Origin of the sequence: Nosocomiicoccus ampullae (genome assembly GCF_001696685.1) — a bacterium.
Taxonomy (GTDB): domain Bacteria; phylum Bacillota; class Bacilli; order Staphylococcales; family Salinicoccaceae; genus Nosocomiicoccus; species Nosocomiicoccus ampullae_A.
On sequence record NZ_MBFG01000002.1, the window covers coordinates 120,180 to 165,871 of the forward strand.

At 35.7% G+C, this 45,692-nt stretch carries 49 protein-coding genes, 1 rRNA gene, 1 pseudogene, 1 riboswitch and 1 other annotated feature (1 of these 53 only partly in view); of the genes and pseudogenes, 13 read left to right on the top strand and 38 right to left on the bottom strand.

The window, feature by feature from the left end; translation table 11 throughout:
* Nucleotides 1–679, bottom strand: a sequence feature (mutual gap in cmsearch alignment for this rRNA model is longer than 100) (it extends 2,670 nt beyond the left edge of the window).
* 194 nt (nt 680–873) lie between these two features.
* A 16S ribosomal RNA gene (locus tag BBS29_RS02375) occupies nt 874–2,434 on the bottom strand.
* A gap of 412 nt (nt 2,435–2,846) precedes the next feature.
* On the opposite strand from BBS29_RS02375, the gene BBS29_RS02380 reads away from it, so the two are divergent.
* Entirely contained in the window at nt 2,847–3,230 is a 384-nt protein-coding gene (locus tag BBS29_RS02380; RefSeq protein ID WP_040928234.1) for a DUF2614 family zinc ribbon-containing protein, read from the top strand.
* 12 nt (nt 3,231–3,242) lie between these two features.
* Here the strand turns inward: BBS29_RS02380 and perR are convergent, their stop codons facing one another.
* The 3 genes from perR to bcp all read right to left on the bottom strand — a co-directional run bounded on the left by perR (nt 3,243) and on the right by bcp (nt 5,151).
* Complete coding sequence (gene perR, locus BBS29_RS02385) at nt 3,243–3,689, bottom strand: peroxide-responsive transcriptional repressor PerR (protein ID WP_040928235.1); 447 nt, start codon at nt 3,687–3,689, stop codon at nt 3,243–3,245.
* A gap of 72 nt (nt 3,690–3,761) precedes the next feature.
* Nucleotides 3,762–4,703: an NAD(P)-dependent oxidoreductase gene (locus BBS29_RS02390; protein WP_068128685.1), complete on the bottom strand. Its 942-nt coding sequence runs from the start codon at nt 4,701–4,703 to the stop codon at nt 3,762–3,764.
* Between the two features lies 1 nt (nt 4,704).
* Nucleotides 4,705–5,151: a thioredoxin-dependent thiol peroxidase gene (gene bcp, locus BBS29_RS02395; protein ID WP_068128687.1), complete on the bottom strand. Its 447-nt coding sequence runs from the start codon at nt 5,149–5,151 to the stop codon at nt 4,705–4,707.
* 140 nt (nt 5,152–5,291) lie between these two features.
* Between bcp and BBS29_RS02400 the strand changes: the two genes are divergently transcribed.
* Nucleotides 5,292–6,584 (top strand): glutamate-1-semialdehyde 2,1-aminomutase, encoded by a 1,293-nt coding sequence (locus BBS29_RS02400; protein WP_068128689.1) that lies wholly within the window; start codon nt 5,292–5,294, stop codon nt 6,582–6,584.
* 11 nt (nt 6,585–6,595) lie between these two features.
* Nucleotides 6,596–7,702 (top strand): FUSC family protein, encoded by a 1,107-nt coding sequence (locus BBS29_RS02405; RefSeq protein WP_068128692.1) that lies wholly within the window; start codon nt 6,596–6,598, stop codon nt 7,700–7,702.
* Nucleotides 7,703–7,734: 32 nt separating this feature from the next.
* Here the strand turns inward: BBS29_RS02405 and BBS29_RS02410 are convergent, their stop codons facing one another.
* From BBS29_RS02410 to mutY, 4 genes are read right to left on the bottom strand one after another with little or no spacing between them, the layout of a single operon-like run.
* On the bottom strand, nt 7,735–8,343 hold the full coding sequence (locus BBS29_RS02410; protein ID WP_068128695.1) for a DNA-3-methyladenine glycosylase: 609 nt from the start codon (nt 8,341–8,343) through the stop codon (nt 7,735–7,737).
* Nucleotides 8,340–10,082, bottom strand: a complete 1,743-nt coding sequence (locus tag BBS29_RS02415; RefSeq protein ID WP_068128696.1) for an ABC transporter ATP-binding protein — start codon at nt 10,080–10,082, stop codon at nt 8,340–8,342. Before BBS29_RS02415 ends, BBS29_RS02410 begins: the two co-directional genes overlap by 4 nt.
* Nucleotides 10,083–10,112: 30 nt before the next feature.
* Complete coding sequence (ntdP, locus tag BBS29_RS02420) at nt 10,113–10,655, bottom strand: nucleoside tri-diphosphate phosphatase (protein ID WP_040928242.1); 543 nt, start codon at nt 10,653–10,655, stop codon at nt 10,113–10,115.
* 54 nt (nt 10,656–10,709) lie between these two features.
* Nucleotides 10,710–11,729, bottom strand: a complete 1,020-nt coding sequence (mutY, locus tag BBS29_RS02425; protein ID WP_068128699.1) for an A/G-specific adenine glycosylase — start codon at nt 11,727–11,729, stop codon at nt 10,710–10,712.
* A 40-nt stretch (nt 11,730–11,769) separates the two neighbouring features.
* Here mutY and BBS29_RS02430 point away from each other — a divergent pair, with 40 nt between their 5' ends.
* Nucleotides 11,770–12,741, top strand: a complete 972-nt coding sequence (locus BBS29_RS02430; protein ID WP_068128701.1) for a metal-dependent hydrolase — start codon at nt 11,770–11,772, stop codon at nt 12,739–12,741.
* 33 nt (nt 12,742–12,774) lie between these two features.
* Here BBS29_RS02430 and BBS29_RS02435 read toward each other — a convergent pair whose 3' ends face one another.
* From BBS29_RS02435 to BBS29_RS02465, 8 genes are all read right to left on the bottom strand, one after another.
* Nucleotides 12,775–13,512 (bottom strand): hypothetical protein, encoded by a 738-nt coding sequence (locus BBS29_RS02435; RefSeq protein WP_068128702.1) that lies wholly within the window; start codon nt 13,510–13,512, stop codon nt 12,775–12,777.
* Nucleotides 13,513–13,520: 8 nt separating this feature from the next.
* Nucleotides 13,521–15,014, bottom strand: coding sequence for a hypothetical protein (locus BBS29_RS02440; protein WP_068128704.1), 1,494 nt, complete (start codon nt 15,012–15,014; stop codon nt 13,521–13,523).
* A complete protein-coding gene (locus BBS29_RS02445) occupies nt 15,014–15,328 on the bottom strand; it encodes a YfhH family protein (RefSeq protein WP_068128706.1) in 315 nt (104 codons plus the stop codon). The genes BBS29_RS02440 and BBS29_RS02445 overlap by 1 nt, the downstream gene beginning before the upstream one ends.
* Nucleotides 15,318–16,091 carry a RecX family transcriptional regulator gene (locus tag BBS29_RS02450; RefSeq protein WP_068128708.1) on the bottom strand — a complete coding sequence of 258 codons (774 nt, stop codon included), beginning with the start codon at nt 16,089–16,091 and terminating at the stop codon, nt 15,318–15,320. Before BBS29_RS02450 ends, BBS29_RS02445 begins: the two co-directional genes overlap by 11 nt.
* Nucleotides 16,092–16,100: 9 nt before the next feature.
* The gene (locus tag BBS29_RS02455) at nt 16,101–16,604 is read right to left on the bottom strand and encodes an acyl-CoA thioesterase (protein ID WP_068128709.1); all 504 of its coding nucleotides are present in this window, start codon (nt 16,602–16,604) and stop codon (nt 16,101–16,103) included.
* Between the two features lie 64 nt (nt 16,605–16,668).
* Nucleotides 16,669–16,845: a hypothetical protein gene (locus BBS29_RS08330; protein WP_168162127.1), complete on the bottom strand. Its 177-nt coding sequence runs from the start codon at nt 16,843–16,845 to the stop codon at nt 16,669–16,671.
* A gap of 76 nt (nt 16,846–16,921) precedes the next feature.
* Complete coding sequence (locus BBS29_RS02460; RefSeq protein WP_068128711.1) at nt 16,922–18,148, bottom strand: aminopeptidase; 1,227 nt, start codon at nt 18,146–18,148, stop codon at nt 16,922–16,924.
* 13 nt (nt 18,149–18,161) lie between these two features.
* Nucleotides 18,162–18,359 carry a DUF1128 family protein gene (locus BBS29_RS02465; RefSeq protein WP_040928250.1) on the bottom strand — a complete coding sequence of 66 codons (198 nt, stop codon included), beginning with the start codon at nt 18,357–18,359 and terminating at the stop codon, nt 18,162–18,164.
* A gap of 147 nt (nt 18,360–18,506) precedes the next feature.
* Between BBS29_RS02465 and BBS29_RS02470 the strand changes: the two genes are divergently transcribed.
* From BBS29_RS02470 to BBS29_RS02480, 3 genes are read left to right on the top strand one after another with little or no spacing between them, the layout of a single operon-like run.
* A complete protein-coding gene (locus BBS29_RS02470; RefSeq protein WP_068128714.1) occupies nt 18,507–18,827 on the top strand; it encodes a hypothetical protein in 321 nt (106 codons plus the stop codon).
* 48 nt (nt 18,828–18,875) lie between these two features.
* Nucleotides 18,876–20,081 (top strand): YihY/virulence factor BrkB family protein, encoded by a 1,206-nt coding sequence (locus tag BBS29_RS02475; protein WP_257009074.1) that lies wholly within the window; start codon nt 18,876–18,878, stop codon nt 20,079–20,081.
* Nucleotides 20,078–20,635 carry a beta-class carbonic anhydrase gene (locus BBS29_RS02480; RefSeq protein WP_068128715.1) on the top strand — a complete coding sequence of 186 codons (558 nt, stop codon included), beginning with the start codon at nt 20,078–20,080 and terminating at the stop codon, nt 20,633–20,635. The genes BBS29_RS02475 and BBS29_RS02480 overlap by 4 nt, the downstream gene beginning before the upstream one ends.
* A 41-nt stretch (nt 20,636–20,676) precedes the next feature.
* Here the strand turns inward: BBS29_RS02480 and map are convergent, their stop codons facing one another.
* Nucleotides 20,677–21,429, bottom strand: a complete 753-nt coding sequence (gene map / locus BBS29_RS02485; RefSeq protein WP_068128719.1) for a type I methionyl aminopeptidase — start codon at nt 21,427–21,429, stop codon at nt 20,677–20,679.
* A 49-nt stretch (nt 21,430–21,478) separates the two neighbouring features.
* Nucleotides 21,479–22,552 (bottom strand): DNA polymerase IV, encoded by a 1,074-nt coding sequence (gene dinB, locus BBS29_RS02490; RefSeq protein ID WP_068128782.1) that lies wholly within the window; start codon nt 22,550–22,552, stop codon nt 21,479–21,481.
* 91 nt (nt 22,553–22,643) lie between these two features.
* On the opposite strand from dinB, the gene BBS29_RS02495 reads away from it, so the two are divergent.
* Nucleotides 22,644–23,642 carry an NAD(P)/FAD-dependent oxidoreductase gene (locus BBS29_RS02495; RefSeq protein ID WP_068128721.1) on the top strand — a complete coding sequence of 333 codons (999 nt, stop codon included), beginning with the start codon at nt 22,644–22,646 and terminating at the stop codon, nt 23,640–23,642.
* A gap of 23 nt (nt 23,643–23,665) precedes the next feature.
* On the opposite strand, the gene BBS29_RS02500 is transcribed toward BBS29_RS02495, so the two are convergent.
* From BBS29_RS02500 to BBS29_RS02520, 6 genes are all read right to left on the bottom strand, one after another.
* Nucleotides 23,666–23,899 carry a hypothetical protein gene (locus BBS29_RS02500; RefSeq protein ID WP_068128722.1) on the bottom strand — a complete coding sequence of 78 codons (234 nt, stop codon included), beginning with the start codon at nt 23,897–23,899 and terminating at the stop codon, nt 23,666–23,668.
* 4 nt (nt 23,900–23,903) lie between these two features.
* Nucleotides 23,904–24,416, bottom strand: coding sequence for a hypothetical protein (locus BBS29_RS02505; RefSeq protein ID WP_068128724.1), 513 nt, complete (start codon nt 24,414–24,416; stop codon nt 23,904–23,906).
* Nucleotides 24,417–24,452: 36 nt separating this feature from the next.
* Nucleotides 24,453–24,752 carry a DUF4298 domain-containing protein gene (locus BBS29_RS02510; RefSeq protein ID WP_068128726.1) on the bottom strand — a complete coding sequence of 100 codons (300 nt, stop codon included), beginning with the start codon at nt 24,750–24,752 and terminating at the stop codon, nt 24,453–24,455.
* Between the two features lie 1,116 nt (nt 24,753–25,868).
* Nucleotides 25,869–26,765: a nuclease-related domain-containing protein gene (locus BBS29_RS02515; protein WP_068128728.1), complete on the bottom strand. Its 897-nt coding sequence runs from the start codon at nt 26,763–26,765 to the stop codon at nt 25,869–25,871.
* 206 nt (nt 26,766–26,971) lie between these two features.
* On the bottom strand, nt 26,972–27,142 hold the full coding sequence (locus BBS29_RS08335) for a hypothetical protein (RefSeq protein WP_168162128.1): 171 nt from the start codon (nt 27,140–27,142) through the stop codon (nt 26,972–26,974).
* A gap of 4 nt (nt 27,143–27,146) precedes the next feature.
* Nucleotides 27,147–27,338, bottom strand: a complete 192-nt coding sequence (locus BBS29_RS02520; protein WP_068128730.1) for a hypothetical protein — start codon at nt 27,336–27,338, stop codon at nt 27,147–27,149.
* A gap of 206 nt (nt 27,339–27,544) precedes the next feature.
* Here BBS29_RS02520 and BBS29_RS02525 point away from each other — a divergent pair, with 206 nt between their 5' ends.
* Together BBS29_RS02525 and BBS29_RS02530 are read left to right on the top strand one after the other, a co-directional pair.
* Nucleotides 27,545–28,381 (top strand): hypothetical protein, encoded by an 837-nt coding sequence (locus BBS29_RS02525; protein WP_068128732.1) that lies wholly within the window; start codon nt 27,545–27,547, stop codon nt 28,379–28,381.
* Nucleotide 28,382: 1 nt separating this feature from the next.
* Nucleotides 28,383–29,336 carry a hypothetical protein gene (locus tag BBS29_RS02530; RefSeq protein ID WP_068128734.1) on the top strand — a complete coding sequence of 318 codons (954 nt, stop codon included), beginning with the start codon at nt 28,383–28,385 and terminating at the stop codon, nt 29,334–29,336.
* On the opposite strand, the gene BBS29_RS02535 is transcribed toward BBS29_RS02530, so the two are convergent.
* The 11 genes and pseudogenes from BBS29_RS02535 to BBS29_RS02585 form a co-directional block, all read right to left on the bottom strand.
* Nucleotides 29,320–30,510, bottom strand: coding sequence for a chromate transporter (locus BBS29_RS02535; RefSeq protein ID WP_068128736.1), 1,191 nt, complete (start codon nt 30,508–30,510; stop codon nt 29,320–29,322). The two genes, BBS29_RS02530 and BBS29_RS02535, sit on opposite strands and share 17 nt — an antisense overlap.
* Nucleotides 30,511–30,664: 154 nt before the next feature.
* Entirely contained in the window at nt 30,665–30,955 is a 291-nt protein-coding gene (locus tag BBS29_RS02540) for a hypothetical protein (RefSeq protein WP_083314940.1), read from the bottom strand.
* On the bottom strand, nt 30,955–31,254 hold the full coding sequence (locus BBS29_RS02545) for a DUF2089 family protein (RefSeq protein ID WP_068128741.1): 300 nt from the start codon (nt 31,252–31,254) through the stop codon (nt 30,955–30,957). The genes BBS29_RS02540 and BBS29_RS02545 overlap by 1 nt, the downstream gene beginning before the upstream one ends.
* A gap of 230 nt (nt 31,255–31,484) precedes the next feature.
* The gene (locus BBS29_RS02550) at nt 31,485–32,906 is read right to left on the bottom strand and encodes an AlbA family DNA-binding domain-containing protein (RefSeq protein ID WP_068128743.1); all 1,422 of its coding nucleotides are present in this window, start codon (nt 32,904–32,906) and stop codon (nt 31,485–31,487) included.
* A 46-nt stretch (nt 32,907–32,952) separates the two neighbouring features.
* Complete coding sequence (locus tag BBS29_RS08640) at nt 32,953–33,894, bottom strand: methylated-DNA--[protein]-cysteine S-methyltransferase (RefSeq protein ID WP_084778787.1); 942 nt, start codon at nt 33,892–33,894, stop codon at nt 32,953–32,955.
* Between the two features lie 38 nt (nt 33,895–33,932).
* The gene (locus tag BBS29_RS02560; RefSeq protein WP_068128745.1) at nt 33,933–34,349 is read right to left on the bottom strand and encodes a PH domain-containing protein; all 417 of its coding nucleotides are present in this window, start codon (nt 34,347–34,349) and stop codon (nt 33,933–33,935) included.
* Between the two features lie 143 nt (nt 34,350–34,492).
* Nucleotides 34,493–35,305 (bottom strand): annotated as a pseudogene (locus tag BBS29_RS02565) (aminoglycoside phosphotransferase family protein); the annotation flags it as partial.
* A gap of 140 nt (nt 35,306–35,445) precedes the next feature.
* Nucleotides 35,446–36,210: an HNH endonuclease gene (locus BBS29_RS02570; protein WP_068128748.1), complete on the bottom strand. Its 765-nt coding sequence runs from the start codon at nt 36,208–36,210 to the stop codon at nt 35,446–35,448.
* Between the two features lie 323 nt (nt 36,211–36,533).
* Nucleotides 36,534–38,033: an RNA-binding domain-containing protein gene (locus tag BBS29_RS02575; RefSeq protein ID WP_068128751.1), complete on the bottom strand. Its 1,500-nt coding sequence runs from the start codon at nt 38,031–38,033 to the stop codon at nt 36,534–36,536.
* A gap of 671 nt (nt 38,034–38,704) precedes the next feature.
* On the bottom strand, nt 38,705–39,265 hold the full coding sequence (locus tag BBS29_RS02580) for a TetR/AcrR family transcriptional regulator (protein ID WP_068128753.1): 561 nt from the start codon (nt 39,263–39,265) through the stop codon (nt 38,705–38,707).
* Nucleotides 39,266–39,284: 19 nt separating this feature from the next.
* Nucleotides 39,285–39,986, bottom strand: coding sequence for a dihydropteridine reductase (locus tag BBS29_RS02585; protein WP_068128755.1), 702 nt, complete (start codon nt 39,984–39,986; stop codon nt 39,285–39,287).
* A gap of 275 nt (nt 39,987–40,261) precedes the next feature.
* Nucleotides 40,262–40,360, top strand: a riboswitch (guanidine-I (ykkC/yxkD leader).
* 46 nt (nt 40,361–40,406) lie between these two features.
* Here BBS29_RS02585 and BBS29_RS02590 point away from each other — a divergent pair.
* Together BBS29_RS02590 and BBS29_RS02595 are read left to right on the top strand one after the other, a co-directional pair.
* Nucleotides 40,407–40,757, top strand: a complete 351-nt coding sequence (locus BBS29_RS02590) for a DMT family transporter (protein WP_068128757.1) — start codon at nt 40,407–40,409, stop codon at nt 40,755–40,757.
* Nucleotides 40,757–41,071: a DMT family transporter gene (locus BBS29_RS02595; protein ID WP_068128759.1), complete on the top strand. Its 315-nt coding sequence runs from the start codon at nt 40,757–40,759 to the stop codon at nt 41,069–41,071. The genes BBS29_RS02590 and BBS29_RS02595 overlap by 1 nt, the downstream gene beginning before the upstream one ends.
* Nucleotides 41,072–41,290: 219 nt before the next feature.
* Here the strand turns inward: BBS29_RS02595 and BBS29_RS02600 are convergent, their stop codons facing one another.
* Together BBS29_RS02600 and BBS29_RS02605 are read right to left on the bottom strand one after the other, a co-directional pair.
* Nucleotides 41,291–41,710, bottom strand: coding sequence for a universal stress protein (locus BBS29_RS02600; protein ID WP_068128761.1), 420 nt, complete (start codon nt 41,708–41,710; stop codon nt 41,291–41,293).
* A gap of 27 nt (nt 41,711–41,737) precedes the next feature.
* Nucleotides 41,738–43,183 (bottom strand): SulP family inorganic anion transporter, encoded by a 1,446-nt coding sequence (locus BBS29_RS02605; protein ID WP_068128763.1) that lies wholly within the window; start codon nt 43,181–43,183, stop codon nt 41,738–41,740.
* A 178-nt stretch (nt 43,184–43,361) separates the two neighbouring features.
* Here BBS29_RS02605 and BBS29_RS02610 point away from each other — a divergent pair, with 178 nt between their 5' ends.
* On the top strand, nt 43,362–43,904 hold the full coding sequence (locus BBS29_RS02610) for a recombinase family protein (protein WP_068128765.1): 543 nt from the start codon (nt 43,362–43,364) through the stop codon (nt 43,902–43,904).
* Nucleotides 43,905–43,998: 94 nt separating this feature from the next.
* Here the strand turns inward: BBS29_RS02610 and BBS29_RS02615 are convergent, their stop codons facing one another.
* A complete protein-coding gene (locus BBS29_RS02615) occupies nt 43,999–45,369 on the bottom strand; it encodes a terminase large subunit (protein WP_083286805.1) in 1,371 nt (456 codons plus the stop codon).
* Nucleotides 45,370–45,692 lie beyond the last annotated feature (323 nt).

Here is a 45,692-nt window from a genome sequence, read left to right on the forward strand (position 1 = left end):
TCGCCCATTTCAGACTCGCTTTCGCTTCGGCTCCACATTCGCTGCTTAACCTTGCATGTATGCGTAACTCGCCGGTTCATTATACAAAAGGCACGCCATCACCCTTATAGGGCTCTGACTACTTGTAGGCACACGGTTTCAGGTTCTATTTCACTCCCCTCCCGGGGTGCTTTTCACCTTTCCCTCACGGTACTGGTTCACTATCGGTCACCAAGGAGTATTTAGCCTTAGGAGATGGTCCTCCCAGATTCCGACGGAATTCCTCGTGTTCCGCCGTACTCAGGATACTTCTAGCGTCCGCTCGCTTGTCGTGTACGGGACTGTTACCCTCTATGGTCATTCTTTCCATAATCTTCCACTAAACTTGCTTCTCGCATCTCGAAGTCCTACAACCCCAGTTTAAACTGGTTTGGGCTCTTCCCACTTCGCTCGCCGCTACTACGGGAATCGTGTTTACTTTCTCTTCCTCTGGGTACTAAGATGTTTCAGTTCCCCAGGTCTACCTCTACCATCACTACTTAATTCGTAATGGAGTGACATTAAAAATGCCGGGTTCCCCCATTCGGAAATCTTCGGATCACAGCTTACTTACAGCTCCCCAAAGCATATCGGTGTTTGTTCCGTCCTTCTTCGGCTCTTGGTGCCAAGGCATCCACCGTGCGCCCTTCACTACTTAATCGTAATGAATTTGTGAGAGAGTATCTCTACTCTATCGCGCGTGTATTTTTGAACTTTTTCGTTCTCGGTTTCTACGCTTGAAATCATATATTAATATATAATCTGTTGCTTCTATTTGGTTTTCAATGTACATCCTTAGAGTGATTACACTCAAAACTGAATACAATATGTCAACTTTCCGTTCCATTTCCTTAGAAAGGAGGTGATCCAGCCGCACCTTCCGATACGGCTACCTTGTTACGACTTCACCCCAATCATCAGTCCCACCTTCGACGGCTCCCTCCATATGGTTAGGCCACCGGCTTCAGGTGTTACCAACTTTCGTGGTGTGACGGGCGGTGTGTACAAGACCCGGGAACGTATTCACCGTGGCATTCTGATCCACGATTACTAGCGATTCCAGCTTCATGGAGTCGAGTTGCAGACTCCAATCCGAACTGAGAACAGTTTTATGGGATTCGCTTGACCTCACGGTTTCGCTGCCCTTTGTTCCTGCCCATTGTAGCACGTGTGTAGCCCAAATCATAAGGGGCATGATGATTTGACGTCATCCCCACCTTCCTCCGGTTTGTCACCGGCAGTCACTCTAAAGTGCCCAACTCAATGATGGCAACTAAAGTTAAGGGTTGCGCTCGTTGCGGGACTTAACCCAACATCTCACGACACGAGCTGACGACAACCATGCACCACCTGTCTCTCTGTCCCAAAGGGAAAATCATGTCTCCATGACGGTCAGAGGATGTCAAGATTTGGTAAGGTTCTTCGCGTTGCTTCGAATTAAACCACATGCTCCACCGCTTGTGCGGGTCCCCGTCAATTCCTTTGAGTTTCAGCCTTGCGGCCGTACTCCCCAGGCGGAGTGCTTAATGCGTTTGCTGCAGCACTAAGGGGCGGAAACCCCCTAACACTTAGCACTCATCGTTTACGGCGTGGACTACCAGGGTATCTAATCCTGTTTGATCCCCACGCTTTCGCACATCAGCGTCAGTTACAGACCAGAGAGCCGCCTTCGCCACTGGTGTTCCTCCATATCTCTGCGCATTTCACCGCTACACATGGAATTCCACTCTCCTCTTCTGCACTCAAGCGATACAGTTTCCAATGACCTTCCCCGGTTGAGCCGGGGGCTTTCACATCAGACTTATTTCGCCGCCTACGCGCGCTTTACGCCCAATAATTCCGGATAACGCTTGCCACCTACGTATTACCGCGGCTGCTGGCACGTAGTTAGCCGTGGCTTTCTGGTTAAGTACCGTCACACAGTAAGCAGTGACTCTTACTGTCGTTCTTCCTTAACAACAGTGCTTTACGATCCGAAGACCTTCTTCGCACACGCGGCGTTGCTCCGTCAGGCTTTCGCCCATTGCGGAAGATTCCCTACTGCTGCCTCCCGTAGGAGTCTGGACCGTGTCTCAGTTCCAGTGTGGCCGATCACCCTCTCAGGTCGGCTACGCATCGTCGCCTTGGTAAGCCGTTACCTCACCAACTAGCTAATGCGCCGCAGGCCCATCCTTAAGTGRTAGATAMATCCACCTTTTAACTCYTAAACTTATGTTTAAAAGTGTTATCCGGTATTAGCTACGGTTTCCCGTAGTTATCCCAGTCTTAAGGGCAGGTTGCCCACGTGTTACTCACCCGTCCGCCGCTCGACTCTTAAAGTGAACCCGAAGGTTCGGTATAAGAAGTCGCGCTCGACTTGCATGTATTAGGCACGCCGCCAGCGTTCATCCTGAGCCAGGATCAAACTCTCCATAATAGTTAGAGTTTTCTAGCTCTTTATAAAATGCGTTTTATACTAGTCGCTCTAGTTGTGTTACTTCTTCATTTAAAAGTAACCTATTTATCGGAATTAACGTTGACATATTGTCATTCAGTTTTCAATGTTCATTGTTTTTGCGTCGCTGTGAAGCGAACACTTCTTAACTATATCAAGTAGTTTTTATCTTGTCAACAGTTTTTAAAAATTATTTTTAAAACTTTTTGATTTGATGATATGTTACTTGATTTTTGTCGCCGTTACTGAAGCGACTACTCTATAATAACACCTTGGAAAATATAGTCAAGAGTTTTTTATAAGTTTTTTTAAAAATTAATTCGTCTCAAGAAAGACTTTCTCTATAATACAATATAAAATGATTTTTGTATATAATAAGTTTTGAGGTGAAAATATGAGACTTCCAGGTAATAAGATATTACGTATACGTGGATGGGCACTCGCATTAATTTTTATCGGTATGATTATTATGTATGCGGGAATGTTCTTTAGATCGACGCCGTGGTTAATGCTGATCTTTTTAATACTCGGTGTAATACCGATTCTTTTAAGTTTTGTTATTTACTTTTACGTCGGCATGATTAGTGCACGTGCAGTGAGAGTACAATGTCCAAACTGCGGTAAACATACAAAGATTTTAGGCACAGTCGATTATTGTCAACATTGTAAAGAACCACTAACTTTAGATAAAGATTTAGAGGGCGAAGAATTTAACATCGACTACAATGTAAAACATCGACGCGAAAAACTTAAATCACAATTAAAAAAAGAAGATTAGAAGTTAAACCTTCTAATCTTCTTTTTTGTTACATGTTCGGCATCGACCATATAGTTCTAGTCTATGCCCGTCGACTTCCATACCTGTTAAAAGACTTGCGAGTTCTTCCACTTCTTCAAGTGCTGGATATTGAAAGTCCATAATCTTACCACAGTCTTTACAAATGACGTGATAATGTGGTGAAGTTTTAAAATCAAATCGGCTTGATGCATCACCATATGTTAACTCTGTTACTAAACCGACTTCCTTAAATAGTTTTAAGTTATTGTAAACTGTCGCAACACTCATATTTTTATGGTTATGTGACAATGCTTTAAAAATTTCATCTGCAGTCGGGTGAGTTTCTGTTTCAATTAAATACTCTAGCACTGCTTTACGTTGTGGAGTAATTCTAACTCCTGTCTCTTTTAACTTTTCAATCGACTCATTAAACATTGTATCGCAATCGATAATTGTCATAGGGTTTAACCTACTTTCGTTACATATATATAGTAACAGTTTACAAATAACTCATTCACTCTGTCAAATAAGTTAATATCCTTTCTCATAAGAAACGACATTAAATAGTTCTTCGTCGTTTAAGTAATTTTCGAGGTTATCTAAAAACATATCGAGTGCGCGTTCAGTATATCGCTCTGTTCTTGCACTACCGTGTGGCGTAATTGTCACGTTATCATATTCATAAATAAACGCATCTTCTTCTAATGGCTCATTATTAAATACGTCGAGTATTAAATGTGATATGAGTTTTTTATCTAACACGTGTTTTAATGTCTCGTCTTCGATAAGATCACCGCGCCCAATATTTACGAATACCGCTTCATCGTTCATATGTTTAAAGAAATCTATATCTACAGATCCTCTCGTCTTTTTCGTACTCGGTAAAATGCTGACAACAAAATCCGCTTCACTCAGTCTATTCTTTACATTATCAATGCTTTCAGTTTCGTCGAAATACTCGACATCTCTACCACTCGTATTAAATCCGATTACTTTTACATGGAACGCTTTTAACAGTCGCGCGAGCTCTTTACCAATTTCACCTGTTCCAAGTATAATCGCTGTTTTACCGTAGAGTTCTCCGCCTGTTAATTTATAATCCCACTTTTTGTTCTTTTGATTATCATACGCCTCATATAACTTCTTATAATGGGCTAATAGTAATCCAATCGTATATTCCGCCATCGGTATTTTATGAATACCACTCACATTTGTAATGATTTTATTTTTATATAATGATTCTGGAATATTATCGACACCAGCACTCATGACGTTTATCCATTTAACTGATTGTAAGAGTTCAACCATATCTTCTTTTAAATTCCCGCCGTACGTATTAAAAACGTCAACGTCTTTAAGTAAGTCTTCAGTTAAGTCTTCTTTATTAGAAACGTATTTAAATTCAACGCCTTTTTCTTCTAGTTGTTTTAATTTACTTTCATCTAGTTCTGCATTTGATAAAATTTTTACCATATTATCCCTCTTTTAAGAATTCTAGTAGTTGTTCGACGTGTTTTTTTGGACTCACTTTGTCAAAACGTTTTACGATTTCATTATTTTCATTCACGATAAATGTCGTACGGACAATACCTCGAACCTTTTTACCGAAAACTGTTTTGTCTCCGATAACTCCCGCTGCACTCGCAAGCTCATTATTTTCATCGACGAGCAAATCAAAATTTAAGTCTTTTTTCTCGATAAATTTTTGGTGAGACTCTTTACTATCTCCACTGACACCATATACGGTAACATCTAAGTCGTTAAACGCTTCTATATTATCGCGTAAATCACACGCCTGAGTCGTACATCCAGGTGTATTATCTTTTGGATAAAAGTAAATGACTGTTAACCCTTTTAAATCGTCGTTTGTAATAATATCTCCATTTTGATTTTCTAATTTAAATTGTGGAAACTGTTCCATCTCTATCGCTCCTAAATTCAAGTGTTTCTTTTTCTATACCTTATATATGAAGATTTTAAACGTCTATCTTCTTAATTAAAGAGTGCGTGTAAATATGTTACTATATAAATAATAATCTCATATTAAAGGATGACACATATATGTATAGTCATAAAAATTCAGAACAATTTAGAAATCGTGCAGAAAATATTATATTAGGTGGAGTAAACTCACCATCTAGATCATATAAAGCAGTAGGTGGCGGTGCACCGGTTGTAATGGACCGCGCGGAAGGTGCGTACTTTTATGATATCGATGGTAACAAGTACATCGATTATTTAGCAGCTTACGGACCAATTATTACAGGACACGCACACCCTCATATTCATAAAGCGATCGTCGAACAAAGCCAAAAAGGGATTCTTTACGGTACGACGACGAGAGAAGAAGTGCTATTTGCTGAAAAAATTCAAAGTGCAATGCCAAACTTAGAGCGCATTCGTTTTGTAAACTCGGGTACTGAAGCCGTCATGACAACGATCCGTGTCGCACGAGCGTATACGAAACGTAACAAAATCGTTAAATTTGAAGGTTGCTACCACGGACATTCCGATTTAGTATTAGTCGCAGCAGGAAGTGGACCAGCTCAACTCGGTACACCAGACTCTGCTGGTGTTCCTGAAGCTGTTGCGAAAGATATGATTACCGTTCCATTTAACGATATTGAAGGTTTAAAACAAGCGTTTGAACGTTTTGGAGATGAAATTGCTGGCGTGTTAGTCGAACCAATCGTCGGTAACTTTGGTATCGTCGAGCCAAAAGAAGGATTCTTAGAAGCAGTCAATGAAATTACGCATCAACACGGTGCACTCGTCATCTATGACGAAGTCATTACAGCGTTTAGATTTATGTACGGAGGCGCACAAGATTTACTCGGTGTAAAACCAGACTTAACAGCGCTCGGTAAAATTATTGGTGGTGGTACTCCGATTGGTGCATACGGTGGACGTAAAGATATTATGGAATCAGTCGCTCCACTTGGCCCTGCATATCAAGCAGGTACGATGGCGGGTAACCCGTTATCGATGGCTGCCGGAATCGCATGTTTAGAAGTATTAGAACAAGACGGTGTTTATGAAGAATTAGATCGTAAAGGTAAACGATTAGTTGAAGGTATTGAATCATTAATCGAACAATACAATATTAAAGCAGTTGTAAACCGTAAAGTTGGGGCTTTTTCAATTTACTTTACAGATAAAACAGTGACGGATTATATCGGTGCAGAAGATACTGACGGTGAAGCATTTAGCACGTTCTTTAACGGGCTAATTCGCCGTGGTATTAACATCGCACCTTCTAAATATGAAGCTTGGTTTATTACAACTGAACATACGGATCAAGATATCGAAGATACGCTTAACATTATTGAAGCGGTCTTTAAAGAAGACTTTTAGGAGATGGTGCTATGAAGTTTGGCGCCCGAATATTAAAAACGGGAATCGCGGTCGTTTTAACATTACTCGTCGTGCAATTGCTCGGTTTAACACCAGGGTTAATCGCTGGTATCGCTGCAGTGAACGCACTACAACCAAACGTGCACCGCAGTATTTCTCAAACGTGGAACCAGTTTAGAGGAAACATTATCGGTGCAATTTCAGCGATCGTCATGGTTCTTTTATTTGAAAGTAACTTAATCGTCATCGGTTTAACGATTATACTCGTTCTTTCAATACTCATGTTTTTCAATTTACAAAGTGTGTCGAGTCTTGCTGTCGTTACAGTAATCGCAATTATGGATGAACCACTCGGTGCTGACATGACGACTGGAGACTTTTTACAAACAGCAATTATTCGATTTTCACTCGTTATGATTGGGGTATTATGTGCGTTAGTCATTAACTTATTTATAATTCCTCCTAAATATGAAGACCGGCTATATAATCACTCTGTCGTCATCAGTAACGACATATTTAAACTCATTCGATTAGAGTTAAACGGTGCGAGTGACGCAATCACTATTCGTAAAGATGTGAAATCACTCGATAAACGCGTCACTAAATTAGAAACATTATACGCCTGGTACGAAGAAGAAAAACCATACCTCAGAAAAACGAAACTTGGTGACTTACGTAGTAAAATATTGTTTAGACAAGTCGTTCAGATGACGCGTAACGCGTGGTATGTGTTAGAAAGTTTAAACAAACTTGAAAATGACTATAAATATTTAACTGAAGACTTTATTAACCGAATTCGCTATGAAATGGACTTACTGATTGCGTATCATGAACAAGTCTTACTCAAAATTTCTGAGAAAATCCCACCAGAAACGTCAGAGTATTACCAAGATAATCTATACCATTATGAAAACACGCTAATCGAACACTTTTTAGATGATTATCATAAACTCATTAGTGAAGACGTTCGATTACGATACGAAAACATTTTAAACAGTATTACCGCAATTAACGAGTACCATACGTCTATAGAAAATGCGGACCGTATTACTAATAGCTATTTTAAATATCACGCAAATGACGAAGATTTATCAATTACTGAAGAAACTTTAGATTAAAAAAACGTTCGATGAAATTCATCGAACGTTTTTTACTGCCAGCCGTTATTGTCATCTTGTTTTCCTTTAAAACGACTAACATGTTTATTGCCTTTTACGATGAAGCGGTATAAATAATCGACCGCTTCTTTTTTATTATCGATTCCGATACGTGGTGTCGCAACGATCTCCTTAGGGATTTTACCGTCGTAAATATCGACGTACCCTGTATTTAATATCTTACCGTTATGCGTGTCTCTTTTAACACCAAGTGCCTCAGTTAATTTACCCGGTCCATCTGTAAGATTCACTTCTCGACCGCGCCTTAAAATCATCTCTTCAATACCTTCAGCAGGTTCTATTCCTCGAATTAAAATCCCTTCAGGTAAGTCTTTTGTTGTGACAAAATTCATGCAGTGATGTCCATGCATCGTATAGACGTATATATGACCGTATGGTTCAAACATCGTACTGTTCTTTTTATTTTTTACTCCAGTAAACGTATGTGCTGCACGGTCTTTCGTTCCTAAATACGCCTCGACCTCAGTAATATACCCGCTCGTTGTTACTCCATTTGTATACGTTACGATTTTTTTACCGAGTAACTCTTTTGCTGCTTTTAACGTATCTTCTGATAAAAAATCAAGATCTAAATAACTCATACTTCAACGTCCTGAATGCTATAAAGTCTATAATACGCACCATTTTTAGCGAGTAACTCTTCATGCGTACCACTTTCTACAATTTGACCGTTTTCGATGACGTAAATCGTGTCTGCATGTGTAATCGTAGAGAGTCGGTGTGCAACGACAATTGTCGTTCTGTCGTGCGCTAATTCTTTTAGTGTCTCTTGTATAATCGCTTCACTTTCTAAATCTAAAGCACTTGTCGCTTCATCTAATATTAAAATCGGTGGATTTTTTAAGAAGACTCTAGCAATTGCGATTCTTTGCTTTTGACCACCAGATAATTTCACACCACGCTCACCGACTTCTGTATCGTAACCATTTGGTAAATTCTCAATGAACGCTGAAGCATTCGCGCGCTCTGCTGCACGGTACACTTCTTCGTCAGTCGCATCTGGTTTTGCGAGTAAAATATTGTTTTTAATCGAATCAGAAAAGAGAATATTATCTTGCATGACCATACCGATATTATCTCTTAATGAATGTAACGTAACGTCTCTAATATCGTGTCCGTCAATTAGAACTTGTCCGTCTGAGACTTCATAGAATCTAGGTATAAGTGATACGAGTGAAGATTTACCCCCACCACTCATTCCAACAAACGCGACAGTTTTTCCGACACCAATATTTGCATTAACATCATTTAAAACGAGTGGTGTATCTTCATTATATTTAAATGATACGTCGTTAAATTCGATTTCACCTTTTACATTTTTTAATTCATACGCATTTTCTTTATTGACGATGTCGTATTCTTCATCGATCAACTCGAACACACGGTCCATCGATGCGATACTTTGTGTTAACGTTGTAGATGAAGAAACGAGTCGACGAAGCGGTCCATATAATCGGTCTAAATACGCGATAAACGCTGCAAGTACCCCGACCGTTAAGCTTCCTTCTATAACTTGATATGCACCAAAGCCGATAACGAGTAACGGCCCGATATCTGTAATCGAATTGACCGTCATAAAGCTATACGCTGTCCATTTTGCATGCGTTGTCGCTTTATTTAAAAAGTTATCGTTTACTTTATCGAATCGTTGTTGTTCGTAATTCTCAATCGCAAAACTACGGATCACGTTAATACCTGAAATTCTTTCATGTAAAAACCCTTGTAATTCTGCCACTGCTTGTGAACGTTCACGCGTATAATGGCGTAGTCTAGAAAAGAAATACCATACGCCGAAAATATAAAACGGAAATATAATCATCGATACGAGCGTCAGTTGAACGTTCATCGTAAACATAATACCTAACGCGATTAAAATCGTGACTAAGTCTAACCATAAATTCATAAGTCCAGTGACGATAAAGTTTTTCGTTTGTTCTACGTCGTTAATGACGCGTGAAATTACTTCGCCGACTTTATTGTTCGCGTAATATTTCGAACTTAAACGCTGTAAATGCGCATATAAATAATGACGAATGTCATATAAAATCTTGTTACTCGTCCACTGTGCTAAATATTGTCTTAAATACTCAACCGGCGGACGAATTAAGACGAATATGACACCAAACAGCATAAGTACGCGCCACATTTTATCGAGTTTTTCATCATTTGTTAAATTGTCGACGAGAATCACGTCGTCGATTGTGTACGCGATGAGTAACGGAATGAGTAATGGAATACCGAATTTAATAATCCCGATAATAATCGTTAAAATCACGTGCCACGTATACGGTTTAACAAATTTTAAATACCGTTTAACCAAGAAATCCCCCCTACACTAATAAAACCAATCTTACGATTGGTTTAATTCTTGATAACGTTTATACCATATGTGTACAAAATCTTCCGCAAACGGGCCTCTTTTTTCTTCGATCCATTCTTGGAGTGTGTCAACTTGATAATGCAGTATATCATCGATGTCTTTACTATATCTCATCTCTTTTTTATGCTGGATGTATTCATCTTCATCGAGTAAAAAGTATTTCCCATCTGGAAATAATTTAATATCTAAATCGTAGTCGATGTATTTAATTGCTTCACCATCATAAACGTATGGAGAAGCTAAATTGCAATAATAATATACGCCGTCTTCTCTAAACATCGCAATGACGTTAAACCATGCTTCTTTATGAAAATATACTAACGCAGGTTCTCTCGTCACCCATTTTCTATTATCACTTTCAGTGACGAGTGTATGATTATTACCACCGATGATAATACTATCTGTCGCTTTTAAAATTGTCGTTTCTTTCCACACTCTATGAATGTTACCGTCGTGTTTATAACTTTGTATTCTGACGGTTTCACCCGTTTTCGGTATGGTTTCTTTAATCATTCGCCACACCTCTTTTTACTTTGTTAGTATATCACATTCAACATACGAACTTTACTAAATCGTTTCATCGATATATTTATATACTTTTTGCATCGCAACACTCATCGGAAGTTCTCGTACCTCATTTAGTGGTACAAAATGGTCATTTGTAGACGTCGTATGAACGACGTATATATTCATATACCATACTTTGTGAGTAAATATATGCTTTTCTTCTCCTAAAAATTGAGGTTGAGATAATTCAATGTGTAATTTATCCTCTATCGTTTCTACATTCGTGTCGACGTCAAATTTTGGAAATTTGTACATGCCTTGGAGTAAGTCTTTCGTTTCTTTATAGAGATAAATTTCATTCTGATCATTTAGGATAAGATAGACATTAAAGTACAACTCTTTTTTAGCTTTAGCTTTCTTCTTAAACGGGTATAGATTAACAGTATTGTTTTTAAATGATTCACAGTGTGCTTGAACTGGACACGTAATACATTTTGGTGCGCGTGGTGTACAAACAGTTGCACCGAGTTCCATCATTGCTTGGTTAAAATTACCCGCATCGTCTGGCATAAACGTTTCTATATGTGCTTTAATTGAGGAAATCGTCTTTTGTTTTGAAATGTCTCTAGAGTCTTCAGTGAGTCTTGTCATAACACGAAGGACATTCCCGTCCACTGCGGCAATTTTATGATTAAATGCGATCGACTGAACCGCACCGCCGATATACGGTCCAACACCTTTTAATGTGAAGAACGTTTCAGGTTGATTTGGAACTTCGGATTGATAACTTGATTGGACTTCTTTGACCGCTTCATGGAAATTACGAATACGATTATAATAACCTAGCCCTTCCCACTCTTTCAGTAGCGATTCACTATTTTCGTTCGCAATCGAATCAAGTGTTGGGTATTTTTTGATAAACTTATTATAATAAGGGATGACGGTTTTCACTTGAGTTTGTTGGAGCATCACTTCAGATAGCCAGATTTTATATGGATCTGAAGTTTCTCTCCACGGTAAATCACGGCGCACTTCATAATACCAATCTAAAAGTGATTCGTTAAACAATTTATAGTTCAAATTTTTCACCTATTCTAATATATTAAATGAGGTTTTATATATGGATACTGTAACACACGGATTAATGGGTGGTACGCTCGTTGGACTCGCAACAATCGACCCACACGTTGACGCTGTCACTGTTGGGTTCGCTTCAACGATGGTTGCCGCAAGTTTAATCCCGGATATCGATACGGTATTAAAAGCAAAAGATAATGCGACGTACATTAAAAACCACCGCGGGTTAACACATAGTTTACCATTTACGTTTGTCATTTGGCCGCTTCTACTCGCGACTGTATCAAACGTAATATTCGGCCTAGATTTTTTCCATATGTATTTATGGTCGTTGTTTGCTGTGTTCTTACATGTGTTTGTTGACATATTTAATATGTACGGTACGCAAGCGTTGCGATTTTTTGATAACCGTTGGATTCAACTCGGTATTATCAACACGATCGATATTCCAATATTAATATTACTTTCACTATATTTAGTTTTATGGGCATTTGGATTTAACCCAGTCATACTATTTTTCATCATTTATAGTCTACTCGCTATTTATTATGTCATGCGTGCAATGTATAAACGCATGCTGATGAAAAAAGTCAGTCGACTGTTACCAAATTCTGAAATTCTAAGACTATTTGTTATGCCGACGATTAAATTTTTCGAGTGGCGTATCGCGCTCGTCACAAAAGACAAGTTTGTCGTCGGTCGAGCGTTTAAAACACAAGTCGTTATATATGATGAGTTCGACAAAGTCGGTCCACTTGAAGAAGAGTTATACGAAATCGTAAAGTCAAACAAAGACTTTAATGCGTTTACCTACTTTTCAAGTATTTACCGATATGAAGTCACACAAGTCGATCGGTCACATATCGAAGTAAGGTACATCGATTTAAGATATTTACAAAATGGACACTACCCGTTCGTATGTATTATCATTATAAATCAAGACACAAACGACATTAAATCGAGCTTTACAGGTTGGGTATTTTCTGAAGAAAAACTCCAAAGTAAAGTCACTTAAAAATATTCCCATTGAATATCAATTCAATGGGAATTATTTTTTCATATATATATTTGTCTTTGTGTACACTTCATATAACGCCATATATATTAATGTCATCTCAGATAAAAATAATAGATCTGTCGGAATCCTATTCGTCGACCACGAAACATTTATTGCAGATAATTCAATCCCGTAAATGATGTAGTAAAATGGGTTCAACGTTAATATATTTTGTAAAATCGTCGGTAAATTATCTCCGATGTAAAATACAGGTGTCGTAATTAATAAAATAACGAGTAGTGCTTTATCTGTATGCTTCCATTTTATATGCTGACGAAGTTGAATATAAAATATCGTAAACGGAACGATTAAAATCATACCGAGTATGACGTAATATCCAAGCGAGAATAATTTCAACATAAAATCAGCCGTTCTTAGTGAAAGTATCGCACTATAAAGAATTGTAAACAATATATAAAGCACTGTTTGGAATACAATTGTCGGTAATACTCTTAAATATAACGGAATGTAATTCATCCGTATAATCGAGTCTTTTCTAAATATTTCATAATAGTTCAACATCGCTGAGTGGTATAACCAAACGACTGCTGTTATACCGATTACAAAATAAGTGAGTCGTGTCATTTGGTCCGCTGATAAAAATGTGAGTCCTGCAATTAATATAATCATAAAGAAGATATAAATGAACGTCGGAATTAAGCTCGCTAAGACGTGACGCCCACGGAACGTAAATGTCTTTTTCCATAAATATTGAAATGTATGATTCATAGTTTCACCTATCTACTTAAATAAATCCATTTGTTATTTGGTGCATCATATAATACAAATCCACCATCTGTTCTAAAAATTTTATAATCTTCTGTAATGTTAAACTCACTTTTTATTTTGTCACTTTCTTTTCCACTCGTCATTAAACCAATTGAAGTATCACGGTCTAATAAAAATGTTATATCGACACCTTCAACTTCTGCTTCATATGAATCTAAACGCGATAATCTAAAGTCTGACTCAATATGACTAATTTCTACGTTTAAGTAGTTTGCATAAAAAAGATGATTGTCTAAAAATTGATCATTCATATACTGAAGCATCGTGTCGTAATCAAGCGTCTCATACATACTCGACGGGTTAAATAATACGACGTTGTCTATCGGTATTTTTACTGTTTCATTATCTATCGTTGTCGTCACATTCTTTTTATTAGATTCATCGATAGCGATTAAGGCGTATTTAGGTATAGACGTATCATTGACAGTGACGTCATCACTAATTATAAACGCATAACGCAGCCTTTCGACTTGTGTCTCTTCCTCTTCTTCTTCAGCAACTTCTACAAATGGATGCTCTTCTTTTGTGAATTCAAAATCCATAACGACTAAAAAGTATGAGAGTACCATCGTAAAGAAAACGACAAACGCGATAATAAGTCTTTGTATGTTTAACGTATCGATGACCGATTCACCTTTTCGGTTTCGTCGTTTTAAACCGTGCTTAAAGTTCATCGGTTCATACATACGCTCTTTCCAATCTAAATCAAAAAGCGCTTCTTCATCCGTACTACGAATTTGAGAACGTAGTTTCATATAATCGTTATACACTTTACGACCATTTTGAACGGTGCCTTCAAAACGCATTTGGCCATAACTGAGCCATACGAAGTGGTTGGCAAGTTTTTCAATCGGTATGAAATTCGACTCGAGTAAAAACACACCGAGCTCGCGAGATTCTAACGTATTAATGATGAATTTTAATCGTTTAAAACCATCGTCGTTTAAATAACGATAAAAGTTATTATATAACGTAATATCGGCTTTTATCTCTGACGATAGTTCCATCAAAATGACTGCGATATCTTGACGCGATAATTGACTCACTGAGTTTTCCCAGTAGTCAAAAAAGAGTGGATGACGTTTTAACGATTCGAGCGACTCTTTCACTTTTCGCTCTGTCATATACTCTTCTAATATTTCAGCTATAAACGTATGTAGAGGTTTATCGTTTAAAAGATGATCTTCAACGTCTAAACTTAAAAATGAGACGTCGTATTTCACGCGACCTTCTTCAGGTTTTAAATGTCCAGAAAACACATTTTTTAAATACTTTAAAGTTGAATAATCACCGAGTATACCGAGAACTTCTCCTCGGTATAATGTCGTATTAATGTCTCGTAATATGAGATACGTCGGCTTTAAAAAGAAACGCGTATCTTTCGTGCGCTCTTTATGATGGTAGACGATTCCTGTCGCTTTATGAAGAATAATATCTTGCATTACTTTTTATCCAGCTGAAGTAAGCTTACAGGTATTGCTGTTTCTGGTTCGTCTCCACCGATGTAAAAGCCCCACGCAAACACACCTTTTAAATATTCGACTTTAAAGTAGTGATCTTCGTTTGCAATCACTTTATATATTTTCCCTGGTTGAATGAGTGATAAGTCGATCATATAACACTCCGCAATTAGTGCTTGACGCTCTAATACGCGGTATTCATTTTCGACACCCATCATTTCAGCTTTACGCATTTTTTCACGCGTCTCTTGAATGTATCGCTCTAATTCAACTCTCGTCATCGTACTAAAACTCATCTTCAATTCCCTCTAACTTCTCGTTAATTTGATCGTAACTAAACCCACGGCGCATCAGTGACGCCGTTAGTTTTTGTCTTAGTTGAAATCCTTCATATTTACGTTTCAATCTATTATAATATTTTTCAAATTCTTTCTCAAAATAATCAGTGTCGTCAAACTGAATATCTGACGGAATAAAATCAAAATGTGCGTTCGTATAACCATCACGCATCAGTTTTTGACGTAACTTCATTTCGAAATGATTTGACGAACCTTTATATTTTTTTAACTCTTTTTGAGTGATTCGTTCAATACGCCCTTCGTCGACTTTGTCGTTAAATCGTTCAACTTCTTCGACGATTATATTTTCATCGATGTTTTTTTCGAACAACTTACGTTCAAGGTGTTTTGGTCCTTTATCTGTCGTATTAAAAATCGTATTACTTAAACTCGTCGCATAATGCGAGTCGTCAATATATCGTTCTTCTTTTAGACGAATAATCGTTTGATTAATAATATCCACCGCATACTCGTCTTTTAAATAGTCGATCACTTCTTGAGTGGAACGAATTTTATACGATATATATTGAATTGCTTTAATATATGCTCGGTCGAATTCAATTGATGTTTTTATATCGTCTAGCATATCTTTAGAAATTATTCGGCCAGGCAATAGCTCGTATTTTACGAGCGATTCTTCGTGTACTTTTAATTTAGACTGATCGCTAAAGTATACGTCGTAAAAGTTATTTTTTAACTGCACGACTCTTTCTACTTTCATAACGTCCTCCTAAAAAAGTTCTTGTTCAATATATGTTGCGAGCTCTTTTGTATGTGTTAATCGTTCTTTACGTCGTTTTACTCTCACGTCTGCACTATCGACTAAAAATTGTAGCGTGTTTGAGTCGCATTCAATTTTAGGAACAGGTACCGGCTTACCGTTTTCATCGACACCGACAAATGTCATAAAACAAAAGCCTGCGAGTTTCTTTTCATTACTCCCGTGACTTTCACGAGATACTTTTACCATAATTTCCATCGATGAAGTACCTGTATGTGTCACAACACCTTCTAACACGACGATATCACCGAGCTCTATCGGTTTTAAAAAGTCCATCGAGTCAATCGATGCAGTCAACACTTGCGTTCCTGAATGGCGTCTTGCAGTGATTGCTGCGATATCATCAATTTGAGAGAGTAACACGCCACCAAACATCGTATTGTAATTGTTCGTATGTTGCGGGAAAACAATTGCTGATTTTACTGAATATGATTCTGACATTTTCTTAATCATGTTGTCACCTCGATTTGTTTTAAGTAAAAAAAGAGGAGATCATCGTCTCCTCTAAAATTATGTGTTAAATTTTACGGTTTAATGCTTCTTCTCTCGTATCAACAACAAGTGCGTCTTCACTGTTGAACGCTTGTGCTAAGAAATAGAAAACTACACCGCCGAAACCTAATACAGCGACGAGAGTAATCGAAACAGCAATTAAAATACTTAACGTCATTCCAAAAAATCCGAATGAGAACATAGTTTTTACCTCCGAATCATTACTTACCTATACTACTACTATAATACCATACTTTAAATAGTGTGGGATAGACTTTTTAAATACTCCAGTCTCCATCTTTGAAGATTTGAATTTCTTCTCCATCTTTTGTTAAACCGATAATATCTGTGTCACTAGCGCCGATCATAAAGTCAACGTGCGTAATTGAATCGTTAATACCGATTTCGCTTAATTCTTCACGTGATTTTTCTTTTCCGTCTTTCACGTTAAATGCATACGCACTTCCGAGCGCAATATGACATGACGCGTTCTCGTCAAATAACGTGTTGTAGAATAACGTATTCGTGTTACTGATTGGAGAATCATACGGTACGAGTGCCACTTCACCTAAGTAACGTGCACCTTCATCTGTTTCTAAAATGTTTTCTAAAATTTCGTAACCAACTTCTGCTTCAAAGTCGACTACTTTTCCGTCTTTAAACGTTAATTTAAAGTTATCGACGATGTTCCCACCGTGCGATAACGGTAACGTATTACTTACATATCCGTTTACGTTATTTCTATCTGGAGCAGTGAATACTTCTTCAGTTGGCATATTTGCCATAAATTTGCGACCTGTCGCGTCAACGCTTGAAGCCCCTGCAAAAAGATATCCTTCCGGTAAACCGATCGTTAAATCTGTACCTTCAGACACAAAACGAATCGATTTTAAGTTCGCATCGTTTAAAATATCAACTTTCTCATGCAATGTTTTATCGTGCGTATCCCATGCTTCTACTGGATTGTCTTGATCAGCACGAACTGTATAAAGAATAAGATCTAATAGCTTTTCAAATGCGACTTCTTCTGTTTCATCTGGGTAAACGAGTTTTGCCCATTCTACAGACGGATACCCTGCGACACACCATGAGTGGAAATCTGATTGTACACGTGCAGAGAAATCTTTTAATGCTTTACCATTTGCGATTTGCATTTCTCTAAGTTTCATCGGGTCGATCCCTTTTAGTAGTTCTGGCGAACTTGAGATAATGCTTAAGAATCCAGCATGCTCGTCGCTATAATGCATACGCTCTTCTACAATCCACGGGTGAACTGTTGCGAGTTCTTCAGCTGAACGTTTTTCAGCGTGAAGGCGTGATAACGTATCGTCAGAAAGTTTCGTAACGACTTCAGCTGCTCCGCGTTCGTACGCAACACGCGTCACTTCACGAACGAGTGGTAACGCATCTGTCGTCGCTGAAATAAATAGACGTTTACCTTCGTTAATATTTACACCTACATCTACGAGTAACTCTGCGTATTTTGTTAACTTGTTGTTTGTCATATGTAGTACCCCTTTACTTTTTAAGTTTACCAATTTCGTCGATGATCATCGTTTGTTCTTTTGGTGAAATTTGTTTTTGATTTTTGATGTAGCGATGGTAATCTCTTAATTCATCAATTTTATCGTCAGGGAATTCTTCGTCACTTAAAATTCCTTTACTGACGACATTCAAAGCTTCTTCGATTTCTTTTAACATTTGTACTTTATCCATTTCGTATAAGGCCTCCCGAATCGTACTATCATAAAGTTAAGTTTACCAAATAATAGCGTTTACTGTCGATTTATATTTTCTTTCGTTTAAATGTTCGCTAAAATGGTTATATCTAAGTATTGAGAGATTTAAAGGAGACGATGGATTATGAAAAACAAACTATTACCTGCCGTTTTATTAGGTGCAGCAGTCGGAGGACTCGTTAGTCTAATAGATAAAAACACACGAGAATCTGTCATTCAAGGTTCTAAAAAAGCAATTGACTATGCAAAACATCCAGACGAATTAAAAAATCAATTTGCGTCAAATTCAAGTGAACCATCAAAATTTGAGCAAATTAAAGAAGAGGTTCTATTCTGGAAAGATACGTTCGAAGAAATTCGCCGTAACAACCCAGAGCTTGAAGAATCACTTAAAAACGCAAAAGCAATTTTCGATAAAAATAAAGATCAAAAGCATCTGCAATAATACAATATAGAGCGTCGAATGGCGCTCTTTTTTATAGGAGGTATGTGTATGAGTAAAGAAACGAACCGTGAACGTAACACCGATTTTTTAAATGAGTTAAAGCACGGTGATGATTACAACAAAGAACATAAAGCTCAAGGCAACAAAGGCGAAACAGCATCGGCTAAAGAAGATGCGTTAACAGAGCAAGAAAAGGCCGAGGCTGAATATAAAGAACAAAAAAAAGAAGACGAAGCTGACGAAAAGAAAAAAGAGAAAAAACTCATGAAAGAGTTAAATGAAAAACAAAAAGAAGATAACAAAAAGCACGAGTATTTCGTCGGGTATCAGACGTTCCAATCAGTCGTTCCTAAACCTGGATCATCTGTATACGTCTCAAAAGTGAATAAACCCGTTCAAGTAAAAGACGACGCTGGATTTTTAGGTAAGTTGTTATTCCAGTTTAGTAAAGACAATACGACAGGTATGGCAGCTCAGCTTGCGTACTATTTATTACTTTCAATCTTCCCTGCGTTAATCTTTTTACTGACTATCATACCGTTATTTAATGTCGATCAGTCTCAATTTACAGATCTGATCAATGAATACGCACCATCAGAGATTTCTGGAATGCTGACTGGAATTTTAGACGACGTGCTATCGAGTAGTTCTGGCGGATTACTGTCTATCGGTTTACTCTTAACGCTATGGTCTGCCTCGAACGGTATGAACCAGTTAATGAGTGCATTTAACGTCGCTTATGATGTTGAAGACAATCGTAACGGAATTGTCTCTCGTATTTTATCTGTAGTATTTACACTGATACTTGCTCTCGGTATTGTCGGTACGTTCGTGTTAATGATTCTCGGTAACCAAATCGGTAGTTTCGTTTTTGGTTTTGTTGATGCAGACCAGTTAAAATTTGTATGGAACTTAGTGAGTAATTTACTTCCTGTATTACTCGTTTTCGTTTCATTCTTAATCGTTTATATTTTTGCACCGAATATTAAAGTGAAAATTAAATCTGTATTACCAGGCACGATTACTGCAACAGTTCTTTTCATCGTCGCATCACTCGGATTTAGTTTCTATGTTTCTAACTTTAGTAACTACTCTGCAACATACGGAAGTATCGCAGGGGTCATCATTTTAATTTTATGGCTATATATTACGAGTATCATATTAATTTTAGGTGCTCAAATTAACGCAATTAAGCATAAGGAATACTTACACGTCAATGAAGACGGAAGTAGAGAAAAGGTAGAAAAAGCATGAGATTACTCGATACGTTATTAGAAAACAATGAAAAATTTGTTGAAAACAAAGATTATTTAAACTATCAAACATCAAAAACACCAGATAAAAAAGTGCTAATCGTTTCATGTATGGATTCTAGGCTAACGGAGCTAACTTATAAAGCACTCGGTCTTAAAAATGGCGATATTAAACAAGTCAAAAACGCTGGCGCTATGATTACACACCCATACGGCAGTACGATGAGAAGTATACTCGTCGCTGTATATATGCTCGGTGTTGAAGAGGTTATCATTATGGGTCATAATGACTGCGGATTTGGTGCGTTAAAGCCTGAACCGATTTTAAAAGAAATGCACGCGCGCGGAGTCAGTGAAGAAGTGATTAACACGTTAATGCATTCAGGAATCGACGTCGTCGACTGGTTACAAGGCTTTGATAGCGTAGAAGAAAGTGTAGCGGAAAACATCAAAATTGTTAAACAACATCCGTTAATGGATAAAAATGTTCCTGTTCACGGTCTTGTCATGGACCCTGGTACAGGTGCTGTAGAAGTTATTCATAACGATTACTAAAAGAAAAAGACGATCAAACTTAAAGTTTGATCGTCTTTTTGTTACTCTACTTCAGTGAGTAATACTGGGCCATCTTTAGTGACCATAATTGTATGCTCTTTTTGAGCGACATAACTACCGTCTTTTGTTTCAAATGCCCAGTCGTCTTTTCCGTCATAAACGAGAGTTGCTTTCGTTGAAATAAACGGTTCAACCGCAAGCACCATACCTTCTTTAAGAATCGTCTTATCCGATGCATCATAATAATTTAAAACGTGCTGTGGTTCATCGTGTAAACTATATCCAACACCGTGCCCTGTTAAGTTTTTAATAACAGTCATATTATGTTTACGTGCTGTATTATGCACGGCACGCCCGATTTGAGATAGCTTCGCTCCTGGTCTTACTTTTTTCATCGCTTCGTCGAATGCCAGTTCAGCAACGTCGATAACTTTTTGCTTTTGTTCATCATCCACTTCTCCAGCGACAAATGATAAACCTGTATCTGCATAAAAACCGTCCTTCATTGCAGAGACGTCAATATTCACGAGATCTCCATCTTTAATGACTCGTTTTCCTGGAATACCATGTGCTACTTCTTCGTTAATACTAATGCACGTATATCCCGGGAAGTCATATTCAGTAATCGGTGCACTTTTTGCACCGTACTTTTCGAGTAAAGCACCTGCATAGTCGTCGACTTCTTTTGTCGTCATCCCTACTTTTGTGTACTCGATTGTCTCTTTTAATACGCGTCCACAAATTTGACCGATTTCTTTTAATCCTTCTAGTTCTTTATCTGTTTCAACTATCACTTTAAACCCTCGCTTTTTTCTATATTTATATAGTATAACAAATCATATTTTATTTTAAAAAGTCGTATATTGTCATGTTCCGATACGATCGTTTTTCTAGGTCCGAAACAGTGACACCGATTAAACGAATCGGTATCGTCGGATCTTTTAACTCGTAATACAAATGATGCGCGACTTCATATATGTCTTCTGTACGAAATATTGGATTACTCGTCCCTGTTTGTTTTGTATGCACTGTAAAATCGTCGTGACGAATTTTTACTGTGACGACGCGTCCACATAGTTTTTTATCTTCAAGTCTTACGGATACTTGTTCTGACAAATCTTTTAAAACACGTACCATTTCTTCATCGTCATTTCTATCGTAACTAAATGTCGTTTCTTTACCTACAGATTTACGTTCACGGTCGTAATCGAGTTGATTCGTTCCAATCCCTCGTGCCTTTTCATAAAGACTTCTTCCTCTTTTGCCAAAATGAAAGATTAAAAAATTTTCGTCTTTGTCGTATAAATCTTGCCCGTTAAATATTTTAAGTCGGTGCATCTTTTCTTTCGTTACTTTACCGACTCCTGGGAAATCACCGATATCCAGGTGCATTAAAATTTCGTCGACGTTGTCGTAATCGATTACCGTTGTACCGCTTGGTTTATTCATACCTGAAGCGAGTTTTGCGAGGTATTTATTGTATGAAATCCCACTACTAGACGTGAGTCCCGTTTTCTCAAAAATATCGTGTTGAATTTGTAACGCAATTGATTTCGCAGGTCTAGTTTTACTCACTAAATGCGTAATATCGAGGTATGCTTCGTCTAAACTTAATGGCTCAACGATCTCTGTGTACGATAAAAAGATATCCATAATTTGACTCGACACTTCACGATATCTGTTAAATCGCGCACGTAAAAAGATTCCGTCCGGGCATAACTGATGCGCACGACTCATTGCCATTGCACTATGCACACCGTATTTACGCGCTTCGTAACTCGCGGTCGAAACGACGCCACGGCTAAAAGACCGCCCACCAACGATGACCGGTTTCCCTCTTAATTTAGGATTATCGTTTTGTTCAACTTGTGCATAAAAAGCGTCCATATCTATATGAATAATCCGTCGCTCCATTATCCTCACCAACAATAGTATACCAAAAATCGAACATTTGTTCTAAATTTAAATCTAAACGTTTATCGTTATAATATGATTAGGAGGAATCATTATGATTATTATCGGCGGCGGTATTATGGGCATGTCAATCGCCTACCACTTACAACAACATACAGATACAATTGTGTACGACCGACAAGATGAAGGACAAGCGACTAAAGCTTCAGCTGGTATCATCTGTCCATGGGTCAGTCAAAGACGCAACAAGTTATGGCTCGATATGGTCACTAAAAGTGCGAAGTATTATCCAAAGTTTATTGAAACACTCGCTAAAACTTCACCAATTAATCCATCATTTGAACGTAACGGTGCGTACATCTTATTCGACGACGAAAAGAAATATAGTAAAGCGCTGAAAGGTATTCAAAAAAATAATGACGTATACGAAGAAATGATTTCTGTGTCAGAAGATGCGCCTGTAGAATATTTAAACAACAAGTACTATAACATATTCGTTGAAGGTGCGATGCAAGTAAAAGGCGATGCACTTTTAAACGCATTAAAAGATGCATATTTAAAATCCGGTGGCACGATTAAAAATGAATCATACATTCCAAACGATGATGATTTTAAAATTTACGCAACCGGTGCATACGGCGCTGAACAACCTTTTGAACCAAAAGTCAGCCACCAAAAAGCTGAGATTTTACACGTGAAAACTTCTGGTCACTTTGAACATCTACCGGTCGTCATGCATAGAAGTCACTACATCGTTAACTTAAGTAAAAACCACTTTGCTATCGGTACGACACATATTGATACGGAAAGCTTTGACGTCACTCCGACAAAAGAAAATGAGGAGTATTTATTGAACGTATTTCAGGAGTTTTATCCTAATATAGAAATTGTGGAACAGTTTATGAAAGTTGGTCTCCGTCCATATACGAGAGACTTCCTACCGTTCATTGGATTTGTCGATGAAAGAACATTCGTCGCGAATGGTCTCGGATCAAGCGGATTAACAGCTGCTCCATTTTTAGGAAAAGTAATTGCTGACACTATTATTTTTAACGATGCTGAACTCGATATTAATAAGTATAGTTATTTATAAATAAAAAATGAGCTGATACTTTATCAGCTCATAAAAAATTGAGTCGTCACATATGCTGCGTAAACAACAGCTACGACGTTTAATAATAAGGCAATAATCGCCCATTTATCTTTTCGTTCTTTGACGCTTGTCGCACTAAACAGTACGCCGAGCACTGAAAATAAAATCGTCAGTGTCCATCCGAAATCATTTTCCATAAAAATCGGTAAAAAGACACCAACTAACGGGATTATAAAACTTAACACTAATAAAGACATGATGTCACCCCATATTATAAAGGTACTTTTTAAAGCTTACAGGTTCACGTTTATATAATTTAAACATGAAATACATTAAAAATAATACACTTTCTTCAACGCGTAGTGTGTGATCGTTTACGACGATTTCATCTTCAGTAATACGACCAATCGTCACACCTTCTTTTACCATCTCTAGCGTATTCGCCACGCGTTCTGTAAATGAATAGTTCGAATCGTCAATCACCCCATCGACTCGAAAATTCATTATATTATGTATTTTTCTTTCTTTAAATTTAAACTTCTCATCATCCGTAAATAATTCATAACGAGCGACGTTCATATCTTTAAAGCGGCGCTGACGTAATCCTAAAAAGTAACTTTCACCGTCTCTATAACGAAACAAAAAGCTATGTTCCTTATCGAACTTTTCACGCGGGTTCAAGATGATTTCACCAATCTTCTGACTCGCTTCGTTCGTAATATAGACATGACTTTCACGGTGTCGTCTCTCCACTTCAAAATAATAATGCTTCATGAACGTCCCTCCTCAATTTATTTCAATTCGGTTATATTAATGAGTTCTTAAATATTTCGCAGCAATTTCTAGCATATCAACACTTAAGTGATACATCTCACCAATTAGGTTAAACACTGCATCTTCAGACAGTACACCTTGGTTAATATCATCGTATTCGTCAGTCGTATTCGACACCTCGAGGTCATTTAAATATTCCTGGCTACCATAATAATTTTTCAGTGCATTATATTCATCTAAGTTCGCTTCGAACTTTTGAAGGAGATTTTGCATTTCATCCTTAAGATCTGCACTACGGTTTAAAATCTCTTCATAACGAATAACATCTTTTTTCATGCAAACACACCCTATACAATAGAATTAATTTAAGTATACCACTAAGAGTCGGTGAATTGTTCTATGATTTTTGGTTGAGTTTAGGTTTTGGGTCGTTTAATTTTACAAGATGAAAAACCGATCCGCTGTTTAACTGTTTTTCATCTTAAAAATTAGTGGCAGCAGGACCGTTTTCAGATTAATTTTACGCAAATCCGATTTGTGTTAAAACCGTTGCGCGTTCGTTGACAATTAGAGCTTTTGTGTGCAATTAACTGGGTACCCTTTGACGTATTCGAGAGTTGTGTAAAATTAATTTTATTTCGTTTACACAAAGGGCGTTTCCGTTAAAGGTACCTTCGTTAATTTTACAAGATGAAAAACCGATCCGCTGTTTAACAGTTTTTCATCTTAAAAAATAGTGTCAGCAGGACCGTTTTCGGTTTAATTTTACGCAAATCCGATTTATGTTAAAAGCGTTGCGCGTTCGTTGACAATTAGAGCTTTTGTGTGCAATTAACTGGGTACCCTTTAACTTATTTCGCAGTTGTGTAAAATTAATTTTATTTCGTTTACACAAAGGGCGTTTCCGTTAAAGGCACCTTCGTTAATTTTACAAGATGAAAAACCGATCCGCTGTTTAACTGTTTTTCATCTTAAAAATTAGTGGCAGCAGGACCGTTTTCGGATTAATTTTACGCAAATCCGATTTGTGTTAAAAGCGTTGCGCGTTCGTTGACAATTAGAGCTTTTGTGTGCAATTAACTAGGTACCCTTTGACGTATTCGAGAGTTGTGTAAAATTAATTTTATTTCGTTTACACAAAGGGCGTTTCCGTTAAAGGCACCCTCGTTAATTTTACAAGATGAAAAACCGATCCGCTGTATAACTGTTTTTCATCTTAAAAATTAGTGGCAACAGGACCGTTTTCAGTTTAATTTTACGCAAATCCGATTTATGTTAAAATCGTTGCGCGTTCGTTGACAATTAGAGTTTTTGTGTGCAATTAACTAGGCACCCTTTAACGTATTTCGCAGTTGTGTAAAATTAATTTTATTTCGTTTACACAAAGGGCGTTTCCGTTAAAAGCACCTTCGTTAATTTTACAAGATGAAAAACCGAGCTACTCTTAATCAGCTATTTCTCTATATATTGAACACCGCGACCATTACCTACTCGCTGATAATGCGAATTTAACACTTTTCTATAGTGATATCTTGAGATTTTCTCTCCTGTGAAATTATAGAGATTAGAAATTGTTATTTTCAACTCTGGAAATAGTGTTTGGAAATCTTTAATTGCTTGTAGGATGACCGCTTCTATTGGAGTTTTCCCGTTACATTTCTGACATTCATAATACGTTCGATTGTTTAATATAATTTCTCCTCCATCATCACTACAAAACAAAGATTTCTTTAAACTTTCATAGGAATAGTTGATGTCTAACCTTCGTTCTTCTAAATGTCTAAACTGATATATACTCTCGACAAGCTTTTTTGTACCTTGATCTGCGTGCTGATATTTTAACCGCAATTCATTTAAAAACTTTTTAAGTTGACCGCGCATGATTATATTAAGACTACGCGGTGATTCATATAGATGAAAATCTTTACCAATGAATACGACGTAACTTTTTATTGGAAGAGTAATCCCCACCTTTTGAGTCAGACGATTGAATAATATTACTGTATTATCCAGTTGCTCTAGTGGTGATCTCACTTTACTAGTGAATTTTGTGTTGTAAAAATCACCATCTCTAAACAGATAGTCTCCATGATAATTCTTTACTTCGAATATAAAAATTGCGTTTCGAAACACAACCAGTGCATCAATTTGTCTAACTACTCCATCGACTGAAAATGTAAAATCTGTGAGTATACAGGCACTCTCACCAACTAAATTCATCAAGAAACCTTTAAACTCCTCTTCCCCGCTGTAGCCTCTTGTTAAATTTTCCAAATAATATAACTGCTCATTCGTTAAATCCATTCTCCATTTCAGCGCATCAAGTTGTCTATGTACGAGTGATTTCATAGTAAAAACTCCTTTTTAGACATACATTAACTCATATCAGGCAAATACAAAAACACCATAAATTCACGGAAATCATTACATTCTTTAAAATCTAAATCATTTAATCATCTATTTTTTATAAATCGATTAAAAACCTAGCCATATTTTAAAAGTGGCAATAATGATAATTTATTGTTTCCATAATAAAAGCCTGAACTCAAAAAAGTTCAGGCTTCATTCTTTAACTTAAAAATACTTGTAATAAATACTACTATGAACAAAAGCAATACTACAAATAAAAACATTTTTCTGTATGGAATTAACATATCAATATTTGAAAATAGAATCGTTCCACCGAATGCGACAAACAATAAAACGAATAGCCATTTAAATTTCATATTATCAATCCTCCTCAAACGTTTTATACAGACCTCTAAATCCAAAGACGAGTATAACGATAATTACTACAAACGTAAAAACATAATAAAACGGCTTTAGTGGACGAAGTGCTTCATAATAACTAAACACAAATCCACCTAAAAATATTACGAGTGATGCTATAAACAAAATGACGAAGAACTTTTTAACATTCATCTTTACACTTCCTTAACACTCTTCTACTTACTATTCATTATACATTTCAAACACTTTGATTTCATCTTTACATCAATTCGTTTCATATTGTAAAGATTTTGTAAATGTTCTATAAATCGCTTTATTTCAATGGTTTCAGGGTGCTAAAATTATAAGTAAGTAAATAATATACATATTTTAAATAAACATTCTCAAGGAGATAAGGAATGAATAAAACACGATTCATTTTGCTGAACTTTGTAGCTGCTCTGTTTTTAACTTCTTGTCAAGCGGTCGAACAGGCGATTGAAGACACGTTCAGAAAAAGTCCTGAAAAATTGAACAAAGAAGACAGTGAACAATCGTTAACCGATAAAGTTAAAAGGATATTTTTAGACGAGAGCAATGAAGTCATCACTTCATCAGACATTATTAAAGATGCAGAAGAAAAGTATGGTACCGAGTTTGATGTCGAAATCAATCGACAATTTGATATGTATTTAAAAGAAGAAAATATCAATCGTTATTTGTCTGAAGAAGAAATCATGGAAATTATCAATGTTTTCAAATCAAATAATCTTTTGACAAATCGTGACAAACGCGATGAAATTATGGAATCTCTTTTCGAACTTGTCGGTACACGTGAATTTTACGTGTATGAAGGGCGTATCATGCTGAATTCTACTAGTCTATACGTGTATGTTGTCGATCCAAATAATACAAAACATGTTGACCTTTATTATTATAATATGTCAATCGGATCATGGAGTATCATCCCTGAAAAAATAAAGGAAGATGTCGATCCTGTCACTGCATCGATCCAAGTGTCTCAATTTAATTTTGATAGCTATGAAAAAATTGTAGATACGTTAATAGAAATTTTAAAAGATATGGGCGAATACGATGAATCAACCACGATTATTAACGATAATAATATCTCAACGATCCAATCGAGATTTGATGGAAATGATGTCTCGTTTAACACACAACTTATAGGAACGAGAGAAGATTATCACTTAACTTTTGACCATAAGGGCAATCTCATAAAGAAAGAGAGGATTTAACATGATATTTATACTACTCATATTCTTTTTTATGTACGTGTTTCCGATATTTTTCTTATACTTACCAGTCATTCGAACTACTTCAATCGTTGCGACGATTCTTTTAGTTGTCGGGGTTGTACTTTATCTCGTACAAACATTTATGATTTATAAATTGGTAACGAGACCACAAAAACTATTGACGCAACATGAGGATATTAGGTACTCAGGCCAACTCGTACACGCTGATATATTAAATGAAGAGGTTATACAAGAAAACAATAACGAAATCTCTAAAAAGTTGCTCGTACAATTTTTAAATTTAGCAGGAAATTCCGTAAAATCATATGTAAAAGTTGTCGATTCAAAGCCACACGAACACCGTTTTGAAAGAGGTAAAACGATTGATTTAAAGTTAAATAAAAACGGTTTTCAGCCTCCGTTTACTCTTAATGACGGAGAATACGAAACGAAGACGAGTCCTTTTGCTTCGGTGTGGATTATTTTTAACATCGTCTATATGATTGGATTTTTTATAGTGACGTATTACGTTCAAAATGACGGATACGGCTGGAGATTTTTAAGTCCAGTAACGTCTTGGCTATGGGCACCGATTTCTGGGATTATCCTTTTAAGAATATTACTGAAACTTTCGAGTAGTTTCGATATCGTCATGAGATACCACCCACTCATTTCTTTTAATTCTGAAGAAGAGTTTGGAGAATTGTTATTATATGGAAAAACTGTCGAAGGTGAAATTCTCAGTTACTCTCAAACTGGACTTCACGTAAACGAACAACCTCAAGTGCTTTTTAGCATCCAGTATGTAACAGACGAAGGTAAAAAACTAACGAAGCGAATTAAAAATGTCATCAGTTTAACAGAACTACATGAACTTAAAAAAGGAAAGGCAGAAATCATCTACCTTCCCCGTGATACGGATATATTCATGGTTCAATTCATAGAAGATGAATAAACATCCCACCAACAGCTCCAGTCAACACGACAATCCATGGTGGTAATTTCCAGTATGTAAGCATACTAAATAATATCGCGCCTAATGCAAAGTCAATTGGTGTTAAAATCGAGCTCGTCCAAATCGGATGGTATAACGCTGAGATTAAAATTCCGACAACCGCGGCATTCACACCCATGATCGCCCCTTTAATGTTCGGGTTATTTCGTAATTGATCCCAATACGGTAACGCGCCGAGTATCAGTAAAAATGCGGGTAAGAAAATCGCAATCGTTGCGATGAGTCCGCCTAGCCATCCGTTCATCACTGCACCGATATACGCAGCAAATGTAAAAAGTGGACCAGGTACTGCTTGAGTGGCACCGTAACCTGCTAAAAATTCCGCTTCACTTAACCAACCTGTCGGTACAAATTCTTGTTCTAATAGTGGTAACACGACGTGCCCTCCACCAAACACTAATGCGCCTGAACGATAAAAGCTATCAAACATCGCAATCCAGTATGATCCAGTCGTTTCTCTTATAACCGGTAACATTACGAGCAATCCGAAAAACAGAATAAGACAAGCCGCTGAAAATCTTTTACTTATTGGAAATCTAGTGCTTAGTACTTCATCTTTGTTATGATTTTTATAAATTAAAAACCCGATTACACCAGCAATTACTATCACACCAACTTGAGTAAAAGCAGCCGGCCAAAGCAGTGTAATAATTAACGCAAATAAAGCGAGTGCTTTTCGATTTAAGTCTGGCGTTAAACTTTTTGCCATACCGATAATTGCATGTAAAACGACCGCAACTGCAACAATTTTTAGCCCGTGAATCCACCCGGCATTTGCAACGTCAAACTCTGTTAAAAATAAAGCGAATAAAATCAGTAAAAGTACGGACGGGAGTGTAAACCCAATAAAAGATACGATTCCACCGAGAACACCTCCACGCATCACACCGATACCAATTCCAACCTGACTACTCGCGGGACCTGGTAAAAACTGAGATAATGCAACTAAATCCGCGTAGCTCTTTTCGTCCATCCATTTTCTTCTACGGACATACTCTTCGTGAAAATAACCGAGATGTGCAGTCGGCCCACCAAATGAAGTTAAACCGAGACGCGTAGATACAATCAAAATTTCTAAAAGTGACTTCACACTACTACGTTTATCTTTATTCATCACTCTCTCCTTTAAAAACTATATAATCTAGCATCGATAGTTATCGTTTATTTTATCTGTTTCCAGTCAATTAAACTTTATATTTACATAATCTTTACAAAGATTTTTGAAGAGACCATGTATACTTTTATATATTAAAAAAGCATGATCTAAATTAATTTAGATCATGCGACGTCATTTTTTCTAACTCTTTCTTTTGTCTTTCTTTAACTTGTTTTCTACCAGCGCTAAACTGACCAAGTAGAAACAGAAGTCCGACTGCTGTAATTAATACCTCCGCTAAAACATTTACATCTGTTGTAAATATAATAGTCCCTCTCCAAACTAAGAAAACAACTGGTAATATTAACCCCCAAAACTTACTATGTCTCGTACTTAAAAAGAACTGTAATCCTAAAAAGGCTGCTATAATTAACACATCATAAATTGACCCAAAACCAAACACTATGAATTCTTCCTTTCTTTTTTATACTTTTCAATAATTAACTTTGCTTCTTCTAATTCAATTCGATCATCAATTGACAACTGTTTAATAAAACTGATAAAATCTTCATTTTCAATTTCATCGTGCAATTTAATTTTTTCAATTAAACGGTCTAGCTTAATGCGAACTGTCGGATATGATACATCATACATTTTAGCGACTTCTTTCAAAGAGCCCGAGAGTAACGTAAACTTTTTTATAAACTCTAAGTCTTCTTGCTCTAACGATAAAATCCAATTTGGTATGTTATCTCTTTCCACAGCACTCGACCTCCTTATTTCTAATTAAATCTTATCATGTATGTTTAATTTTGTAAAATAAATCTTTAATAAAGTTAAATTTTTATTTTACTTTTAATTAAATAAGATTAATTTTAGCTAATTAAATATGTAGCTGCTTCATTTCAAGTTGGCTATCTTAAAGAAAAAGACCCAACATTCCTCTCATAGAAATGTTAGATCTCATGGTAATTTTATATCTATATTATTTACTATTCATTTATTAACTTCCAGTGTCCATCCTTAGCACTGCCAACATACTTTATTATTTCTTTATCCGTTAGAATCTTCAAATCTCTTTTTATTGTTCTTTCTGTCACTTTAAATTGAATCGACAAATCTAAAGCAGTTACTTTTGGATTGTTTTTTAATATTTCTAAAATTCTTTTACGCCTATCATTTGGTTTTAATTTTCGTTGATTGTTTTGGGTGACATTTTGGGTGACATTTTGGGTGACATTTTGGGTGACATTCTCATTATTGTAATTCATATTCCAAAGTATGGTTGTAAAAGATGTTTCTGTAGATGTAAATTCTGGATGAAGTCTTTCGTCATAATTTCCCGCTATTTTATAAGATTCAATTATTTTTCTAAGACCTGATCCACGTCTTTCCATTAGACCTAGTCTTGCAAATACATCCGCTATAATTGGATTCCTTCTTGTCGAAGAAATGTTTAAAGGATTAAGATCTTGAACAAAAGTACCATCACACATTCCACCCGGTGAAAATATTTCCACTCTATTATCATAGATGCTTATGTGTACTTCGCTTCCTGTTACTAAATAATCTCTATGAATCAAAGCATTTACAAGTGCTTCTTGTATCGCTCTTTCGGGATACTCTGGATATTCTTCTCTAAAAGTAGGTCCTTTTATCCACATTTTTTTGATATTTCTTTTTACAAAGTCTAAACTTGCTTTTAAGAGATATATTAAGTTTCCTTCAAACTCAACATCATCTATAGCATCTATTCTACCGTTGGCTTTTGTTAAACCATTCCACCTTGTACAAAACACTCTAGATTGATAAACTTGATAACCATCTGCAAACAACAATCCTGCATTTGTTATAGTGTTATCATCATTAACAAGTCCAAACGATTTTAAATCTGTACTATGAAATTCTGTTCTCGTCCTATTTTTGTATTCTAAACTTAAATCATGAAACGTAACATCTTCTAATTTCTTACTTGTCCTAAGTAAATCATAGCTAAGGTGTTCTCCTTCTAGTGTTAGGTTAAATAAATCTAAGTTATTCGCTGGAACGCTCTGATTACCTATTCTTTTATAAGCTATTCTTGAGCCATTATCAACTACGAAGTAAGGTGTGTTTTTCCCTGATGAAATACTTAAAATTAATATAAACTTGTTTTCAATTTCGATTATTTCCATATCAAATTCTGGATTTGGCTCCATCTTATTTTTTATGATCTCACTAATAGTTTCTGAATCCATTTTGTAATCCTCGAGACCAAGAACTGTATTATCCTCTTCAACTCCAAATATTAACTTACCACCTTTTCCATTTGCAAAAGAAGATACAGATTTTAGCCATGATTTAGGCCTTTTTACTTCTAACCTTTCTTTTTTATCATAGAAATTGGTCTCACCAATGTAATCCTTTAGGTTCAAAATAATCCTCCTCTCATTTAAACAATTTAAAAAAGTATAATATTATTTAATGTTTCCTTACGACTTCCATTATAACCTTCTCTTCCATATCTAGCAGTTCTTTTTTCATTTCGATTCCACCTGCATAACCGATGAGATTTCCGTTTGTTCCAACAACTCTATGGCACGGAACGATTATCATTATTGGATTTTTATTATTTGCCATTCCTACGGCACGACTCGCATTTACGTTACCTACTCTAGTTGCAATTTCTTTGTATGTACGTGTTTCACCGTAAGGTATACGCGCGATTTCTTCCCAAACTCTCTTTTGAAAATCCGTTCCCTCAAGATTATAAGTAATATCAAAAGATATTCGTTCACCATTCAAATATTCCATAATTTCACGGTATACACGTTCAGTAAACTCTGTCTTTCTGCCGTAATCGCTTGTTTCATCAATCTTCTTCACCATTGTTAGAACACTTTTCTTATAGCCTATTTTTAATAAGCCAAATGGAAATTCATATACAGCATAATCTAACCGTGTATTCTTTTTAATATTATTCATTTTTTCAACTGAGTTTTCCATTGCAATATTTAAATATTCAACATCAAACCCTGCACTATTGTACCCTTCTAGAATTGTTAAGTAGTACTCTTTACTCGGCAGATTTAGTGGTCTGCCTTCGTTCATAATATAGACCATCGCGTTTACTGGTTGATTATCAACAATAACTTCCATTACTTCTTTTCTATATAAATCTGGGTACTCTTCATAAATATCAAGTTCCTTTTCGTCATCCGGTGCAATAAGCCACACGAGAATCGGAACACTGTCACCTTTACACGGTTCAACTGTTGCAAAAGATCGGTTATCTGTCCCTCTAAAAGTAAGTGTGTGATCTTTAATTTCACTCTTGCCAACCACTTTAGCAGTTGGACATCTTTTCGCCATTTGTTCAAGGTGTAAATTGGAACCATATGCAATATAATATTTAGTCATCATCTCAATCCTTCCACATGAAGTATACTCGTTTAGCTTTATTAATTATCTGGATAAAGTTTATCATCAACTTTAATTGATTTATTTTTGCTTAATAAAGACTCAATAAACTTGTTCTTTTCTTTAGGAGATACAATTACGGAATCATATCTCTTATACTGAATCTCTATTCTATCGATAGATAATGCTGGTCCTGCTAATAATGTTTTTGTAGCTCGTAATTTTTTAATACTTTTAATATCTATCGTACTTTTAAAAGGTCCGTTTTTAACTATAAGATTCTCATCGTCAATTTTATAACTTGTACCAAACCATAGCCATAATAGTAGTGCATTGTTTAATATTCCGACAATATATACCACTATATTTTGCTCAGTTATCATCATAAAAAACATTAAAATAATTACTCCCCAAATGGACACAGCAAGCCAAATATCTTTTTTAGATTTAAAGTTCAACACTTCACCTCCAATATATTAAACGAAAAACAAAATTGTGATCTATAGTTAATTTATAGTTTACCATTTGTATTTATAATTGTACTGTTATATTTTTTACACGACAAAAAAGCCCGGATATCAATCCGGGCTTAAGACATCTATTAAATTTTTTCTTTAATATACCAAGTTGGAATAGGATTACGCATATTGTCATACCAATTCAATACATCTTCTGCTTGGTTAAGCATCGTTTGTACTTCACTTCCCCCATATGAAATAGCCCACGGTATGGAGGACAGAATATTACTGCAAATATACAGGGCAAGTAACTTCCAAAATTCCATCGGTACTTCATTATCAAAATATCCATCTATTATGCCTGAAGCAAATATTGGAGAAGCTTGAACACACCATACAATACGATTAAACTCTTCCCAAGGATCACCAAAATCGTAACGGTTAAAATCAATTATAACTATCTTATTATTTTCAATCATCATATTGCCAATATGAAAATCTCCGTGACGAAAGGTTTGTGGTTTGTTTACAAGCAATTGACGGTTGGATTCTATATAGTCTATAATATCTTCTGCTCCGTCAATTTTAATGGGACAATCCTTATACATCTTGATTTTAGAATCCATCTTCTCATTGAATCGAGTTTCCCAATCAGATTGATTCTCTGGAGCTGAAATAGAATGGATGGCTTTGAGCATTCTTCCTGCCTCAAGACCAAAATCATACTTCTCACTGTTAGTTAGGTTAGGAATGACTTCTTCGGCATTTCTACCATCAACCCAAGTCTCAATGATATAAACCCCTTGATCACACTTTCCAAACTCAACTGGTTTACACATAGAAATATCAAGAGCGGCTAGCTGTTGCATCATTCGAAACATCTCTGCACGATTAACACTTTCTTCTTCGGGGGCTATCCTCAAAAAGTATTTAACACCATCGTCCGCTGTAACACAATATTTTTTATCGCACGATCAACCTTTATTAATTGGTTCTTTAGAAATTAAATTTAGTTGTGACATTGTTTAAATTTCACTTCTTTCAAGTAATGCCATCATCTCAACGTATCTTTTTCGTTTAGTTAATTTAATATGAATTAATATTTAATCGATTTATTTTTCATATATTCCAAAAATTCATCTATCGGCTTATCATTCCACTTCTTATTATGTACTGCACGATGACAATTTGCACACAGCATAATTAAGTCTATCTTTCTAGTTCTCCTTTTTCCCATATATAGTGGTAAAATATGATGTGCTTCAATAAATTCAATTTCATATGTTTTTTCGAATGAAAAGTTACAAGCTTCACAAAAAAGTTCCCCATGCTTTTTAATAAATTCTTTCTTTGCAATATTTATGATTTTTGAATTACGTTCAATTTGATAATGAGTACGATGGCGTTTCATTCCTTCTATAGTTTCATATTCATTCGCTAATTCATTATCATAAGTGAGGGCATCGTCTCTATCAAACTTTCCAATATATTTCATAAATGCTTCTTGTAAAGAATCTTTCACTTCCCAAATAAATAATTCCTTCTCATAATACCCATTAAAAAAATGACTCCAGTACCTTTCTTTTTTACTTTTATTCCTTAAATCAGTTTCAAAAGTATAGCCTTTTTTTCTTAGCCGTTTAACTGTTTGAGCCATAGATGTATTATATACTTGATATGGGCGTCCAGTAATTTCCGATATTTGTTTGGCTGATCCTTTACCATCCATTTCGAACACTAAAACATAGATTGCTTCCTGTAAGAAAGGTGTAAAACAGTCTTTCTCCTGTAACATCAGAATCCACTCATCGACAGTATAGTTTTTTGCATTTGTTGGATAGTAATCTAATTCTTTTTTCATATAAACCACCTACCATTCTTATATTTTCAATTCGCATAGTAAACTTATCTAGTCTATCAACTGTCCTACTCAAAATCTAATCCGTCAACTTAACCCCAAATTCTAGTTCTTACAACACCAATAACAAAAAGAGTTTCACCAATTTATTTTCATAAAACAAACTAAGGTGAAACCCTATATTCCTTATTACATCAACACTTAAAGTCATTTTATTCAACCACTCTTAACACTAATGCTACTAACTCTACCATGTGTCGACCTTAAGTTACAAAGTGATTTAGAGTGTGTGATTAGGTAGTTAGGATGGAAATTACATATTTATTCTATGATGTCTTAGTAATCCTATCTTCAACAATCCTTAAAATTCTTTTCATGCTGTAGGACTGTTCTAAGGAGGATTTTTTCAGAATATATTTTGTTGCTCTTCCTTTGCCCATGATTTCAATCACACCTTTTTCTAACAGTTCGTTAATAGTAGTCCTAAAGGTATAATTATCCATTTTAAGTTGTTCGTTAGCATCCGCTCTAGAAATAGCTTGATTTTCAACTAGAAAATATAATAGTTTTTTCTGATTATCTGTATAATCTTCAAAAGTTTTTTCTAAATCAACTTTCCAAATTCTTAGTGTCGTTTTATACTGTTCTCTAATTACCTCTGGAAGTTTTAAATTATATTTAGAGGCAACATCAAATATTCGAGGGCCTCCACTACCGGCTTTCTCCGAAACACCTATTCTTCGCATTATGTTAGACATGGTATGATTCCTGATGTCCGAATGCCCTCCATGCACAAAATCCTCTTCTGTTATTCTCATTTTACCAGGATTAATGAATTCATAGTAATCTGGAAAAGCTGTAATCACTATTGGACTATTTGAATCGTAATAGGCATGCATTAGCGAATTGACTAAAGCTTCTCTAACCGCTGTATATAAATCTGTTCTAAATGGAAGTCTAGATTTTGTATCTTCATCCAAAATAAACTCATCTTTTAATGTGGTACTCAATTTAGCCATTACCATTCGATAAAAACTATACACATTTAATTGGGGATACCCTGCATCTCCTGATGAAATCCGGTCTTTCCAATCAACGTCCAATGAGGATTCTTTTTCAAAATAATCTAACTGAAACCCTGGGAACCTATCTGTAATTGCTGTGTACTTCCCAAAAAACAACAACCCTCCCACTGTTAAGTGATACTGACCGTCACCTTGTCTATCCTTTCTAAACGCTCCGATTTCGATTAATAAATCTTTGAAATCCATACTTCTATATCGTTCATTTTTTGTTTGCTCATATAAGGCCGTTCGATAAACTTCTAAATCATCAACGGATAAATCCGACAAATCATAATTGCTTAATAGCTCATTATCTGTCTCAGGTTGAGATCCCACAACTAACTCTTTATATTTATCCGGAGTTAATCGTCTATCACCTTCTCCAAGTCGTTCAAAAGCTAATTGAGGATTTCCCTTTAAATAAACTGGCTTCGATTGATAAGGTGCTTCCGATATTTTTATCATCATAATTTGAACACCATTATCACTATCTATAATTTTCACATCATTATCGTTGATGAGATTGATGCTTACTTTTTGGGGATTATTCACCATATTAAATAAATCATCTCTCATTTTTTCTGGTTGATCTATACCTACAACTTGCTTTGTTTTTTCATCCACACCAAAAATAACAATACCACCATCTGTATTTGCAAATGCGGAGTATGTTTCCCAAAAAGAATCGGGAATTTTGTTTTTAGCTCTTTTTAACTCTACATATTTCCCTTCAACAATTCCTAGTATTTCAGATTGTTTCACCTAAACCCTCCATTACTGCACTTATATTGGTTAGAATCTTACACGATTTTCGCACGATTCACTCACGATTATTTTCATAACAAACCGCATCAAAACAAGATTTTCCGATTTTGTTCGCACGATTTTCGCACGATTCACTCACGATTATTTACTTCTAAATCATTATACCAAAAAGAGAGACACGGAACTATGCACTCCCCCATTCTGTAACATAGTTCGGCATGCACTTAAAAGTTAAAAACAGGACCCTCAGACATCTGGTAAGCGCCCAAGAACCCTGTCTCCTTATACGATTCATTTTTCAACCTTTTGAATCTTTACCACACACTTAGCGGTTCATTGTCTCTAATCATTTCCTCACTTCATTCATCCTTATTCGATAGCTATTGTAAAGGTCTTTGTAATTTATTTTGTGCTTTTCACAAGTAATACCACCGTCTCTACATGAACCGTATAGGGGATTAGGTCCACTGGTTATACCATTTTTAGTCTTAGCCAAAGTCTCTGAGCCATATGATATCTTTTGGGAGCAAATAATTATTTGTAACATCGTTATCTTCGGCATTTTGTTTTGATGATCCTAGTGATTCTTACATTGGTTTTTCCCTAACAAACCATTATCTGGCCCAACGTAACGTTTTAAATTCGGACTGTGATAGGTCTTAACCATTTTATTTTTGAATCCCTGACCAAAATATATCCCATGTTATCTTTTGTAGTCGTTCATATCTCTCTTTGTCTTCATAAACTAGCTGGATATTTAGACCATCGATTAACGTAACAAAAGCGAGTGCGCAGTCTTCTGCACTTAGTCGGAATGATTCTTTTTGGAAACAACTTTTTAGTGTTTCAGTTAATATTCTGATAAATCTATAGGGCGCTTCTAAGATATCTTTTGGTATACCTTCAGGTGTCTGAAGCGTTGTCGTTAACATAAGTGTTGCATTATGATCTGATAGAAATCGTTCTTTGTGTAGAGACAAAAAATTATATAGCTGCTCATCTAGTTGTTTATCTTTATTTTCCTGAAAATAATTTTGGACAAAATTAATTTCTTTCTCCACTACCTCTTTATATACATTTTGAAATAGCTCACATTTATTTGGAAAATGATATGCTAGTGACTGTTTACGAATACCGACTTCTGCTGCAATTTTAGAAAGACTTGTCCCTGCGTAGCCATAATGATTAAAATGTTGAATTGCGACTTCTTTAATTTTATCTCTACTCAATTTAACTACTCCTAACTACTTAAGCAGTAAAATATTTAGGTAATTGTACTGCATGCTTATCAAGTAAAATCTGCTCTTTTAGAATACCTTGTTCGCGTAATAATTCTATGTTTTGTACAATGAACTCGTCGCTACCTACAACATAAAATAGACCGCCTTTGTCTTCAGCAAGTTCTTTTACTCTCTCATAATAACTTTGACGGTTATCCACAAACTCAGAAGTAAATTTCTTCTCTGTCGAACTCTCGAATACATCAGAGAATAAAAATTCTTTTGATGAATCAATATTTAGTGAATGAATTTGATTTACGTCATCCGCACGTTTTAAATATTCAAGAACAAGTGGTCTAAATGTTGCTAAACCAACACCTGATGATAGTAAGTAAATATTCTTGTTTTCTCTTTTTAGCGGCACGTTGGAATGAGTTTTAAATAATGCAACATCATCTCCAACTGAATGTTCCTTTAATGCTTTTTTAAATTCAGAAGGCAGATCTCTGATACGTGTTGTAATTCCTATTACACTTTCATCATTCGTTGTTGAGATAGACATATGGCGTACCATTTTCTTGCCAACATTTTCATCTTGGAAACCTTTCAGTGCAAAATGCGTATGTGCGCCCTCTTCCCAAGTGAAGTCCTCAGGACAGTCTAAGAAGTATGTTTTGACTTCTGAATTCTCATCTTTAATCTTATTTATTTTAGTCCAATATATTTGCATTAAGCATGCTCCTCTATATATAATTTATAATTTCGTCTAACTTCACATGCGTCGTACTACACCATTTAGTATATTCTGACACGCGTCAGATTTCAAATTTTTAAGATTATCTTTTGTTGGTTTAATCTTATTTATGGTCACTTCTCCATTCTCTACTTTTACGACTTTTTCTAGTTATATAATAATTAAAAGGGAAATACTGTTATTAATTAATTCTTGTTGATTTGAAAATGATATTAAAATCATCTAAAATATTATTGACTAATAAGTAAATATGAAATGTTTTCTAGGGTTCCGTAACTTTTAAGTTAGCCTGGTCCGAGAGAAAACTCACAGATTTTTCTGTGTCACGGAAGGATAAAAGCCTGGGAGAAACTGATATCAGTTTTCTCAGGCTTTTTAATTTTATTGGGGGTAACAATGAAAAAATATTGGTTCACTTTATTTTTAGCATCTTTTTTTGAAGTATTATGGGTTATCGGACTTGCTCATTCGTATAACTTTTTAACATGGACACTTACTGTCATTTTAATCATATTAAGTAACACTTTAATGATCAAAGTTGCACAGGTACTACCTACTACTACCGTATATACTATGTTTGTTGGATTAGGAGCTGGTGGTACTGTAGTTGTAGAAATATTATTCTTTGGAGAACCTTTCAATTGGTTGAAGATTTTTTTAATTTTAATACTTCTAACTAGCGTGATTGGGTTAATGATTGTCACAGATTATGAAAAACAGCAAAGTGAGGCGAGGTATGAGAGCTGATGGCATGGATAAGCTTAGTTATTTCAGGCATATTTGAAACATTTGCGGTTTCAATGATCAACCGCTTAACTATAAAAAAGGATTGGCAAACTGTCATTTACATTATCATTGGTATAGGTATGTCACTATTGTTCCTTCACTATTCGTTGATTTATATTACTATGGGAACAGCTTACGCAATATGGACAGGAATAAGCGTTGTATGTAGTTCACTTATTGGTATGTTTTACTTTGGAGAATCAAAAAGTATTTATAGAATATTATTTATTGCACTGATTCTTAGCAGTGCAATTGGCTTAAAACTCATTTCATAAAAAATGCCTGTTAGACTAAAATCTAACGGGCATTTTTTATTTCTATATCAATTTTCGTTCTAATAACGCCACCACCTCCACATGGTACGAGTTGATAGAATTGATGAATTTGCTATTTTTAATGAAATGTTCGTATTCGGGAACATGTCGACTAATTTGTAGGTTTGTGGGAACATATCAACTGATTTTTTATGATAAAAATTTTTGGTTTTAATATTTTTATTTGACTATTAGAGCTGGGCAATTTACTCTTTTCATTACTTTATGACTTACGCTACCTAATACCATTTCTTGCAATGAATTGAGTCCCCGACTACCTATAACAACCATATCAACCTTTTCCTTATTTGCGTATTCAATAATAGTAGGACCAGGATATCCATGTAGTATTTCAAGTTTATATTCTATATTTTTCGACTTCACTTTTTCTTCTATTGGAGAAAGTATTTTGCGACGAGTATATTCAAGTTCTTCTTTTCCCTGTGAATGAAGAATTTCATTTTTAGATTTTGAATAATCAACAACATAAATAATTTCAATTCTACAATCGGAAATTAACGAAGCGATTTTCACCGCTTCATCAGTTGCTCGTAATGAGTTTTCTGATCCATCAACAGCTAGTAATAATCTTTTATACATTTTCAAACCTCCTATTTTATTAATTGTTTAATCTACATTATTATTCACAGCGAGTTTATGGAATATCTCTCTGCTTGATGTATCTAAACCAATGATAGTTACCTTATTATCTTTTTCTTGAAATTTAATCACTGCTTTATCAACTGCCCCTACAGCAGAGTCATCCCAAATATGTGAATCTGAAAAATCAATTATTATATTTTTATTCTCCAAATTGAAATCAAATGACTTTAAAAAGTCTTCAGTTGATGCAAAAAACAACTGACCTTCCACTTCATAAATTACTTTATTATCTTGATGTTTACTTTTCACTTTTAACTTTGATATTTTAGCTACAAAGAAGATCGCACTAAGTATAACCCCTGCAATAACACCCTTTGATAAATCATTGGTAGCTACAACTATTCCTACGGTTACCAACATAACAATTGAATCAGTTTTGGGAGCTCTTCTAAGATAAGTAAACGATGACCAATCAAATGTCCCTATTGAAACCATAATCATTATTCCTACTAATACAGGCATTGGGATTTGTATGACTAAGTCCCCTAATACTATAATTAAAAACATCAAGAATATCCCGGCAATAAAGGTAGATAACCTTCCACGTCCACCAGACTTCACATTTATAACAGATTGACCGATCATTGCACATCCAGCCATCCCACCAAAGAACCCTGTAACAATATTTGCAATACCTTGTCCTCTTGACTCTCTGTTTTTATCACTTTCTGTGTCTGTCATATCATCTACAATGGAAGCTGTAAGTAAAGACTCCAGTAATCCAACAATAGCTAACGCTAGGGAAAAAGGAAATACAATTACTAATGTTTCCAACGTAAATGGAACGTTTGGAATAAAAAACTCTGGCAATGTTCTTGTGATAGCTCCTAAATCACCGACAGTGCGTAAATCAACATTGGTATAAAGTGCTACGGCTGTCAATGCAATAATTGCGATTAATGGAGCTGGAACAGCTTTGAAAAATCTCGGAAGTATATACACGATTGCTAATGTAATTGCTACAAATACATACGTCAAATTAGAAATCCCAATAAAGTGAGATACCTGAGCCATAAAAATTAGAATCGCTAATGCATTTACAAAACCTATCATGACAGCTCTTGGTATGAATTTCATCACTTTAGCTACTTTAAATATACCAAATAATATTTGGATTACACCTGTTAGGATAGTTGCAACCAGTAAATAATCAAGTCCATGTTCTTTTACTAAAGGAACCATAAGTAATGCCATTGCACCAGTAGCTCCTGAAATCATTCCCGGTCGTCCTCCGACAAATGCTATAATTACAGCGATACAAAAGGAGGCATATAAACCAACCATGGGATCTACACCTGCTATGATGGAAAATGCAATTGCTTCAGGTATTAGTGCTAATGCAACAACAATTCCAGCAAGTATATCCCCTCTCACATTTGAAAACCATTCTCTTTTTATTTTCTCTAACACTTAAATCTACACCTCTTCTGTTTAAATTTATTTTTTATCCCTCGAAAAATCCAAACTGACCTTAATAAAAATAGTTTAACACCTTTCGTCCCAAAATGGAACCATTATGGGAAATAACATATTATATTTTATGATATAATTATTAGGGCTTCTTTTTTAAAATAAAGGGGTGTTTAATATGTTGATTGGTTATATAAGACCTGAAAGTGATGATGATAATTATAATAAACAAATAACAACACTTCGTGAAATAAATTGCGATAAAATAATTATCGAAAATCATTCTTCCGCAAAGAATCGAACTAAACTTAACGAAATGATCCATACACTTGAACAAGGTGACAAAATAATAATCACTAAATTATATTCGCTAGCGGACTCTACACTACATTTAGTCGAGCTATTACAGATGATTGAACACAAAGGTGCCTACATAAAATCAATTAGAGAAGATATTGATACGAGCAATGAAAGTGGGTATCAATTTAGTTATATTGTAAAACATCTAGTTGAATTTCAAAGTGATGTAATTAGCGAAAAGACCAAGAAGGGATTAAATAAGGCAAAACAAAGAGGAGTTACTGCCGGAAGACCACGATTACCTGATGAAAATGTAAAACGCGCTATTAATATGTATCAAAGTAAAAAATATAGCCTATCTGAAATAAGAAATGAAACTGGTATTAGTAAATCTACCTTATATAGATATCTTGAAAGTTAATTATCATTCTACATTCAAAGAAACAGTTTAATCCTATATTGTTAATTTAAACTAACGTAGCATATTCTGAAAATACGCTGCGTTAGTTTTTATTTTATATTGCTATTTCCTTTTCAATACCCGATTTAAACTCAATCGTTAAATTCCTTTTATGAATCGTCACTCTTTCAATTAACTGCCTTACAAGCAGGTCATCGTATGTTTCAAGTTGCTGCGGTTGCTCTTTTAAATACTTTGTCATTTCTACAATCCGCTGTCTAAGTCCTTCTCGCGCTACGTTTTTCATCATGACTTCCTGCTTCAGTTCCCGCAATCGATATATTTCTTCGTAAGGTACTCTGTCCCGATCCACACGTTGTCTGATGTTTTCTTCTGGTATCCAAAAGTATGGCAATATCACATATTTATCATCTTCATATTCTGGTGGAAAGATTAAAACAAATGCGGTTATATCTGTTGTCGATGATAAGTCTAAACCCGCATAGCACTCTCTACCAATTAAACTTTCAGGGTCAACTGGCAAACCACATCTGTCCCACTTTTCCATTGGCATCCATCTGACAGATTGCTTTACCCATTGATTCAGTCGTAACTGCCTAAACAAGTTCTCCTCAGCTGGATTTTGTTTCGCACTTTCACATGCTTGTTCGACTTTCTCAATATCAACTGTAATTCCTAGTGATGGATTTGCCTTCTTCCAAACTTCAGGGTCTGTCCAATCATCATCTTCCTCTGCACCATAGATAACAGGATAAAAAGTAGGATCTATTTTTCTTCCCTCAAGTACATCTTTTGCTTTCTGATGTACTTCGTAACATATTGAATGCTGGTCATTTCCTGCAGTTGTGATTAAGAAATACAATGGTTGTTTCCTTGCGTCCCCTGAACCATGAGTCATAACATCGTATAGCCTTCGGTTCGGTTGTGCATGTAACTCATCAAAAACTACCCCATGGACGTTCAATCCATGTTTTGTATAAGCTTCCGCAGATAACACTTGATAGAAACTACCCAATGGTTTATAAATCAATCGTTTTTGTGAAAGGACGGGTTTAAATCGTGCCTTAAGTGCGGGTGATTGTTCCACCATATCAACTGCAACGTCAAATACAATCGATGCTTGTTGCCTATCCGCAGCACATCCATATACTTCTCCACCATGTTCAAAGTCACCACATGTTAAAAGTAAGGCAACCGCAGCGGCAAGTTCTGACTTTCCTTGTTTCTTAGCTATCTCAATATAGGCAGTATTAAACTGTCGATAGCCATTAGGCTTCATCGTCCCAAATACATCTCGAATAATCTGCTCCTGCCAATCTATCAAGTCAAAGTTTTTTCCAAACCATTCACCTTTTGTATGTTTTAAATAACTTATAAAGTTTACTGCCATATCAGCAGCATCCTTATCGTAGTAAGATTGTTCAGCTTTAAAGATTGTTGGTTTATAAATTTCTAGCTTTCTAATTATAACCACCCCCTTAGCAAATAAAAAAACTAAATGAATTTATAAAGTTTTGCACGACAAAAAAGCCCAGATTGCTATCTGAGCTTAAGACATCTATTTAATTGTTCCACAATCTGTACCCTTTTGCAGAACAATATTCACTGTTTAATTCACAATTTATGTGTTAAAATAACTTTAGGTTTAACAAGGAGGAATTTAAATGGGTAATTGTTCATTATTTGTAATTGACTTCTCCATTTTCGTCTAAGTTTTAACACTTAAAACGGAAGGAGAATTAGCACTTGGGTATTTTTAGCATTTTTGTAATAAATACAGTTCATTAT

Bases quoted from the DNA above. Each gene is read 5' to 3' on its own strand.
- BBS29_RS08640 (WP_084778787.1), bottom strand. From the start codon at position 33,894: ATGATGACTAAATATTATATTGCATATGGTTCCAATTTACACCTTGAA.
- BBS29_RS02445 (WP_068128706.1), bottom strand. From the start codon at position 15,328: ATGAGTTTTAGTACGATGACGAGAGTTGAATTAGAGCGATACATTCAA.
- BBS29_RS02505 (WP_068128724.1), bottom strand. From the start codon at position 24,416: ATGAAGCATTATTATTTTGAAGTGGAGAGACGACACCGTGAAAGTCAT.
- BBS29_RS02465 (WP_040928250.1), bottom strand. From the start codon at position 18,359: ATGGATAAAGTACAAATGTTAAAAGAAATCGAAGAAGCTTTGAATGTC.
- BBS29_RS02475 (WP_257009074.1), top strand. From the start codon at position 18,876: ATGAGTAAAGAAACGAACCGTGAACGTAACACCGATTTTTTAAATGAG.
- BBS29_RS02600 (WP_068128761.1), bottom strand. From the start codon at position 41,710: ATGTATAAAAGATTATTACTAGCTGTTGATGGATCAGAAAACTCATTA.
- BBS29_RS02380 (WP_040928234.1), top strand. From the start codon at position 2,847: ATGAGACTTCCAGGTAATAAGATATTACGTATACGTGGATGGGCACTC.
- BBS29_RS02405 (WP_068128692.1), top strand. From the start codon at position 6,596: ATGAAGTTTGGCGCCCGAATATTAAAAACGGGAATCGCGGTCGTTTTA.
- perR (WP_040928235.1), bottom strand. From the start codon at position 3,689: ATGACAATTATCGATTGCGATACAATGTTTAATGAGTCGATTGAAAAG.
- BBS29_RS02585 (WP_068128755.1), bottom strand. From the start codon at position 39,986: ATGCAAATATATTGGACTAAAATAAATAAGATTAAAGATGAGAATTCA.
- BBS29_RS02515 (WP_068128728.1), bottom strand. From the start codon at position 26,765: ATGAAATCACTCGTACATAGACAACTTGATGCGCTGAAATGGAGAATG.
- BBS29_RS02520 (WP_068128730.1), bottom strand. From the start codon at position 27,338: ATGAATGTTAAAAAGTTCTTCGTCATTTTGTTTATAGCATCACTCGTA.
- BBS29_RS02525 (WP_068128732.1), top strand. From the start codon at position 27,545: ATGAATAAAACACGATTCATTTTGCTGAACTTTGTAGCTGCTCTGTTT.
- BBS29_RS02400 (WP_068128689.1), top strand. From the start codon at position 5,292: ATGTATAGTCATAAAAATTCAGAACAATTTAGAAATCGTGCAGAAAAT.
- BBS29_RS02430 (WP_068128701.1), top strand. From the start codon at position 11,770: ATGGATACTGTAACACACGGATTAATGGGTGGTACGCTCGTTGGACTC.
- BBS29_RS02535 (WP_068128736.1), bottom strand. From the start codon at position 30,510: ATGAATAAAGATAAACGTAGTAGTGTGAAGTCACTTTTAGAAATTTTG.
- BBS29_RS02570 (WP_068128748.1), bottom strand. From the start codon at position 36,210: ATGAAAAAAGAATTAGATTACTATCCAACAAATGCAAAAAACTATACT.
- BBS29_RS02480 (WP_068128715.1), top strand. From the start codon at position 20,078: ATGAGATTACTCGATACGTTATTAGAAAACAATGAAAAATTTGTTGAA.
- BBS29_RS02500 (WP_068128722.1), bottom strand. From the start codon at position 23,899: ATGTCTTTATTAGTGTTAAGTTTTATAATCCCGTTAGTTGGTGTCTTT.
- BBS29_RS02455 (WP_068128709.1), bottom strand. From the start codon at position 16,604: ATGATTAAGAAAATGTCAGAATCATATTCAGTAAAATCAGCAATTGTT.
- BBS29_RS08335 (WP_168162128.1), bottom strand. From the start codon at position 27,142: ATGAAATTTAAATGGCTATTCGTTTTATTGTTTGTCGCATTCGGTGGA.
- BBS29_RS02595 (WP_068128759.1), top strand. From the start codon at position 40,757: ATGGCATGGATAAGCTTAGTTATTTCAGGCATATTTGAAACATTTGCG.
- BBS29_RS02390 (WP_068128685.1), bottom strand. From the start codon at position 4,703: ATGGTAAAAATTTTATCAAATGCAGAACTAGATGAAAGTAAATTAAAA.
- BBS29_RS08330 (WP_168162127.1), bottom strand. From the start codon at position 16,845: ATGTTCTCATTCGGATTTTTTGGAATGACGTTAAGTATTTTAATTGCT.
- BBS29_RS02440 (WP_068128704.1), bottom strand. From the start codon at position 15,014: ATGCAAGATATTATTCTTCATAAAGCGACAGGAATCGTCTACCATCAT.
- ntdP (WP_040928242.1), bottom strand. From the start codon at position 10,655: ATGATTAAAGAAACCATACCGAAAACGGGTGAAACCGTCAGAATACAA.
- BBS29_RS02435 (WP_068128702.1), bottom strand. From the start codon at position 13,512: ATGAATCATACATTTCAATATTTATGGAAAAAGACATTTACGTTCCGT.
- BBS29_RS02470 (WP_068128714.1), top strand. From the start codon at position 18,507: ATGAAAAACAAACTATTACCTGCCGTTTTATTAGGTGCAGCAGTCGGA.
- BBS29_RS02460 (WP_068128711.1), bottom strand. From the start codon at position 18,148: ATGACAAACAACAAGTTAACAAAATACGCAGAGTTACTCGTAGATGTA.
- BBS29_RS02590 (WP_068128757.1), top strand. From the start codon at position 40,407: ATGAAAAAATATTGGTTCACTTTATTTTTAGCATCTTTTTTTGAAGTA.
- BBS29_RS02450 (WP_068128708.1), bottom strand. From the start codon at position 16,091: ATGAAAGTAGAAAGAGTCGTGCAGTTAAAAAATAACTTTTACGACGTA.
- BBS29_RS02410 (WP_068128695.1), bottom strand. From the start codon at position 8,343: ATGAGTTATTTAGATCTTGATTTTTTATCAGAAGATACGTTAAAAGCA.
- BBS29_RS02530 (WP_068128734.1), top strand. From the start codon at position 28,383: ATGATATTTATACTACTCATATTCTTTTTTATGTACGTGTTTCCGATA.
- BBS29_RS02495 (WP_068128721.1), top strand. From the start codon at position 22,644: ATGATTATTATCGGCGGCGGTATTATGGGCATGTCAATCGCCTACCAC.
- bcp (WP_068128687.1), bottom strand. From the start codon at position 5,151: ATGGAACAGTTTCCACAATTTAAATTAGAAAATCAAAATGGAGATATT.
- BBS29_RS02510 (WP_068128726.1), bottom strand. From the start codon at position 24,752: ATGAAAAAAGATGTTATTCGTTATGAAGAGATTTTAAACCGTAGTGCA.
- BBS29_RS02610 (WP_068128765.1), top strand. From the start codon at position 43,362: ATGTTGATTGGTTATATAAGACCTGAAAGTGATGATGATAATTATAAT.